Annotated in this window: 45 protein-coding genes and 5 pseudogenes (1 of these 50 cut by a window edge); 31 read left to right on the plus strand and 19 right to left on the minus strand. The window is 70.6% G+C overall.

Annotated features, from left to right (window positions below; all coding sequences use genetic code 11):
• The first annotated feature begins 78 nt into the window (after positions 1–78).
• A complete protein-coding gene (locus tag ACHMXE_RS21360) occupies positions 79–429 on the plus strand; it encodes a hypothetical protein (RefSeq protein WP_203202029.1) in 351 nt (116 codons plus the stop codon).
• Between the two features lie 82 nt (positions 430–511).
• On the opposite strand, the gene ACHMXE_RS21365 is transcribed toward ACHMXE_RS21360, so the two are convergent.
• From ACHMXE_RS21365 to ACHMXE_RS21385, 5 genes are read right to left on the minus strand one after another with little or no spacing between them, the layout of a single operon-like run.
• Entirely contained in the window at positions 512–1,348 is an 837-nt protein-coding gene (locus ACHMXE_RS21365) for a LytTR family DNA-binding domain-containing protein (RefSeq protein ID WP_209545518.1), read from the minus strand.
• Complete coding sequence (locus tag ACHMXE_RS21370) at positions 1,345–2,463, minus strand: sensor histidine kinase (protein ID WP_395351163.1); 1,119 nt, start codon at positions 2,461–2,463, stop codon at positions 1,345–1,347. The genes ACHMXE_RS21365 and ACHMXE_RS21370 overlap by 4 nt, the downstream gene beginning before the upstream one ends.
• Positions 2,460–2,783: a 2TM domain-containing protein gene (locus ACHMXE_RS21375; RefSeq protein WP_395352735.1), complete on the minus strand. Its 324-nt coding sequence runs from the start codon at positions 2,781–2,783 to the stop codon at positions 2,460–2,462. Before ACHMXE_RS21375 ends, ACHMXE_RS21370 begins: the two co-directional genes overlap by 4 nt.
• The gene (locus ACHMXE_RS21380) at positions 2,749–3,705 is read right to left on the minus strand and encodes a sterol desaturase family protein (RefSeq protein WP_395351164.1); all 957 of its coding nucleotides are present in this window, start codon (positions 3,703–3,705) and stop codon (positions 2,749–2,751) included. Before ACHMXE_RS21380 ends, ACHMXE_RS21375 begins: the two co-directional genes overlap by 35 nt.
• 39 nt (positions 3,706–3,744) lie before the next feature.
• Positions 3,745–4,230: a DUF6622 family protein gene (locus ACHMXE_RS21385; RefSeq protein WP_395351165.1), complete on the minus strand. Its 486-nt coding sequence runs from the start codon at positions 4,228–4,230 to the stop codon at positions 3,745–3,747.
• Positions 4,231–4,591: 361 nt separating this feature from the next.
• On the opposite strand from ACHMXE_RS21385, the pseudogene ACHMXE_RS21390 reads away from it, so the two are divergent.
• The 4 genes and pseudogenes from ACHMXE_RS21390 to ACHMXE_RS21405 all read left to right on the plus strand — a co-directional run bounded on the left by ACHMXE_RS21390 (position 4,592) and on the right by ACHMXE_RS21405 (position 15,159).
• A pseudogene (locus ACHMXE_RS21390) lies at positions 4,592–6,312 on the plus strand (efflux RND transporter periplasmic adaptor subunit).
• A gap of 69 nt (positions 6,313–6,381) precedes the next feature.
• Positions 6,382–9,514: pseudogene (locus ACHMXE_RS21395) on the plus strand (efflux RND transporter permease subunit).
• Positions 9,515–10,337: 823 nt separating this feature from the next.
• Positions 10,338–13,652, plus strand: coding sequence for an efflux RND transporter permease subunit (locus ACHMXE_RS21400; RefSeq protein ID WP_395351166.1), 3,315 nt, complete (start codon positions 10,338–10,340; stop codon positions 13,650–13,652).
• 44 nt (positions 13,653–13,696) lie between these two features.
• Positions 13,697–15,159: pseudogene (locus ACHMXE_RS21405) on the plus strand (efflux transporter outer membrane subunit).
• Between the two features lie 6 nt (positions 15,160–15,165).
• Here the strand turns inward: ACHMXE_RS21405 and ACHMXE_RS21410 are convergent.
• Positions 15,166–16,032, minus strand: coding sequence for a MurR/RpiR family transcriptional regulator (locus tag ACHMXE_RS21410; protein WP_395351167.1), 867 nt, complete (start codon positions 16,030–16,032; stop codon positions 15,166–15,168).
• Between the two features lie 170 nt (positions 16,033–16,202).
• On the opposite strand from ACHMXE_RS21410, the gene ACHMXE_RS21415 reads away from it, so the two are divergent.
• Genes ACHMXE_RS21415 through ACHMXE_RS21425 form a run of 3 tightly spaced genes read left to right on the plus strand, consistent with a single transcriptional unit; the run spans position 16,203 to position 19,175 of the window.
• Positions 16,203–17,537 carry an aspartate aminotransferase family protein gene (locus tag ACHMXE_RS21415; protein ID WP_395351168.1) on the plus strand — a complete coding sequence of 445 codons (1,335 nt, stop codon included), beginning with the start codon at positions 16,203–16,205 and terminating at the stop codon, positions 17,535–17,537.
• A 55-nt stretch (positions 17,538–17,592) separates the two neighbouring features.
• Positions 17,593–18,495: an amino acid ABC transporter substrate-binding protein gene (locus ACHMXE_RS21420; protein WP_395351169.1), complete on the plus strand. Its 903-nt coding sequence runs from the start codon at positions 17,593–17,595 to the stop codon at positions 18,493–18,495.
• A gap of 17 nt (positions 18,496–18,512) precedes the next feature.
• Positions 18,513–19,175, plus strand: coding sequence for an aspartate/glutamate racemase family protein (locus ACHMXE_RS21425; protein ID WP_395351170.1), 663 nt, complete (start codon positions 18,513–18,515; stop codon positions 19,173–19,175).
• Here ACHMXE_RS21425 and ACHMXE_RS21430 read toward each other — a convergent pair.
• On the minus strand, positions 19,167–20,075 hold the full coding sequence (locus ACHMXE_RS21430; protein WP_203202016.1) for a hypothetical protein: 909 nt from the start codon (positions 20,073–20,075) through the stop codon (positions 19,167–19,169). The two genes, ACHMXE_RS21425 and ACHMXE_RS21430, sit on opposite strands and share 9 nt — an antisense overlap.
• A 205-nt stretch (positions 20,076–20,280) precedes the next feature.
• Between ACHMXE_RS21430 and ACHMXE_RS21435 the strand changes: the two genes are divergently transcribed.
• A complete protein-coding gene (locus ACHMXE_RS21435) occupies positions 20,281–21,108 on the plus strand; it encodes an undecaprenyl-diphosphate phosphatase (RefSeq protein ID WP_093339823.1) in 828 nt (275 codons plus the stop codon).
• Between the two features lie 16 nt (positions 21,109–21,124).
• On the opposite strand, the gene ACHMXE_RS21440 is transcribed toward ACHMXE_RS21435, so the two are convergent.
• Both ACHMXE_RS21440 and ACHMXE_RS21445 read right to left on the minus strand, forming a co-directional pair.
• Positions 21,125–22,810 carry an ATP-binding protein gene (locus tag ACHMXE_RS21440; RefSeq protein ID WP_395351172.1) on the minus strand — a complete coding sequence of 562 codons (1,686 nt, stop codon included), beginning with the start codon at positions 22,808–22,810 and terminating at the stop codon, positions 21,125–21,127.
• Between the two features lie 147 nt (positions 22,811–22,957).
• Entirely contained in the window at positions 22,958–23,728 is a 771-nt protein-coding gene (locus ACHMXE_RS21445) for a response regulator (protein WP_395351173.1), read from the minus strand.
• A gap of 101 nt (positions 23,729–23,829) precedes the next feature.
• Here ACHMXE_RS21445 and ACHMXE_RS21450 point away from each other — a divergent pair, with 101 nt between their 5' ends.
• Positions 23,830–24,345, plus strand: a complete 516-nt coding sequence (locus ACHMXE_RS21450; protein ID WP_395351174.1) for an MOSC domain-containing protein — start codon at positions 23,830–23,832, stop codon at positions 24,343–24,345.
• A gap of 1 nt (position 24,346) precedes the next feature.
• Here ACHMXE_RS21450 and ACHMXE_RS21455 read toward each other — a convergent pair whose 3' ends face one another.
• Together ACHMXE_RS21455 and ACHMXE_RS21460 are read right to left on the minus strand one after the other, a co-directional pair.
• Positions 24,347–25,315: a tripartite tricarboxylate transporter substrate-binding protein gene (locus ACHMXE_RS21455; protein WP_395351175.1), complete on the minus strand. Its 969-nt coding sequence runs from the start codon at positions 25,313–25,315 to the stop codon at positions 24,347–24,349.
• 16 nt (positions 25,316–25,331) lie between these two features.
• A complete protein-coding gene (locus tag ACHMXE_RS21460; protein ID WP_093339809.1) occupies positions 25,332–26,015 on the minus strand; it encodes a DJ-1/PfpI family protein in 684 nt (227 codons plus the stop codon).
• A gap of 148 nt (positions 26,016–26,163) precedes the next feature.
• Between ACHMXE_RS21460 and ACHMXE_RS21465 the strand changes: the two genes are divergently transcribed.
• The gene (locus ACHMXE_RS21465) at positions 26,164–27,159 is read left to right on the plus strand and encodes a GlxA family transcriptional regulator (RefSeq protein ID WP_395351176.1); all 996 of its coding nucleotides are present in this window, start codon (positions 26,164–26,166) and stop codon (positions 27,157–27,159) included.
• An 84-nt stretch (positions 27,160–27,243) separates the two neighbouring features.
• On the opposite strand, the gene ACHMXE_RS21470 is transcribed toward ACHMXE_RS21465, so the two are convergent.
• The 3 genes from ACHMXE_RS21470 to mutS are packed head-to-tail and all read right to left on the minus strand — an operon-like array spanning position 27,244 to position 31,518.
• Positions 27,244–28,047 (minus strand): alpha/beta fold hydrolase, encoded by an 804-nt coding sequence (locus tag ACHMXE_RS21470; protein ID WP_395351177.1) that lies wholly within the window; start codon positions 28,045–28,047, stop codon positions 27,244–27,246.
• A 5-nt stretch (positions 28,048–28,052) separates the two neighbouring features.
• Positions 28,053–28,892, minus strand: coding sequence for a proteasome-type protease (locus ACHMXE_RS21475; RefSeq protein ID WP_057592829.1), 840 nt, complete (start codon positions 28,890–28,892; stop codon positions 28,053–28,055).
• A 28-nt stretch (positions 28,893–28,920) separates the two neighbouring features.
• Positions 28,921–31,518: a DNA mismatch repair protein MutS gene (mutS, locus tag ACHMXE_RS21480; protein WP_395352738.1), complete on the minus strand. Its 2,598-nt coding sequence runs from the start codon at positions 31,516–31,518 to the stop codon at positions 28,921–28,923.
• A gap of 551 nt (positions 31,519–32,069) precedes the next feature.
• On the opposite strand from mutS, the gene corA reads away from it, so the two are divergent.
• Genes corA through ACHMXE_RS21495 form a run of 3 tightly spaced genes read left to right on the plus strand, consistent with a single transcriptional unit; the run spans position 32,070 to position 35,101 of the window.
• A complete protein-coding gene (gene corA / locus ACHMXE_RS21485) occupies positions 32,070–33,047 on the plus strand; it encodes a magnesium/cobalt transporter CorA (RefSeq protein WP_209543615.1) in 978 nt (325 codons plus the stop codon).
• A 51-nt stretch (positions 33,048–33,098) separates the two neighbouring features.
• Entirely contained in the window at positions 33,099–33,575 is a 477-nt protein-coding gene (locus ACHMXE_RS21490; protein ID WP_395351179.1) for a MarR family winged helix-turn-helix transcriptional regulator, read from the plus strand.
• Entirely contained in the window at positions 33,572–35,101 is a 1,530-nt protein-coding gene (locus ACHMXE_RS21495) for a DHA2 family efflux MFS transporter permease subunit (RefSeq protein ID WP_395351180.1), read from the plus strand. The genes ACHMXE_RS21490 and ACHMXE_RS21495 overlap by 4 nt, the downstream gene beginning before the upstream one ends.
• Positions 35,102–35,233: 132 nt before the next feature.
• Here the strand turns inward: ACHMXE_RS21495 and ACHMXE_RS21500 are convergent, their stop codons facing one another.
• The gene (locus tag ACHMXE_RS21500; RefSeq protein WP_395351182.1) at positions 35,234–36,061 is read right to left on the minus strand and encodes a siderophore-interacting protein; all 828 of its coding nucleotides are present in this window, start codon (positions 36,059–36,061) and stop codon (positions 35,234–35,236) included.
• Positions 36,058–36,651: a PadR family transcriptional regulator gene (locus ACHMXE_RS21505; protein ID WP_395351183.1), complete on the minus strand. Its 594-nt coding sequence runs from the start codon at positions 36,649–36,651 to the stop codon at positions 36,058–36,060. The genes ACHMXE_RS21500 and ACHMXE_RS21505 overlap by 4 nt, the downstream gene beginning before the upstream one ends.
• Before the next feature lie 181 nt (positions 36,652–36,832).
• Here ACHMXE_RS21505 and ACHMXE_RS21510 point away from each other — a divergent pair, with 181 nt between their 5' ends.
• From ACHMXE_RS21510 to ACHMXE_RS21545, 8 genes and pseudogenes are all read left to right on the plus strand, one after another.
• Positions 36,833–37,303, plus strand: coding sequence for a Fur family transcriptional regulator (locus ACHMXE_RS21510; RefSeq protein ID WP_395351184.1), 471 nt, complete (start codon positions 36,833–36,835; stop codon positions 37,301–37,303).
• A 108-nt stretch (positions 37,304–37,411) separates the two neighbouring features.
• A complete protein-coding gene (gene ykgO, locus ACHMXE_RS21515) occupies positions 37,412–37,561 on the plus strand; it encodes a type B 50S ribosomal protein L36 (protein WP_057592821.1) in 150 nt (49 codons plus the stop codon).
• Positions 37,562–37,729: 168 nt separating this feature from the next.
• Positions 37,730–38,437, plus strand: coding sequence for an ABC transporter ATP-binding protein (locus ACHMXE_RS21520; RefSeq protein WP_395351185.1), 708 nt, complete (start codon positions 37,730–37,732; stop codon positions 38,435–38,437).
• Between the two features lie 2 nt (positions 38,438–38,439).
• Positions 38,440–39,210, plus strand: coding sequence for an ABC transporter permease subunit (locus tag ACHMXE_RS21525; protein WP_395351187.1), 771 nt, complete (start codon positions 38,440–38,442; stop codon positions 39,208–39,210).
• Positions 39,120–39,839, plus strand: coding sequence for a DUF3526 domain-containing protein (locus tag ACHMXE_RS21530; protein ID WP_395351188.1), 720 nt, complete (start codon positions 39,120–39,122; stop codon positions 39,837–39,839). Before ACHMXE_RS21525 ends, ACHMXE_RS21530 begins: the two co-directional genes overlap by 91 nt.
• A gap of 16 nt (positions 39,840–39,855) precedes the next feature.
• Positions 39,856–41,346: an ABC transporter permease subunit gene (locus ACHMXE_RS21535; protein WP_395351189.1), complete on the plus strand. Its 1,491-nt coding sequence runs from the start codon at positions 39,856–39,858 to the stop codon at positions 41,344–41,346.
• 92 nt (positions 41,347–41,438) lie between these two features.
• Positions 41,439–41,828: pseudogene (locus ACHMXE_RS21540) on the plus strand (TonB-dependent receptor plug domain-containing protein); the annotation flags it as partial.
• Positions 41,829–41,979: 151 nt separating this feature from the next.
• Positions 41,980–43,602 (plus strand): TonB-dependent receptor, encoded by a 1,623-nt coding sequence (locus ACHMXE_RS21545; protein WP_395351190.1) that lies wholly within the window; start codon positions 41,980–41,982, stop codon positions 43,600–43,602.
• Here the strand turns inward: ACHMXE_RS21545 and ACHMXE_RS21550 are convergent.
• The 3 genes from ACHMXE_RS21550 to ACHMXE_RS21560 all read right to left on the minus strand — a co-directional run bounded on the left by ACHMXE_RS21550 (position 43,599) and on the right by ACHMXE_RS21560 (position 46,484).
• Positions 43,599–44,438: a hypothetical protein gene (locus ACHMXE_RS21550; RefSeq protein WP_395351191.1), complete on the minus strand. Its 840-nt coding sequence runs from the start codon at positions 44,436–44,438 to the stop codon at positions 43,599–43,601. The genes ACHMXE_RS21545 and ACHMXE_RS21550 overlap by 4 nt on opposite strands.
• Before the next feature lie 37 nt (positions 44,439–44,475).
• Positions 44,476–45,336, minus strand: a complete 861-nt coding sequence (locus tag ACHMXE_RS21555; protein WP_395351192.1) for a hypothetical protein — start codon at positions 45,334–45,336, stop codon at positions 44,476–44,478.
• A gap of 254 nt (positions 45,337–45,590) precedes the next feature.
• The gene (locus tag ACHMXE_RS21560; protein WP_203201999.1) at positions 45,591–46,484 is read right to left on the minus strand and encodes a LysR family transcriptional regulator; all 894 of its coding nucleotides are present in this window, start codon (positions 46,482–46,484) and stop codon (positions 45,591–45,593) included.
• Between the two features lie 88 nt (positions 46,485–46,572).
• On the opposite strand from ACHMXE_RS21560, the gene ACHMXE_RS21565 reads away from it, so the two are divergent.
• From ACHMXE_RS21565 to ACHMXE_RS21605, 9 genes and pseudogenes are all read left to right on the plus strand, one after another.
• Positions 46,573–47,766 carry a CaiB/BaiF CoA transferase family protein gene (locus ACHMXE_RS21565; RefSeq protein WP_395351194.1) on the plus strand — a complete coding sequence of 398 codons (1,194 nt, stop codon included), beginning with the start codon at positions 46,573–46,575 and terminating at the stop codon, positions 47,764–47,766.
• A gap of 19 nt (positions 47,767–47,785) precedes the next feature.
• Positions 47,786–48,292 carry a MaoC family dehydratase gene (locus tag ACHMXE_RS21570; RefSeq protein WP_395351196.1) on the plus strand — a complete coding sequence of 169 codons (507 nt, stop codon included), beginning with the start codon at positions 47,786–47,788 and terminating at the stop codon, positions 48,290–48,292.
• A gap of 81 nt (positions 48,293–48,373) precedes the next feature.
• Complete coding sequence (locus ACHMXE_RS21575) at positions 48,374–49,384, plus strand: tripartite tricarboxylate transporter substrate binding protein (RefSeq protein ID WP_395351197.1); 1,011 nt, start codon at positions 48,374–48,376, stop codon at positions 49,382–49,384.
• Between the two features lie 13 nt (positions 49,385–49,397).
• Positions 49,398–50,405 carry a Bug family tripartite tricarboxylate transporter substrate binding protein gene (locus ACHMXE_RS21580; RefSeq protein WP_395351199.1) on the plus strand — a complete coding sequence of 336 codons (1,008 nt, stop codon included), beginning with the start codon at positions 49,398–49,400 and terminating at the stop codon, positions 50,403–50,405.
• A gap of 1 nt (position 50,406) precedes the next feature.
• Positions 50,407–51,657 carry a CaiB/BaiF CoA transferase family protein gene (locus ACHMXE_RS21585; RefSeq protein ID WP_395351201.1) on the plus strand — a complete coding sequence of 417 codons (1,251 nt, stop codon included), beginning with the start codon at positions 50,407–50,409 and terminating at the stop codon, positions 51,655–51,657.
• Positions 51,654–52,819 (plus strand): annotated as a pseudogene (locus ACHMXE_RS21590) (acyl-CoA dehydrogenase family protein). Before ACHMXE_RS21585 ends, ACHMXE_RS21590 begins: the two are co-directional and overlap by 4 nt.
• A gap of 28 nt (positions 52,820–52,847) precedes the next feature.
• Entirely contained in the window at positions 52,848–53,873 is a 1,026-nt protein-coding gene (locus ACHMXE_RS21595; protein ID WP_395351202.1) for an acyl-CoA dehydrogenase family protein, read from the plus strand.
• A gap of 28 nt (positions 53,874–53,901) precedes the next feature.
• Positions 53,902–54,699, plus strand: coding sequence for a crotonase/enoyl-CoA hydratase family protein (locus tag ACHMXE_RS21600; protein WP_395351203.1), 798 nt, complete (start codon positions 53,902–53,904; stop codon positions 54,697–54,699).
• A 623-nt stretch (positions 54,700–55,322) separates the two neighbouring features.
• Positions 55,323–57,247, plus strand: the 5' portion of a protein-coding gene (locus tag ACHMXE_RS21605; RefSeq protein ID WP_395351204.1) for a hemagglutinin repeat-containing protein. The gene runs 8,428 nt beyond the window's last position; the window shows 1,925 of its 10,353 coding nt (coding positions 1–1,925); its start codon is at positions 55,323–55,325; its stop codon lies beyond the right edge, outside the window.

Consider the following 57,247-nt stretch of genomic DNA (forward strand, 5'->3'; position numbering starts at 1 on the left):
GCGGGCAACCACTTTGCATTTGGCGCGTTCAATACGTACATGGGCAGTGAATGCCTTCTCTACAAGGAGTCCAACATCATGAGCGTCACCCGTTCTACCTTCTTCAAGTGGGCCGCCGCAGGCGTCGTCGCCGCCGGTGCCCTGTTCGCGGCCACCTCGGCCAGCGCTCGCGGCGACGTGAGCTGGTCCATCGGTGTCGGCGTGCCCGGCGTGGCGGTGGGGGTGGGCGCTCCCGCCTACTACCCGGCACCGGTCTATGCGCCGCCGGCCCCGGTCTACTACGCGCCGCCCCCGCCGGTGTACTACCGCCCGCCGCCGCCGGTCTATTACCGTCCGGCCCCGGTGTACTACGCGCCGCCGGCCTACTACGGCCCGCGCTACTACGGTCGCGGCTACTACCGCGGTCATGGCCACGGCCACTGGCGCTGAGATGCCACGCCGAATGTGAGCAAATGAAAAAGCCGGTTCCTCGGAACCGGCTTTTTCTTTGGGCGACGCATCGGCCCGGATTTCACATGGCGCGAAATAGATGGGCGTAGAGCCGGCTGACCGGAATCCGCTCGGGTCGCCCGCGCAGGTCGAGGGCGAGCTTGCCGGCTTCGTCGCGGTGCACCGCCTCGATGGCCGAGGCGCGCACCACCACCGCCCGGTGCACCTGCCAGAAGGTCTGCGCATCGAGCTGCGGCAACAACTGCTTGAGCGGCGTGCGGATCAGGTATTCGTGGTCGGCGGTCAGCACCCGCAGGTATTTGTCGGCGGCCTCGAAGTACAGCACCTCGTCGATCGGCACCATGCGCACCGTGCTGCCGCCAGCATCGCTGGCGGCGATCATGCGCAGCGGCGCGGCCGAGGGTTCGGGCAGCGGCGCGCCGGCGCCGCCCGCGGCCGCCAGCACCTCGCGCCAGCGCGCCAGCGTGCGGTCCAGCGCCTCGTCGACCGGCGTTTCGGCCGCCGGCCGCGCGGCCAGCGCCTGTTTCAGCCGCGCCACCGTCTTGCGCAGCCGCTCGGCCTGCACGGGCTTCAACACGTAGTCGATCGCCTGGGCCTCGAAGGCGCGCGCCGCGTACTCGTCGTAGGCGGTCACGAAGACCAGCTGCGGCATCGGCGCCTCGTCCGTGGGCCAGGCGTCGGCCAGTTCGGTGGCGGCGCCCAGGCCGTCGAGGCCCGGCATGCGGATGTCGAAGAACAGCACCTGCGGCAGCAGCCGCAGCGCCTCGCGCACGGCGCTGCGGCCGTCGCCCGCGATGGCGGCGATCTTCAGTTCGGGCCAGGCGGCCGCCAGTTCGGCCTTCAGGGCCTGCGCGAGCAGCGGTTCGTCCTCGGCGATCAGGGCGGTGGGGGTGTTCATGGCGTGGGGGAGGCAGTCGGCGCGTCGCCGGTGGAAGAAGCCTGCAGCGGAAAGCGCAAGGTGGCGCGGGTGCCGGTGTGCTCGCCGGGCGCGAGCGCCAGGGCGGCGCGCGGGCCGTAGACCGTGGTCAGCCGCTCGCGCACCTGTTCGAGGCCGAAGCCGCCGCCGTCCCGCGACGTCGTCGGCGTCGCGGCATCGAGCCCGACGCCCGTGTCGCTGAGGTCGATCACCAGCAGGTCGCCCTCGCGGCGCGCGCGCACCGCGATCTCGCCGCCCTCGACCTTGGGCTCGAGGCCGTGGCGGATGCTGTTCTCCACCAGCGGCTGCAGCAACAGCGGCGGCACCGGTACCTCGCGCAGCTCGGCCGGCAGCTCGAGCGAGTAGCGCAGCCGCTCGCCCATGCGCACCGACATCAGCTCGAGGTAGTCGGCCAGCCGGTCGAACTCGGCCCCCAGCGGATGCGCGAGCGCGCGCGAGCCGCTGAGGGTGACGCGCAGGTAGCTGTTGAGCCGGTCGAGCATCGCCACGGCGCGCGGCGGATCGAGCGTGATCAGCACCCGCAGGTTGGCCAGCGTGTTGAACAGCATGTGCGGCTCGAGCTGGGTTTCGAGCAGCTTGAGCCGCGCCTCGGTGGCGTCGCGCCGGGCGCGCTCGATCTGCCCCTGCAGGTGCTTGCTCTTGCCGAGGCTGTAGAAGAAGAAGCAGGCGCCGGCGGTGGCGACCAGCGTGATGGTGAGCGTGGTCGCCAGCTTGTGGCCGCGGTAGTCGAGGAAGTCGAGCAGGGGCGCGCCGCTCCAGGCGTCGCCGATCAGGTTGCCGAGCAGGAAGCCGGCGGTCACGCCGAAGCCGATCAGCGCGATGCTCTGCGGGCCATGCGGCCAGAGCACTTCGCGGTGGCCGCTCATCAGCAGCCGGCCGCCGTCGATGCACAGCCAGCTGATCAGGCCGATCGACATCGAATAGACCATGTGGTCGACCCAGCTGCGGCCGCTCGAGATGCTGAGCGCGGCCGCGATCAGGCAGCAGAAGACGGCGGTGATCAGCCCGTGCCGCAGCAGGTCGCGCAGGTTCTCGGTGCCGAACCTGGGGCGGGCGGCGGCAGGGGCCTGGCTCAACGGCGCTCCCCGGCGGCCAGCGCGCGGCGCTCGCGTTCGACCAGGCGCTCGTAGAAGTCGCCGCCCGGCGCGATGAACCAGATCACGGCCCCATGCACCAGCAGGCCCAGGCCCCAGCCCATCAGCGGATAGACGGCCCAGGTGTGGCCCCTGGAGGCCGACAGCGCGACCAGCCCGAGGTTGACCAGCACGTAGACGAAGGCATGGATGTACCAGCCCATCTTGGCGCCGGCGCGGCGGCGGGCGCGCTTCTCGAGTTCTGCGGGGGTGGGGACGAGGACGTGTTCATGACAGCTCCTTGATCTGGACGGGAATGAAATCGGTGGTGGGGGCGGTGGCGGCGGGTGCCGGGGCCTCGACGGCCGCGCGGCGGCGCAGCTCCTCGGTGGTCTCGCCGGGCCCGTCGGGGTTCCAGCCCGGCGGCTTCACGAGGTAGCCGACAAAGGCGCGCACCGAGCGGGCCGAGGCCAGGTCACGGAACAGCGCGCGCCATTGGCTGAACTCGATCTCGAGCAGGTTGTACGAGGTGATCGGCTTCACGAGGCCGTAGCGGCAGGGCAGGTCGGCGCGTTCGGGGATGTAGGTGCCGAACAGGCGGTCGAACACGATCAGCACGCCGCCGTAGTTGCCGTCGAGGTACTCGAGGTTCGAGGCATGGTGCACCCGGTGCGCCGAGGGCGTGTTGAGCAGCCATTCGAGCGGCCCGAGCTTCGGGATCCAGGTGGCGTGGATCCAGAACTGGTAGAGCAGGTTCAGGGTCAGCATGATCAGCACCACGCGCGGCGGCATGCCCAAGAGCGGCGCCAGCATGAAGAAGGCCAGCGTGCCGGTGAGCTTGCCGGTCCAGCCGAAACGGTAGGCGGCCGACAGGTTCAGTTCGTTGGGCGAGTGGTGGATCGCATGGGTGCACCAGAACCAGCGCACCCGGTGCGCGGCGCGGTGGTACCAGTAGTAGCAGAACTCCTGGCCAATGAAGCAGGCGGCCCAGCCGGTCCAGTGGTCCATCGGCAGGGTGAGGAGGCGGTGCGCGTAGAGCCAGTCCATGGCGCCGACCCAGAAGGCCAGCGGCAGCAGCCAGCGCAGCGGGTACTCGCGCACCAGGAAGTCGAACACCGAGATGCCGGCCGCCTTCCAGTCGTAGCTGCGCCAGCCGTTGCGCCACGAGAGCACCAGCGCTTCGGCCAGCGAGGCGATCAGCACCACGGACACCGAGATCTTGAGGATCAGCACGAGGACGGACATGGCGCTTCCTGCAGTCGGAGGGAATGGACGGCGGCGATCTTAGGCGGCGCCGGCCCGGCTGGCCATCGCATCGGTGGCGATCGCCAGCTTCCACAGGCGCAGGGCGCGGGCCGCGAAGACGCCGCTGAAGGCGCCGTACAGCACGGGGATCGCGACCGCGAACACGCTGTCGTGGCGCAGCTCGGGGTGCATGACCAGCGCCACGCCGACCACATACTTGGTGAAGAAGATGCCCATCATCAGCGCCAGCGGCACCGCGCTGCCGGCCAGGTGGAAGCGGCGCTCGTCGGCCTCGTAGCGGGTGCTCGCGGGCAGCGGGCGCCGCAGCACCAGCGCGATCATCACGGCCGCGGCGGCGGCCCAGCCGAGCAGGGCGCCGAGCGAATCGCCGAAGGCCGAGGCCACGCCCATCAGCGACAGCGCGCCCATCGCGATCGGCATCAGCGTGATGCGCGTCAGGCCCACGCTGCCCGACAGCAGCTGCTTGCTGCCGAGCCACACCAGCAGCGCGAAGACGGCGAACACCCGACTTGGGCGTGTGAAGAAGGATCTGGATCAGCATGGGAGGACTCCTGGATCGGGTGAGGGTTGGAAGGTGGACGAAGGGTTCGGGACAAAGGATCGCGGCCCGGTGGCGTTGGAGCGGACTGTGCCGGCCCCCTCGCGGGACTGCCACGGTGTTGCGATGAAATGCGACGCCGGCGGCGCGAAGTGCCTGCGGGCGGCGCGAAATGCGCGAGGCTTCGAGCGACGCGAGGACGGCGCGCCCTCCTGCGGCAAGCGGGGAACGCGGCTTTTACCGCCCGTTTACGGCACAGCAAACTCTGCATACACCTTTTGGCGCTGTACTCTAGGCCGCACCCGATCAGGCTCTCTTCTCTCTCCCATGGATCCCCAAACGCCTCCCGAACCCCTGCCGGCCACCGTGTCGCCCACGCATCCCCAGGTCCGTCGCCGCCGCTGGTTCGGCAGCCTGATCGCGCTGATCCTGCTCGTGGCGCTCGGCGCCGGCGCCTGGTACCTGGTGCAGCGCTCGAAGACGCCGGTGGCCGGTCCCGGCGCCGGACCGGGTGGCCCCGGCGGGCCCGGTGGCCCGGGCGGGCGGCGCGGCGGTGGCGGCGGTGCCGCCTCCAGCACCGTCGGCACCGCGACCGCGCGGCAGGCCGACATCCCGATCCAGCTCGAGGCGCTCGGCACCGTCACGCCGCTGGCCAACGTCACGGTGCAGCCGCAGGTCTCGGGCGTGCTCACGCAGGTGCTGTTCCAGGAAGGGCAGATGGTCAAGAAGGGCGACGTGCTCGCCACCATCGACCCGCAGCCCTACGAGAACGCGCTGGCCCAGGCCACCGGCGCGCGCCAGCGCGACGAGGCGCAGCTCGCCGCGGCGCGCGTCACCTTGCAGCGCTACCAGACCCTGCTGGGCCAGGACTCGATCGCGCGCCAGGACGTCGACACCCAGAGCGCGCTGGTCAAGCAGCTCGAGGGCACGGTCGCGATCGACCGCGCCAACGAGAACAGCGCGCGGCTGAACCTGACCTGGACCCGCATCGCGGCGCCGGTCGGCGGCCGCATCGGCCTGCGGCCGGTGGACGTGGCAACTACGTCTCGACCGGCACCAGCGGCGGCATCGCCGTCATCACCCAGATCGCGCCGATCGACGTCGTGTTCTCGGTGCCGCAGGACCGCGTGCCCGAGGTGCAGCAGCGCCTCGCCGCCGGCGCCAAGCTGCCCGCCACCGCCTTCGACCGCACGCGCGTCAAGCAACTCGCCACCGGCACTTTCTCGACGCTCGACAACCTGGTCGACACCCAGACCGGCACGGTCAAGGCCAAGGCGCGCTTCGTCAATGCCGACGGCGCGCTGTTCCCGAACCAGTTCGTCAACCTGCGCCTGCTGCTGCGCACCGTGACCAGCGCCGTGGTGGTGCCGGTGACGGCGATGCGCAACGGCCCGAACGGCGACTACGTCTACGTGCTGAACGCCGACAACACGGTGTCGCAGCGCGTGGTGACGCGCGGCGAATCGAGCGTCGACAACATCGCGGTGACCGCCGGCCTGAATGCCGGCGAGGTGGTCGTGACCGAGGGCGGCGACCGCCTGAAGGACGGCGCGCGCGTGCAGACCCAGGCCGACCGGCCCGCGGTCGCGCCCGGCGCCGCCGCCAATGGGCAGCAACGCGGCGGGCGGCGCCAGCGCGAAGGTGCGCAGGGCGGTGCCCAGGGTGCGCATGGCGGGCAGGGCGCGCATGGCGGCCAGGGCGGTCAGGCACCGGCCGGTGGCAACGCCGCGCCCGCGCCGGGCACGGCACCCGCCGCTCCGGCAACGGCCCCAGCGGCCGCACCCGCCACCGGCGCCCAGCCGGCAGCACCCGCCGCCGCGCCGGCCGCCGCGGCTCCCAAGCTCCCCACCGCCGAGCAGCGCCAGCGCATGCTCGACGCCGCCAAGGACGATCCCGAGCAGCTCGAGCGCCGCAAGCGTTTCCTCGAACAGCTCGACCGTGGCGACCCCGCCGCGCTCGAACGCTGGCAGCGCATGGCCGAACGCCAGGGCCAGGGTGGCCAGGGCGGGCAGGGCGAAGGCCGCCGCCAGGCGCCGCAAGGCCAATGACGCGCCGGCCCTCCGCCTCGGCATCTCCCGCCGCGCCGCCCGCAGCGCCCTCGACGACGAATTGAATCCATGAGCCCTTCACGCCCGTTCATCCTGCGGCCGGTGGCGACCTCGCTGCTGATGGTCGCCATCGTGCTGGCCGGCCTGGTGGCGTTCCGCTTCCTGCCGCTGTCGGCGCTGCCGCAGGTCGACTACCCGACGATCCAGGTCCAGACGCTCTACCCGGGGCGCCAGCCCCGAGGTGATGAGCAACACCGTCACCGCGCCGCTCGAACGCCAGTTCGGCCAGATGTCGGGGCTCGACCGCATGAGCTCCACCAGCGCGGCGGGCGTGTCGATCATCACGCTGCAGTTCACGCTGGGCCAGACGCTCGACGTGGCCGAGCAGGAGGTGCAGGCCGCGATCAACGCCGGCGGCTCGCTGCTGCCGGCCGACCTGCCGGCACCGCCGGTCTATGCCAAGGTCAACCCGGCCGACGCGCCGGTGCTCACGCTGGCGATCACCTCCGACACCCTGCCGCTGACCGAGGTGCAGAACCTCGTCAACACGCGGCTCGCGCAGAAGATCAGCCAGGTCTCGGGCGTGGGGCTGGTGTCGCTCAGCGGCGGCCAGCGGCCCGCGGTGCGCATCCAGGCCAACACCCAGGCACTGGCGGCCAACGGCATCGGCCTCGACGCGCTGCGCACCGCGATCAGCGCGGCCAACTCCAACGGCGCCAAGGGCAGCTTCGACGGCCCGAAGCGCGCCTACACCATCAACTCGAACGACCAGCTGCTCACGGTCGACGACTACAAGAACCTGATCGTCTCGTACAAGAACGGCGCGCCGATCCGCATGGTCGACGTGGCGCGCGTGGTCAACAGCGCCGAGAACAACCAGCTCGGCGCCTGGGCCGGCACCAAGGCCGACGGCGATGCCGAGGGCACGCTCACGCCCGCGATCATCCTCAACGTGCAGCGCCAGCCCGGCGCCAACGTGATCGCCACCGTCAACGCCATCAAGGCGCAGCTGCCCGAGCTGCAGGCCGGCATGCCCGCGGGCCTCAAGGTCGAGGTGCTGAGCGACCGCACGGCCGGCATCCGCTCGTCGGTCGAGCACGTGCAGATGGAGCTGGTGCTCGCCGTGGTGCTGGTGGTGCTGGTGATCTTCGCCTTCCTCGGCAGCCTGCGCGCCACCGTCATCGCCAGCATCGCGGTGCCGATCTCGCTGATCGGCACCTTCGGCCTGATGTACCTGCTGGGCTACAGCCTCAACAACCTGAGCCTGATGGCGCTGACCATCGCCACCGGCTTCGTGGTGGACGACGCGATCGTGATGATCGAGAACATCGCGCGCTACATCGAGGAGGGCGAGAAGCCCTTGCAGGCCGCGTTCAAGGGCGCCACCCAGATCGGCTTCACCATCATCTCGCTGACGGTCTCGCTGATCGCGGTGCTGATCCCTCTGCTGTTCATGGGCGACGTGGTCGGCCGGCTGTTCCGCGAGTTCGCGGTCACGCTGGCGATCACGATCCTGATCTCGGCCGTGGTGTCGCTCACGCTGGTGCCGATGATGTCGGCGCGCTGGCTCAAGCACGAACCCAAGCGCGACCCCGCCAGCCACGGCATCGCCGCGCGCGCGCAGCGCTTCTTCGACGGCGTGATGACGCGCTACGACCGCTCGCTGCACTGGGTCATCGACCACCAGGCGCTGACGCTGCTGGTCGCGCTGCTCACCCTGCTGCTGACGGTGGCGCTCTACCTCTCGATCCCCAAGGGCCTGTTCCCGACCCAGGACACGGGCCAGCTGCAGGCGCGCATCGAGGCCGCGCAGGACGTCTCGTTCGACCGCATGTCGCAGCTGCAGCAGCAGGCCGCGCGCGCTGTGCTGGCCGACCCCGACGTCGAGAACCTCAGTTCCTTCGTCGGCGTCGACGCCGCCAACAACACCATGCTGCACACCGGCAGCATGCTGATCAACCTGCGCCGCGGCCACGACAACCAGCAGGAGGTGATGGACCGCCTGCGCGAGCGCGTGCGCGGCGTGGCCGGCGTGACGCTCTACCTGCAGCCCACGCAGGACCTGACCATCGACGCCGAGACCGGCCCCACGCAGTACCCGGGCCTCGCTCGAGGGCGTGGACAGCGCCGCCATCACCGGCTGGATGCAGCAGCTGGTGGCGAAGCTGCAGGCCGAGCATGGCGACAAGGTGCGCAACGTCAGCAGCGATGCCGGCGCGCAGGGCCTCGCGGCCTTCGTCAACGTGAACCGCGACACCGCGGCGCGGCTGTCGATCACCGCGAGCACGGTCGACGATGCGCTCTACAGCGCCTTCGGCCAGCGCATCGTCTCGACCATCTTCACCGAGACCAACCAGTACCGCGTGATCCTCGAGGCGCAGCCCGGCATGGTGAACACGCCGCAGACGCTGGGGCAACTGAACCTGATCGCGGGCTCGGGCACGGCGACGCCGCTCTCGGCCATCGCGGACATCAGCGAGCGGCAGGCGCCGCTGCAGATCACGCACGTGGCGCAGTACCCGGCGAGCACGCTGAACTTCGATACCGCGCCGGGTGTGGCGCTGGGGTCGGCGGTCGACACGATCCGTGCGACGGCGAAGGAGATCGGGTTGCCCAAGAGCATCACGATGACCTTTCTCGGGGCCTCGGGGGCTTACGAGAAATCGCTGTCGAACCAGCTGTGGCTGATCCTGGCGGCGGTGGTGTGCGTGTACATCGTGCTGGGGGTGCTGTACGAGAGCTACGTGCATCCGCTGACGATTCTGTCGACCTTGCCATCCGCGGGGGGTGGGGGCGTTGCTGGCGTTGATGGTGACGGGCAACGACCTGGGGGTGATCGGGATCATCGGGATCATCCTGCTGATCGGGATCGTGAAGAAGAACGCGATCATGATGATCGACTTTGCGATCGATGCGGAGCGCACGGAGGGCAAGTCGCCTCGGGAGGCGATTCATCAGGCGGCGTTGTTGCGGTTTCGGCCTATCTTGATGACTACGCTGGCGGCTCTGTTTGCTGCTGTGCCCTTGATGTTCAGTTTTCGGGGATGGGGCTGAGCTGCGGCGTCCTTTGGGGTTGGCTATTTTTGGGGGGTTGATCGTTAGTCAGTTGCTGACTTTGTTCACTACGCCTGTTATTTATTTGGCGTTTGATCGGTTGGGTGGGGCTCGGCGGTCTGGGGTGGTTGAGGAGGAGGTGGTTTGAGCTCTCCTCTGGTTCTTGGTGGTTTTGTTTTTGCGTTCCCTGCGGGGCTGTCGGCCGGGAATTCGCCCCGGCGGGCGAGTCACTTTCTTTTGCTTCGCCAAAAGAAAGTAACCAAAGAAAAGGCGACCCCACTGTCTGTGTCCCTCCGCTTCGCTACGGGCAACCTGCGGTGCTCGGCTACGGCGGGGGTCCGCAGAACTCTCTGCACTTCGTTCCGCTCAGACAGCTGCGGCCCTTATCCCGCCTACGCCTGCGCTCCTCGGCACAGCCAGAGGGGAGTGGTTCGGGCCATCGCTGCGCTCGGCCACACGACATCCACTCGGGCCTTCGCTTCGCTCGGCCGTTGTCTTGCTCCCTCTCCCTCTGGGAGAGGGCTGGGGTGAGGGCCCCGGGCGGTGGATACCGTCAGACCCTTGGTAAGCCCGGTGCCCTCACCCTAACCCTCTCCCAGAGGGAGAGGGAACAAGAAAAACACAAGGCCGAGCGAAGCGATGGCCCGAGCCGCATTCCAAGGCCGAGCGAAGCAAAGGCCCGACCCACCCCCTCTGGCTGCGCCGAGGAGCGCAGCGTTTTGCGGATCAGGGCTCGCAGCTGTTTGAGCGAAGCGAGTTCTGCGAGACCCCGCGAAACGCGAGCACCGCAGGTTGCCGCAGCTTCGCTGCGGGTCGCAGACAGTGGGGTCGCCTTCTTTTGCTTACTTTTCTTGGCGAGACAAGAAAAGTGAGTCGCCCGCCGGGGCGAGACCCGGCCTACGCCCTCTGCAAGAGGCAGACCGGCAGCAAGCCAACACACCAAAGCAGGGAATCGAAGCAGGAGGCAAGAGATGAACCTCTCCCGCCCCTTCGTCCGCCGCCCCATAGGCACAGTCCTCCTGACCATCGGCGTCGCCCTGGCAGGCATCGCAGCCTTCTTCGTCCTCCCGGTATCCCCATTACCGCAAGTCGACTACCCCGTCATCTCGGTCCGCGCCTCCATCCCCGGCGCCAGCCCCGAGACCATGGCCACGAGCGTCGCCACGCCCCTCGAACGCCATCTGGGCACCATCGCCGGCGTCAACGAGATGACCTCGACCAGCTCGGTCGGCTCCACCCGCGTCACCCTGCAGTTCGACCTCAGCCGCAACATCGACGGCGCCGCGCGCGAAGTGCAGGCCGCGATCAACGCGAGCCGCGTCGACCTGCCCGCCACCCTGCGAAGCAACCCGACCTACCGCAAGGCCAACCCGGCCTCGTCGCCGGTCATCATCCTGGCGCTGACCTCCAAGACCAAGACCCCGGGCCAGATCTACGACGCCGTGTCGAACATCGTGAGCCAGCGGCTGTCGCAGGTCGACGGCGTGGGCGACGTGGAGATCGGCGGCGGGTCGCTGCCGGCCGTGCGCATCGAGCTGCTGCCGTTCGCGCTCAACCGCTACGGCATCAGCACCGAGGACGTGCGCGCCGCGATCCAGGCCTCGAACGCCAACCGGCCCGAGGGCATGGTGCAGGGCGACGGGCGCAAGCTGCAGGTCTACACCCAGACGCCGGCGCTGCGCGCGAGCGACTACGCCTCGATGCTGGTGGCCTGGCGCAACGGCGCGGCGGTGCGGCTGGCCGACGTGGCCGAGGTCTACGACGGCGTCGAGGACACGCGCACGCTGGGGCTGTTCAACGGCGAGCCGGCGGTGATCGTGCTGATCACGCGCCAGCCCTCGGCCAACATCATCGAGACCGTCGACGGCGTGCGCGCGCTGCTGCCCGAGCTGCAGGCGCAGCTGCCGCCCGACGTCGAGCTGCGCGTGGCCTCCGACAGCACCAGCTCGATCCGCGCCTCGCTGCATGAAGTGGAATTCACGCTGGTGGCCTCGGTGCTGCTGGTGGTGCTGGTGGTCAGCCTGTTCCTGCGCAGCGCGCGTGCCACGGTGGTGCCCGCGGTGGCCACGGTGGTCGCGCTGCTCGGCACCTTCGGCGTGATGTACCTGCTGGGCTTCAGCCTCAACAACCTGAGCCTGATGGCGCTCACGGTGGCCACGGGCTTCGTGGTCGACGACGCGATCGTGGTGCTCGAGAACACCAGCCGCCACATCGAGGCCGGCATGACGCGCATGAAGGCCGCGCTGCTCGGCGCCAAGGAAGTGGGCTTCACGGTGCTGTCGATCAGCGTGTCGCTGGTGGCGGTGTTCATCCCGCTGCTGTTCATGGGCGGCCAGGTCGGGCGGCTGTTCCGCGAGTTCGCGGTCACGCTGTCGGCGGCGGTGATGATCTCGCTGGTCATCTCGCTGACCACCACGCCGATGATGTGCGCCTGGCTGCTCAAGCGCGGCGGCGAGGCCGACCAATCCAAGCCGCGCGGGCGCTTCGCGCGCTGGTCGGAACGCGGCTACGAGTGGGTGCTCAAGCGCTACGAGGTCAGCCTCGACTGGGCGCTCGACAGCAAGGCGCTGGTGGCGCTGATCCTGCTGGCGGTGATCGGGCTCAACGTCTACCTGTTCAGCGCCGCGCCCAAGGGCTTCTTCCCGCAGCAGGACAGCGGCCAGCTCAACGGCGGCCTGCGCGCCGACCAGAGCATCTCCTCGCAGGCGCTCGCGGCCAAGCTGCGCGAGGTGGTCGACATCATCCGGCGCGATCCGGCGGTCGACACCGTCACGGGCTTCATCGGCGGCTCGCGCGCGGGTGGCGGCTTCATGTTCGTCAACCTCAAGCCCGCGAACCAGCGCACCGAGAGCGGCATGGCCGTGATCGCGCGGCTGCGTCCGCAGCTCAACCAGGTGACCGGCCTGCGCGTGTTCCTCAACACGGTGCAGGACGTGCGCTCGGGCGGGCGCTCGAGCAACTCCACCTACCAGTACACGCTCAAGAGCGACAACCTGGCCGACCTGCGCACCTGGGCCGGCAAGCTGGCCGACGAGCTGCGGCTGCAGCCGAACCTCACGGACATCGACACCGACCAGGACCAGAACGGCGTCGAGACGGTGGCCGAGGTCGATCCCGACAGCGCGCGCCGGCTCGGCCTGACCTCGCAGGCGGTGGACAACGCGCTCTACAACGCCTTTGGCCAGCGCCAGGTGGCGACCATCTACACCGAGCTCAACCAGTACCACGTGGTGATGGAATGGGCGCCGCGCTACACGCGCAGCCCGAACTCGCTGCGCGACGTCTACGTGCCGGCCACGCGCACCTCGGTGGTGGCGGGCCAGACCGTGACCACGCAGGTGGCGGCCAACGGCACCACCAACCAGTCGACCTCGGTCGCCACCAACAACACGGCCACCGGTGCGAAGACCGGCACCGCGTCGACCGCCTCGAGCACCACGCCCACGGTGCCGGTGTCGGCCAACGCGGGCTCGCGCAATGCCTCCACCGGCAACGTGCTGAGCAACACGCCGACCTCGCTGGTGCCGCTGTCCTCGGTGGCGAAGTTCGTCGAGCGCTCGGTCGCGACCTCGGTCAGCCACGAGGACGGCGAGCTCGCCACCACGATCTCGTTCAACCTGGCCGATGGCGCCAACCTCGGCGACGCGCGCGAGGCGATCGCCAAGGCCGAGGCCAACATCGCGATGCCGATCAACGTGCGCGGCGCCTTCGCGGGCACGGCGCTCGCGGCGCAGCAGTCGCAGGGCCAGCAGGCGATGCTGATCCTGGCGGCGCTGGTGGTCATCTACATCGTGCTGGGCATCCTCTACGAGAGCCTGGTGCACCCGATCACCGTGCTGTCGACCCTGCCCTCGGCCGGCGTGGGCGCGGTGCTGGCGCTGCTGATGTTCCGCATGGAGTTCTCCATCATCGCGCTGATCGGCGTGTTCCTGCTGATCGGCATCGTGAAGAAGAACGCCATCCTGATCATCGACTTCGCGCTCGAGGCCGAGCGCTCGCGCGGCCTGAGCCCGCTCGAGGCGGTGCGCGAGGCCTGCCTGCTGCGCTTCCGCCCGATCCTCATGACCACGCTGGCGGCTGCGCTCGGCGCGCTGCCGCTGGCGATCGGCTTCGGCGAGGGCGCCGAGCTGCGCCGGCCGCTGGGCGTGGCGATCATCGGCGGCCTGATCGCCAGCCAGGTGCTGACCCTGCTGACCACGCCGGTGGTCTACCTGCTGCTCGACAAGCTGCGCCGCCGCGGCGCCGACGAGAGCCACCTGAGCCGCACGATGGAGGTCCAGCCATGACCGCAACGACAACGACACCACGGCCCGCACGCGCCGTCCGAAGAATGCCCGCCTTCCTGTTCCAGACCCCTTTCTTCCCGCAGCGCATCGCGCTGGCCGCGACGCTCGCCGCGCTGCTCGCGGGCTGCGCCGTCGGGACCGGCCTACCAGGTGCCCGCCGCCGTGTCGCCCGCGGGCTGGAAGGAACAGAAGACCGCCGAGGGCTGGCTGCCGGCCGCGCCGGCCGACACGCTCGAGCGCGGCGAATGGTGGAAGCTCTTCGGCGATCCGGTGCTCGACGAGCTCGCGGGCCGGGTGCAGGTGTCGAACCAGAACATCGCGGCCGCGGTCGCCAACTACGCGCAGGCCCAGGCGCTGGTGCGCGGCGAGCGCGCGGCGCTGTTCCCCTCGGTCTCGCTGAGCGGCAACGGCAGGCGCAGCGGCAACACCCGGCGGCGACAGCAATGCCTCGAACGCCTTCTCGGCCACGCTCGCGGCCGACTGGTCGCCCGACGTCTGGGGCCGGCTGCGCGCGGCGGTCAGCAGCGCGCAGGCCAATGCGCAGGCCAGCGAGGCCGACCTCGCGGCCGCGCGGCTGTCGGCGGTCGGCGAGCTGGCCACCAACTACTTCTCGCTGCGCGAGGCCGATGCCGAGATGGTGCTGCTCGACGAGACCATCGAGGGCTACCAGCGCGCCTACGAGATCACCAACAACCGCTACCAGGCCGGCATCGCCGCGCAGACCGACGTGCTGCAGGCGCAGACCCAGCTCGTGAACGCGCGCGCCGACCGCGTCGGCCTGCAGCGCACGCGCGCCACCTACGAGCATGCGATCGCGGTGCTGGTGGGCGCGGCGCCGGCCGACTTCAGCCTGCCGGCCGCCAAGTGGACGCCGACCGTGCCGGGCGTGCCGACCGGCGTGCCCTCGACGCTGCTGCAGCGCCGGCCCGACATCGCGGCCGCCGAGCGCTCGGTGGCCGCGGCCAATGCGCAGATCGGCATCGCGCGCGCGGCCTACTTCCCGAACTTCGGCCTCAATGCCTCGGTGGGCAGCAACGCGAGCAAGATCAAGGACCTGTTCAATGCCTCGAACACGCTGTGGGCGCTCGGGCTGTCGGTGGCGCAGGTGGTGTTCGACGCGGGCGCCATCGGCGCCAACGTCGACGCGGCCAAGGCCAGCCACGAAGCGGCCGTGGCGCGCTACCGCCAGACCGTGCTGACGGCCTTCCAGGCGGTCGAGGACCAGCTCAGCGCGGGCGCCACGCTGGCCCAGCAGGAGGGCCTGCGGCGCGAGGCCTCGGCCGCGGCCGACAAGACCGAGCAGCAGCTGCTCAACCGCTACCGCGCGGCGCAGGTCGGCTACACCGAGGTCGTGACCGCGCAGGTCGCCGCGCTCAACGCGCGGCGCTCGCTGGTGCAGCTGCAGGTCAACCGCCAGTCGTCGGCGATCGCGCTGATCCAGGCGCTCGGTGGCGGCTGGCAGGCCGAGTGGCTCGCGGACGCGGGCACGCAGCCGGCCGCGCGCTGATCGCGCTCAGCCGCCGCGCGCCACCGGCGGCACCAGGTACGCGCCCGACTCGAACAGCTGCGTCTCGGCCTGGTCGATGCGTCGGATCACGGCCTTGCCCGCGCGGCTCGCGAGCAGCTCGACCAGCGCCTCGGCCACGGCCACGCCCGCGGCCACCGAGGGGAAGAACGAGGGGCTGTGGATGGTGAAAAGCAGCGTCTCGTCGGCGCGCAGCGAGAGCGGTGAGCCGAGGCTGTCGGTCAGCGCCACGATGCGGCTGCCCGCGGCCTTGGCGGCCTCGGCCACCTGCAGGGCCTCGCGCGAGTAGGGCGCGAAGCTCGCGATCAGCACCACGTCGCCGCGCCCGAAGGCGCGCTGCTGCATCTCGAGCGTGCCGCCCTGGCCGTCGACCAGGTGCACGCTGGCGCGAAAGAGCCGGTACACGTAGACGAAGGAGAAGGCGATCGGGTAGCAGGCGCGAAAGCCGGCCGCGTGCACCGCGGGTGCCTTCTCCATCAGCGCGCAGACCTTCTGCAGCGCCTGTTCGCTCTGCTGCTGCGTGGCCTCGAGGTTGCGGCGCTGCACCTCGAACATCTCGCCGGTCAGGCCCCGGTCGCGCGCGCGGCCCACGAGCTGCTGCGCGCGTGCGCCGTAGGCCTCCGTGCCCAGGCCCATGTCGGTCGCGAAGGCGGCCTTGAGCTGCGGCCAGCCGTCGAAGCCCAGTGTCTGGGCGAAGCGCACCAGCGTGGCGGGCGTGCTCTGCGCGAGCGTGCCGATGCCGCGCATCGAGCCCGTGACCACCTCGTTCGGATGGTCGAGCACGTAGCGCGCCACCTGCTGCAGGGCGGGGCTCAGCTTGTCGAAGCGCTGGCGGATCTGGTCTCTGGCGCCCATGGCGTCGTTCCTCTTCTTTGGCGTTGGAACAAATGTACCGGAGGCGTGACCGCTGTTCCGGGCCGGGGCTGGAACAGGCGAAACGAGCGGAACGGTTGACGGAACAAATGTTCCGAGAAATAATTTGCCCGAAACGTTGGTTCCAGTCTCCATCCGCCCGTACTCACGCCATGACGCACGTCTTCCACCGCCATCTCCGCCAGACCCCGCCCGTCGCCACGGGCTCGCACGGCCTCTACATCCGCGACGCCGAGGGCCGCGAATACCTCGATGCCTCGGGCGGCGCGGCCGTGTCCTCGCTGGGCCATGCGCATCCCGAGGTGCTGGCCGCGATGCATGCGCAGATCGACCGGCTGGCCTATGCCCACACCAGCTTCTTCACCAGCGAGGTGGCCGAGCGCCTGGCCGACGAGCTGATCGGCGCGGCGCCCGAAGGCATGAGCCATGCCTACCTCGTGAGCGGCGGTTCCGAGGCGGTGGAGGCCGCGCTCAAGATGGCGCGCCAGTACTTCGTCGAGATCGGCCAGCCGCAGCGCACCCACTTCATCGCGCGGCGCCAGAGCTACCACGGCAACACGCTGGGCGCGCTCGCGGTCGGCGGCAATGCCTGGCGGCGCGAGCCCTTCGCGCCGATCCTGGTGCCGGCCACGCACGTGTCGCCCTGCTATCCCTACCGCGAGCAGCGCGCCGACGAGAGCCCGGCGCAGTACGGCCAGCGGCTCGCGAACGAGCTCGAGGCCGCCATCCTTGCGCAGGGCGCCGACCGCGTGATCGCCTTCGTCGCCGAGACCGTGGGCGGCGCCACCGCCGGCGTGCTGGTGCCGGTGCCGGGCTACTTCCAGGCGGTGCGCGCGGTCTGCGACAAGTACGGCGTGCTGCTGATCCTCGACGAGGTGATGTGCGGCATGGGCCGCACCGGCACGTTGCATGCCTGCGAGCAGGAGGGCGTGGTGCCCGACCTGATGACCATCGCCAAGGGCCTGGGCGGCGGCTACCAGCCGGTGGGCGCGGTGCTCGCGCAGCGCCGGGTGGTCGATGCGATGTCGCGCGGAAGCGGCTTCTTCCAGCACGGCCACACCTACCTCGGCCATCCGATGGCCTGCGCGGCCGCGCTCGCGGTGCAGCAGACGATCCGGCGCGAGGGCCTGGTCGCGAAGGTGCGCGAGGACGGCACGGCCTTCGGCGCGATGCTGGCCGAGGCGCTCGGCGCGCATCCGCATGTGGGCGACATCCGCGGTCGCGGCTTCTTCTGGGGCCTCGAACTCGTGGCCGAGCGCGCGGGCAAGACGCCCTTCGATCCCGCGTTGAAGCTGCATGCGGCCGTCAAGAAGGAGGCGATGGCGCGCGGGCTGCTGTGCTATCCCTTCGGCGGCACGGTCGACGGCCGCCAGGGCGACCACGTGCTGCTCGCGCCGCCGTTCATCGCCACGCGCGAGGAGCTGCGCGAGATCGCCGCGCGGCTCGCGGATGCCGTCGACGCGGTCACGCGCCGCGCCGCGGGCTGAGTCCGCGCTTCTTCCTTCCCTTTTTCTTCCACCCGCCGTACCGAGGAGCACCTCCATGCCCAAGCCACGCCTGCCGTTTTCCTTCTTTCTGCTCGCCGCCTTCCTCGCGCTGCCGGCGCTTTCCGCGAGCGCGCAGGAGAACGACACCCTCGCCAAGATCAAGGCCAGCGGCGCCATCACCTTCGGCTACCGCGAGTCCTCGTTCGGCTTCTCGTACCTCGATGCCAACCTCAAGCCGGTCGGCTACAGCATCGAGATCTGCAAGCGCATCGTGGAGGCGGTGAAGAGCGAACTCAAGATGCCGGCGATCGAGATCCGCTACCAGGCCGTGACCTCGGCCAACCGCATCCCGCTGGTGCAGAACGGCACGGTCGACATCGAGTGCGGCTCCACCACCAACCTGGTCGAACGCCAGAAGCTGGTGGCCTTCTCGCCCGACATCTTCCGCTACAACGTGCGCATGCTGGTGAAGGCCGATTCGGGCATCAGGAGCATCGCCGACCTGCAGGGCAAGACGGTGGCGACCACCACCGGCACCACCTCGTTCCGGCTGCTGCGCGAGGCCGACAAGGGCAAGAACCTCGAGGTCACGAGCCTCGGCGGCAAGGACCACAGCGACTCCTTCCTGCTGGTGGAGAGCGGCCGCGCGCAGGCCTTCGTGCTCGACGACATCCTGCTGGCCGGCCAGCTCGCGAATGCGCGCAACCCGAAGGACTTCCTGATCACCGGCGAGAGCCTGCGCACCGAGAACCAGTCGCTGATGTTCCGCAAGGACGATCCGGCCTTCAAGGCCATCGTCGACCGCGTGGTCTCGGGCATGATGAAGTCCGGCGAGATGGAGGCGCTCTACGGCAAGTGGTTCACCTCGCCCATTCCGCCCAAGGGCATCAACATCAACTACCCGCTCAACGCCGAGACGAAGGAAGCTTTCGCCAATCCCTCGTCGAAGGGCATCTGAGCCGCAACACGTTTTCCATGACCCGCATCGCCCTGATCCACGCGCTCGCGCATTCGGTCGCGCCCATCAACGAGGCCTTCGCGCGCGACTGGCCGCGGGCGCTGCGCATGAACCTGCTCGACGACAGCCTGTCGGCCGATCTCGCGCGCGACGGACGCGGGCTCGACGCGGCCATGCACGAGCGCTTCCAGCGGCTCGCGCAGTACGCGGTCGACACCGGCGCCGAGGGCATCCTCTTCACCTGCTCGGCCTTCGGTGCCTGCATCGAGGCGGTGGCGAAGCGCCATGCGGCGCTGCCGGTGCTCAAGCCCAACGAGGCGATGGTGGAGGAGGCGGTGCAGGCGCTGCATGAAGCCGGCCCCGGCGCGCGGCTCGGGCTGATCGCCACCTTCGCGCCCACGCTGGCCTCGATGCCGCCCGAATTCCCGGCCGGCGTCGCGCTGGTGCCGGCGCTCGCCGAAGGGGCGCTCGAGGCGCTCAACGCGGGCGACGGGGCGCGGCACGATGCGCTGATCGCGGCGCAGGCCGAGGCCCTGCGCCAGCAGGGCTGCAGCCACATCGCGCTCGCGCAGTTCAGCATGGCCCGCGCCCGCGCGGCCTGCGAAAGCGCCTCGGGGCTGCCGGTGCTGACCACGGTCGACAGCGCGGTGCGCGCGCTGCGCCGGCGCACCTCAGGCTGAACGGTCGCCGCGCAGCAGCGTGTAGATCGCGGTGGCGGCGATCTGCGCCGCGTCGCTGCGCCCGAGCGTGCGCGGGCGCCCGGTCGCGCGGTCGACCGCCTGCAGGCCGTCGGCCATGCGGCGGTAGATCTCGGCCGAGGGCATGGCGCCGCTGGTGCCCAGCGCGTCGCAGTAGGTCTCGACCAGCAGCTCGTTGAGCCGCTCGCACTCGGCGTTCGAGAGCTTCATCGCATCGCCGTCGAACAGCGTCGCCACCGCGTGCATCAGGTAGGCCTGGGTCTCGAGCGAGAAGCCCTGCTGCCGCACGCAGTCCTCCATCGCGCTCCAGAAGCAGGTGCACGAGGTGCGGCGCCAGCTCTCGAGGATGCGGCGCGCGCGCGCCGTGAGATCGGCCTGCGGGTCGCGCGGTCCGCAGGGCCGCAGCGCCAGGCCCTGCAGCGCCAGCGCATGGGCGGCATCGGCGCCGCCGAGCAGGAAGCTCCAGAGCTGCCAGCGCGCATACCACTTGCGGTCATGGGCGGGGTCGAGCGCCTGCGTCAGGCCGCGTTCGATGTATTCGGCGGCGCCGGCCATCTGCCAGGCCATGTGGCCGTCTTCCAGGTCCAGCGGCTGCAGGCGCTGCGACAGCCGATCGGCCGCGACCTGGCCCTCGGCCACCAGCGTGGCGCCACGGCCGCGGCGGTCGATCTCGCCGAGGCAGCGCGCGAGCCGTTCCAGCTCGCCGGTCGAGGCGCCGGTGGCGCGGGCGGCGCGGCACAGGGCGGCCTGCCGTTCGGCGTCGCGGCGGCGCGCATCGCGGCGCGCGTGCGCCGCATGGTCGTCGGCGGTCGACGCATGTTCCTCGAGGCACAGCAGCAGTTCGTCGGCGTCTTTTTCGCGCTCGGGCGCGGGGGCGAGCATGCAATGTCCTTCGGTTGGCCGCCGACGTGGGGCGTCGGCGCGAGTGGACTGTGACCGCGCCCGGCGGTGGGCGCCATCCCCCAAACTAGGTATGTCATAGAACGATACGAAGATGGGCCGACGAGCCACGGCGGCAGCCCGCGGAGCCTGAACCGGACCTGACCGGCTCCCTCGCGATAATTGCCGCTCTTTCAAGGAGTACGCGTTGGATATCGTTCTGTTGGTCAAGGCCGCCGTCATGGGCATCGTGGAGGGGCTGACCGAATTTCTCCCGATCTCGTCGACCGGCCACCTGATTCTTGCGGGTTCGCTGCTCGGCGGCTTCGACGACGAGCGCGGCAAGGTGTTCGAGATCGCGATCCAGACCGGCGCGATCTTCGCGGTGATCATGGTCTATTGGCAGAAGATCCGCTCGACCGTGGTGGCGCTGCCGCGCCAGGCCAAGGCGCAGCGCTTTGCGCTCAACGTGCTGATCGGCTTCCTGCCGGCGGTGGTGCTGGGCCTCTTGTTCGGCAAGGTCATCAAGGAACACCTGTTCACGCCGGCCGTGGTGGCCAGCACCTTCATCATCGGCGGCTTCATCATCCTGTGGGCCGAGAAGCGGCCGCCGGGCTCGGTGCGGGTCGAGAACGTCGACGACATGACGCCCTGGGACGCCCTCAAGGTCGGCCTGGTGCAGTGCTTCGCGATGGTGCCGGGCACCAGCCGCAGCGGCTCCACCATCATCGGCGGCATGCTGCTGGGGCTGTCGCGCCAGGCGGCCACCGACTTCTCGTTCTTCCTCGCGATCCCGACGCTGATCGGCGCCGGCGTCTACAGCCTCTACAAGGTGCGCTCGCTGCTGTCGGTGGCCGACATCCCGCTGTTCGCGGTCGGCCTGCTGTTCTCGTTCCTCAGTGCCTGGCTGTGCGTGCGCTGGCTGCTGCGCTACATCAGCTCGCACAGCTTCATCCCGTTCGCCTGGTATCGCATCGCCTTCGGCATCCTGATCCTGGTCACCGCCTGGCAGGGCTGGATCGTCTGGGCCGAGTGAGGCGCTAGCCTTCGCCTCAGGCCGCGCCGACCGGCATCCGCAGCCCGACGCGGGTGGCACCCGGCGCCGAGGCGATCTCGAAGGCCCCGCCCAGCCGCCGCGCCCGCGTGCGCAGGCTGCGCAGGCCGGTGCCGTCGGGCCGCGGCGGCGCCTCGGGCTCGAAGCCGCGGCCGTCGTCGCGCACCTCCAGCCGCAGCTGGCCGTTCTCTTCCACCAATGACACGTCGACCCGCCGCGCGCCGCTGTGGCGCAGCACGTTGGTCAGCGCCTCCTGCAGGAAGCGCAGCAGGTCGAGGTTCTGCGAAGGCGCGAGCGTCAGCGCCTGCAGGCCTTCCACGCGCCAGCGGCATTCGATGCCGTTGGCCTCTAGCAATTGCGTGAGCCGGTGGCGCAGCGGCGCCACCAGGTCGGCCAGCGCATGCGCGCCATCGTCGCTGCCGTTGGCGTCGATGATCAGCCGCAGGTCGTCGCGCAGACGCTTGAGCATGGCCAGCAGCTGCGGCGCGCTCAGGTGCTCGGGCGTGCGCTCCAGCGTCGCGATGCTGCCCACCAGCATGCCGCCCAGGCCGTCGTGCAGGTCGCTCGCGAGGTTCACGCGCTCGCCGATGCGCGCATGCGCGAGCTCCAGCGCATGGCGCTGCGACAGCGTGGCCGCGAGCTCGTCCTTGGCCGCGTTCACTTCCTGGATCAGCTCGGTGTTGAAGTTCTCGATGCGGCGCAGGCTCTGCACGAAGCGCCCGGCCTGCGTCAGCGCCATGCCCAGCAGCAGCACGTACGAAGACATGGTCGTGTAGTAGAGGTTGCTGTCGATCACCTGGGTGAACACCAGCAGGTCGTGCGCGCCGGTGAGCCCCGACACCGCCATGAAGGGCGCGAGCGAGCGCATCGGGCTGCCGCGGTGGCGCCAGGCGTGGACGATGGCGGCGCTGTTGACCACGATGATCGTCAGCCCGCCCACCAGCGTCCAGATCGCGCGGTGCAGCGGCAGCGCCGCGGGCGCGGCCAGCCACAGGTCGAGCACGCCGATGGCCGCCGCCAGCAGCGAAACGCCCTCGAGCAGCGGCATGCGGCGGTCGCAGAAGCGCAGCGCGAACACCGCGTAGGCGGTGCTGAAGACCAGCAGCAGCGAGGTGTTGAGCGCCTGCCAGGCCGAGGTGGTGGCGAAGGGCCAGGGGCTGGTGGCGATCTGGTTGTAGCCGAACAGCAGCCACAGCATCGACATCAGCGCGAACCAGCCGTAGGCCGTTTCGCGCCGCCGCAGCAGCCACAGCGCCGCGAAGAAGGCCGACACCGCCGCGCTGACCGCGAGGCCCAGCACCTGCAGGTCGCGCCGCACCACGCGCTCGCGTTCGTAGGTGGCCTGCAGCACGGCCGGCGGCCCGACCACGACGGGCCCGAGCCCGGCCTGGTAGACCGCGAGTCCGGAGACGCGCACCAGCAGGGTGTTGGTGCCCGCGCGCAGCAGCGGCGGCGCCAGCAGCCAGTAGCGCGGCGTGTTCCAGGCCCGCGTGAGCGGCTCGACCAGGCTGGCGTCGCGCGAGATCGGCGTGCCGTTGAGGTACACGGCGCCGGCCATGTTGAGGTAGTGCAGCAGCAGGCCGGTCTCGCGCTGCTCGGCCGGCTGTTCCCAGCGCAGCCGGTACCAGGCCACGCCGTCGAAGCCGCTCCAGCGGTCGGCCCAGTTGTCGGGCAGGGCGGCCACCGGCTCCCCAGCCGTCCTCGGGCGGACGGGTGTCGTTCCAGCCGGCGGCGCGCACGGCCTCGACGCGCAGCGCGGGGAAGTCCTGGGCCAGCACGCCGTGCGCGCACAGCAGCAGCGCCAGCGCCATGGCCAGGCGGCGCAGGAAGCTCAGCGCAGCAGCCCGTGCAGCCGCGCCTGGTACACCGCCTCGGTGCGCGATCCGACGGCCAGCTTGCGGTAGATGTTCTTGGTGTGGCATTCCACGGTCAATCGGGAGATCGAGAGCATTTCGGCCATGTCGCGGTTGCTGAGGCCCTGCGACACCAGTTCGAGGATGCGGTGCTCGCGCCGGCTCAGCAGCGCGGCGGCGGGCGCGTCCTCTTTCGATGGCGTGGCGCCGGCGGCGGGCAGCAGCTCGCCCGGTTGGGTGTCGGCGGTCATGGCCGGGACCGGCAGCGGCGCGGGCGTGGCGCTCGGCTGGAGCGTGAGCCAGCCCAGGATGCGCCGCGCGATCGCGGGATCGATCGGCGCGCCGCCCTGCTCGATGCTGCGCAGCGCGATGCCGAGCTCGAGATCGTCGCGCTCCTTCAGCAGGTAGCCGATGGCGCCCGCGCGCAGCGCCGCGAAGATGGTTTCCTCGGTGCGGTAGGCCGAGATCACCACCGCCGGCAGGCGCGGATGGTGCTGCCGCAGCCAGCCGATCAGGTCGACGCCGCTGCCGTCGGGCAGCCCGATGTCGACCAGCGCCACGCCGAAGCTGCGCTCGGCCAGCAGCGCCCGTGCCGAGGCCACGCTGTCGGCCCAGGCGATCTGCGGCGCGGTGCAGCCCAAGGTGCCGAGCACGTGGGCCAGCCGCTGCTGCATGGCCGGGTCGTCCTCGACCACCAGCGCGGGGGTCAGCGACACGGGTTCTGGGGTTTCCGGAAGGGGCGTGGACATTTGCGGCGGGGCGTTTTCCCCGGATTGTCGCCAGTTATTGCAATTTGTATCGCCGCCGTGGTTTTGCTGGCGCGCGCGCAGCGCCACGGACAATCGCGCGCATGCCCGACCTTCGCGAACTCATGCGCCAGTTTCCGCGCGCCGGCCGTCTCGAGGCCCTCTACCTGCGGCCCGCGCGCCGCCAGCCCGCGCAGGCCGTCGAGGGCGCGCAGGCGCTCGCGGGCCTGGGACTGGAAGGCGACCGCGCGAGCGCGGCCAAACCCGGCGGCAAGCGCCAGGTCACGCTGATCCAGGCCGAGCACCTGGGCACGATCGCCGCGCTGGCCGGCCGTGCGGCCGTCGACGCCGCGCTGCTGCGGCGCAACCTCGTGGTGTCGGGCCTGAACCTGATCGCGGCGCGCTCGCTGTTCCGCGACCAGCCGCTGGTGCTGCGGCTCGGCGACACGGTGCGGCTCGAGATCACCGGCCCGTGCGAGCCCTGCTCGCGCATGGAGGAGCTGCTGGGCCCGGGCGGCTACAACGCGATGCGCGGCCACGGCGGGCTCACCGCGCGCGTGCTCGCGGGCGGCCCGCTGCGCGCGGGCGACGCGGTGCGCTGCGAGCCCGCGGACGTCTGACTCAGAGCTTGAAGCCCGAATCCTTCACGAGCTGCCCGAGCATGCGGTCGATCTTCGCGAGCCGCTCGCCCTGGTCGGCCGGCGTGCCGGGCACGGTCGTCATGTCGAGGCCCCTGAACTTCTCCACCACCTCGGGCTGCGCCAGCACCTGCGCCAGCGCGGCGTTGTAGCGCGCCACCGTGGCCTCGGGCACGCCGGCGCCCGCGTAGAGGCCCAGCAGCTCGGTGAGCTCCATGCCGGACAGGCCGGCCTCCTCGAACGACGGCACCTCGGGCAGCAGCGGTGTGCGCCGCGTCGACGCGAGGATGCGCAGCCGGCCGCTGCGGTGGTAGGGCAGGAAGTCCGACACGCTGGTGATCGCGCCGTGCAGGGTGCCGCCGAGCAGGTCGGGCAGCATCGGCGCCGAGCCCTTGTAGGGCACGGGCAGGCTCTCGACCTGGAAGTGGCGCGCGATCCGGCTCGCCATGAACTCGGGCGCGCTGGCCGCGGCCGGCACGCCGATGGCGGCGTCGCCGCGGTGCGTGGCGAGCCAGCGCCCGAAGGCCGCGAGGTTCGATGCGTTGGTGGTCGCGGGATTGGTCGCGAGCGCCAGCTCGAAGGTGGCGACGCTGCCCACGGGCCGGAAATCGCGCGTGGTCGAGAAGCCCGGGTTCTTCACCGTCAGCGGCACCGTCGCCACCGTGTGGGTGTTGGTCAGCATCAGCACCGAGCCGTCGGCCGGCGCGGCCTTGAGCGCGATCGCCGCGAGCTGGCCGCCGGCGCCGGGCCGGTTGTCGACCACCACCGGCTGCTGCAGCTGCAGCGCGAGCTTCTCGGCCACGATGCGCGCGGCGATGTCGGCCGGGCCGCCGGCCGCGTAGCCGACGAGGATGCGGATCGGGTTGCTTTCGGCCCGCGCGCGCAGGAAGGGCGCGGCCAGCAGGCCGGCGCCGAGGGCCAGTGCCGAGCGGCGGGGCAGGGACGTGGTCATGCAGTCCTCCTTCGTTTCAGGCGGCCACCGGGGCCGTGCGCCCGATGCGCGCCAGGATCGCGCGCCGCTCGGCCACCACGCCGGCCACGCGCGCGCGCGCCGCCTCGACGATGTGGGCCGGCGCCTTGGCCGGCGCGCCGCTGTCGAACGGCGGCTGCGGGTCGTACTCGGCGAACAGCTGGATCGCGCGCGCCGTGTCGTCGTCGGTGGCCTGCGCGATCGCGCGCAGCGCGCAGTCGATGCCCGAGGTCACGCCGGCGCCGGTGATGCGGTTGCGGTCGACCACCACGCGCTGGTCGCGCGGCGTCGCGCCGACCATTGCCAGCAGTTCGTGCGAGGCCCAGTGGCAGGTGGCCTCGTAGCCTTCGAGCAGGCCGGCCACGCCCAGCAGCAGCGGGCCGGTGCAGATGCCGACCACCCAGCGCGCGCCGCGGCCCTGGCGCGCGAGGAAGTCGACCGTCTCGCGGTCCTCGAACAGCGCCGCGACACCGGGGCCGCCGGGCACCACGAGCATGTCGAACTGCGGGCAGTCGGCCATCGCCTGCGTGGCGCGGAACTCCCAGCCGAGCTCGGTGCGGATCGGGTCGGTGTGCTTCCACACCAGCGAGAGGCTGGCGCCGGGAATGCGCACCAGCAGGTCCGCGGGCGCGACGTAGTCGGTCGCGGTGATGTCGGGAAAGACGAGCATGCCGATTTTCATGGGGAGACTCCAGGTTGGGGGATCGGCCCAGTCTAGGAAGCGAAACGCTGGCATTCGAGACAATTGCCCCATCATTCCTGCCAGCCCTGGCGCGGCCCGCCGGCTTCGGTTCTGCTGCCTCTTTCTGCTTCGCGAAGGCAACGTCCCCATGTCGATCCTGCCCGTCTGGTTCGTGGTGTTCGAGCGCTTCCAGCTGCTCGACGTGTCGGGTCCGCTGCAGGTGTTCGCCACCGCCAACGACGAGCTGCGGCTCGCGGGCCGCGCGCCGGTCTACCGCACGCGCGTGCTGGCCGCCAGGGCGGGGCCGGTGGCGAGTTCGAGCGGGCTCGCGGTGCAGGCCGAGGCCTGGCCCGCGCGCGTGCGCCATGCCGAGGCGGGCACCAGCACCGTCGTCGCACCAGGCGGGCCGGCCGCCTGGAACCCGTCGACGCAGCTCGGCGGTGGCGGCACCGAGGCCGCCGAGGCCTGGCTGCGCCGCCATGGCGCGCGCTTCGACCGCGTCGCCTCGGTCTGCACCGGCGCCTTCGTGCTGGGCCGCGCGGGCCTGCTCGACGGCTGCCGCGCCGCCACCCACTGGGGCGCCTGCGACGCGCTGGGCGCGGCCTTCCCGCGCATCGAGGTGCAGCGCGACGCGATCTACTTCCGCGACGGACGCCGCTGGACCTCGGCCGGCGTCACGGCCGGCATCGACATGGCGCTGGGCATGGTCGATGCCGACCTCGGCCGCGCCATCGCCATCGGCGTGGCGAAGAAGCTGGTGGTGTTCTACAAGCGCCCGGGCGGGCAGTCGCAGTTCAGCAGCGCGCTGCTCGCGCAGGAGGCCGAGGACCCGCGCATCGAGTCGCTGCATGGCTGGATCGACGAGCACCTGCACGAGACGCTCGACGTGGCGCGGCTGGCCGACCGCATGGCGATGGCGCCGCGCACCTTCGCGCGCTTCTACCTGCAGCGCACCGGCGTCACGCCCGCGCACGCGGTCGAACGCATGCGGCTGGACCGCGCGACGCGGCTGCTGGAATCGTCGGGCGCCAGCATCAAGGCGGTGGCGCAGCGCTGCGGCTTCGGTTCGGAGGAGATCATGCGGCGCGCGTTCCAGCGGCGCTTCGGGGTGCCGCCGCTCGATTACCGGGCCAGATTCCGTTGAATGGCCCCATCCGTTCGGGCTGAGCCTGTAGCAGCCTTGCGCAGGGCTTCGACAAGCTCAGCCCGAACGGGTGGGTGGGGCGCTTCAGGCCATCAGGTTGCGCACCGCCGCCTCGATCGCCGCCGCGGTCGCCAGCGGCTTCTCCATCGGAAACAGGTGCGTGCCGTCGAGCATCGCGATGCGGCCCTTGGTCACCTGCTGCGTCATCGCCATGCCCACGCGCTTCATCTCGGCCGACTGGCGTCCGCCGATGAAGGCCGCCTTGCACTTGAGCGGATGACTGCGCAGCAGCGCGCCCAGGTTGTGCGGCAGCGTGTTGTAGATGGCGGTCTCGACGTCGCGGTCGAAGCTCAGCGCGCGCGTGTCCTCGCTGTCGAAGGTGCCGTGGTCGATGTAGTCGTGCAGCACCTGCTCGTCCCACTTCGCGAAGGCCTTCTTGCTGCGGAAATGTTCGAACACCGCCTCGCGGTGCTCCCAGCTGTTGCGGCGCCGGCGGCTGATCGCGCCCGGCGAGATGCTTTTCATGAGCGGCGTGCGCTTCACCATGTTGAGCGTGTTGGCGCGCCAGCCGCCGAGGATCGGCGAGTCGACCAGCACCACGCCGCGCGCCAGCGCGGGATGCCGCGCGGCGCACATCAGGCTCAGGAAGCCGCCGAGCGAATGGCCGACCAGGAACACCGGCCCGCCCGCGCGTTCGGCGCGCGGCCGCGCGAAGTCGGCCAGCTGCTCGACCAGGTGCGGCCAGTTGTCGGTGACGGGGTACTTCGGGTCGTGCCCGAATTTCTCGATGGCATCGACCTCGAAGCCGCGGTTGCGCAGGCTGTCGAGGACGACGCGGTAGGTGCTCGCGGGAAAGCTGTTGCCGTGCGAGAAGACGATCGGCGGCACGGGGTTCAGATGAGCTTTTCGTCGGGCGTGGAGATCTTGCGCAGCGCGCCGTGCCGGGTGGCCGGCATCTTCAGCGGATGCTCGGTGGCGCTGTCGTCCCACACCGGGTCCTCGATGCTGTCGAACACCTCGCGCAGCTTCTGGCCCCAGCTGTTGTGCACCATGCGGTAGTAGGGGTTGTCGGCGTCGATGCAGATCACGCGGTCGGTCTCGAGCTTGTTGGCCTCGTAGACCACGAGGTCCAGCGGCAGGCCGACCGAGAGGTTGGACTTCATGGTCGAGTCCATCGACACCAGCGCGCACTTGGCGGCCTCGTCGAGCGGGGTCTCGGGCGTGAGCACGCGGTCGAGCACCGGCTTGCCGTACTTCGATTCGCCGATCTGGAAGTAGGGCGTTTCTGTCGTGGCCTCGATGAAGTTGCCGGCCGCGTAGACCAGGAACAGGCGCATGCCCTCGCCCTTGACCTGGCCGCCGAAGATGAACGAGACGTTGAAGTCCAGGCCCGCATGCTTGAGCGCCTCGGCATCGCGGTCGTAGACGTGGCGCACGGCCGAGCCGAGCACGCGCGCGGCATCGAACATGCTCTTGGCGTTCCAGATCGTGGTCGGCGTGCCGGGCTCGCCGTTCTCCTGCGTCTCGCGCAGTTCCTCGATCTGCAGGATCTCGCGCACCGACTGCGAGATGCTGAGGTTGCCCGAGGACAGCAGCACCATGACGCGGTCGCCGGGCTGCTCGTAGACGATCATCTTGCGGAAGGTGCTGATGTGGTCCACGCCCGCGTTGGTGCGCGAATCGGACAGGAACACCAGGCCGGCGTTGAGTTTGATGCCTACGCAATAAGTCATTTTTTCGTCTCGCAAGAGCAGTGCCTGCTCATGGGGCTCCGCGGTCGCGTGCATTCAGTTTCTGTAGGGCGTAGAGCGCGTCTAGGGCTTCGCGCGGGGTCATCGCGTCGGGGTCGAGCGCGGACAGCGCGGATTCTACGGCGCTGATCATGGGGGTTTCGGAGGCCGGGGGCGGGGCGAACAGGTCGACTTGGGCGCGCGTCTGCGCATGCTGCGACTCGAGCGCTTCCAGCGCCTGGCGCGCATGGTTGACCACCGCCGCGGGCATGCCCGCCAGCCGCGCGACCTGGATCCCGTAGCTCTTGCTGGCCGGGCCGGGCTGCATCTCGTGCAGGAACACGATGTCGCGGCCGGCCTCGGTGGCGCTCACGTGCATGTTGACCGCGCCATGGTGCGTGGCCGGGAATTCCGTGAGCTCGAAGTAGTGGGTGGCGAACAGCGTGAAGGCCTTGGCGCGGTCGTGCAGTTGGGCCGCGATGCCCGCGGCCAGCGCCAGCCCGTCGAAGGTGCTGGTGCCGCGGCCGATCTCGTCCATCAGCACCAGCGACTGCGCGGTGGCGCCGTGCAGGATCTGCGCGGCCTCGGTCATCTCGAGCATGAAGGTCGACTGCGCGTTGGCCAGGTCGTCGGCCGCGCCGATGCGGGTGTGGATGGCGTCGATCGGCCCCAGGCGGCAGGCCGCGGCCGGCACGTGCGAGCCGATGGAGGCCAGCAGCACGATGATCGCCACCTGCCGCATGTAGGTCGACTTGCCGCCCATGTTGGGGCCGGTGATGACCTGCATGCGCTGCTGCGGGCCGAGCTGGGTGTCGTTGGCGATGAAGCCGCCCGAGGACTTCTCGGCCAGCCGCGCCTCGACCACCGGATGGCGGCCCTGCTGGATCTCGATGCACGGGTGCGAGACGAAGCTCGGCGCGCGCCAGTGCAGCGTGTGCGAGCGCTCGGCCAGCGCGCACAGCGCGTCGAGCGTGGCGAGCGCCGTGGCCAGGCGCGTGAGCGCGGGCACCGAGGCCTGCAGCGCGTCGAGCAGCTGCTCGTAGAGCCACTTCTCGCGCGCCAGCGCGCGGTCCTGCGCGCTCAGCGCCTTGTCCTCGAAGGCCTTGAGCTCGGGCGTGATGAAGCGCTCGGCGTTCTTCAGCGTCTGGCGCCGGCGGTAGTTGTCGGGCACCTTCGACAGCGCGCTCTGCGTCACCTCGATGTAGAAGCCGTGCACCCGGTTGAACTGCACCCGCAGGTTGCTGATGCCGGTGCGCTCGCGCTCGCTGACCTCGAGCTTGAGCAGGAAGTCGTCGCAGTTCTCGCTGATCTCGCGCAGCTCGTCGAGCTCGGCGTCGTGGCCGGTGGCGATCACGCCGCCGTCGCGCACCAGCGCGGCCGGGTCGGGCTTGATCGCGCTCGCCAGCAGCTCGGCGCAGCCCGGCGGCGGCGCCAGCCGTTCGGCGATCTGCGCCAGCAGCGCCGCGGCGCCGGGCAGGGCGGGCGCGAGCTGCTCGGCCTTGGCCAGCGCCAGCCGCAGCGCCAGCAGTTCGCGCGGGCGCACCTGGCGCAGCGCGATGCGCGCCGCGATGCGTTCCACGTCGCTGGTGTTCTTGAGCTGCTCGCGCAGCGTGCGCCAGGGCGCGCCGGCGCCGCCGAGCACGGTGGCCTGCAGCGCGCCGATGGCCTCGAGCCGCGCCTGCGCGTCGCCGCGTTCGCGCCGCGGCGCCAGCAGCCAGCGCTTGAGCAGGCGGCTGCCCATGCCGGTCATGCAGGTGTCGAGCAGCGAGAACAGCGTGGGCGAGTCCTCGCCGCGCAGCGTCTGCACCAGCTCGAGGTTGCGCCGCGTGGTGGGCGGCAGCTCGATCAGGTCGCCGTCGCGCTCGACCGTGAGCCGCTGCAGGTGCGACAGCGCGCGGCCCTGCGTGTGCTCGGCATAGCCCAGCAGCGCGGCCGCCGCCGCATGGGCGTTGGTCAGCGATTCGGCATTCCAGGCTGCCAGGCTCTGGCTGCCCATCTGCTCGCTGAGCTTGCGTTCGCCCAGGCCGCCGTCGAACTGCCAGGCCGGCCGCACCGACAGCGTGAAGGGCGTGGCGCTGCGCGCCGCCTTGAGCCGCTGCTCGAAGGCCGGCGTGACCTCGGCGCCGTAGAGCAGCTCGCTCGGCGCGATGCGCGCGATCCAGGCCTCGAGCGCGTCGGCCGGGCATTCGGCCAGCCGCAGTTCGGCGCCGGTCACGCTGAGCCAGGCCAGGCCGCAGAAATTGCGCGTGCCGGCATGCACCGCCAGCAGCGTGGCATCCGCCTTGTCGTTGAGCAGTTCGGCATCGGTCAGCGTGCCGGGCGTGACCACGCGCACCACCTTGCGCTCGACCGGGCCCTTGGCGGCGCCGACTTCGCCGACCTGCTCGCAGATCGCCACCGATTCGCCGAGCTTGATGAGCCGCCCGAGGTAGGTGTCGACCGAGTGGAAGGGCACGCCGCACATCACCACCGGCTGCCCGGCCGACTGGCCGCGCTGGGTCAGCGTGATGTCGAGCAGGCGCGCGGCCTTCTCGGCGTCGGCCCAGAAGAGTTCGTAGAAATCGCCCATCCGGTAGAAGAGCAGGGTGTCCGGATGGTCCGCCTTGAGCCGGAGGTATTGCGCCATCATGGGCGTGTGACCGGCGTAATCGGGGGCGGCTGCGGCGAGGGTATCTGTCACGGAATGGGCGCGTAAGCCATTGCTGGCGTTGGAGAAAGTGCGGTCTGAGAGTTCGGGCATGGACGCTTCGTCGCTGGATCCCGGCCAGGCCATGGCGCGGGGCGCCCGGTATTGTGGCCGACCCGCAAGCCGGTGGGCGGCGCGCGGCGGGAAGCGAGGGGCAGAGGATGCGAGCGGGCAAAAAAACACCCGCACGTGGGCGGGTGGAGTTCTTCCCTGATGACTGCGGGCGGCTGCTCTTCTTTATCGGTAGGGCGCCCCTTTTGCGTGACAGCGCAGCAATGTTCGTGTATCGCCCGCACAACGCCTGTCAGTCTTTGCGCGGTAAGAGCTGTAGGCGGATGAAAGAAATGAGAAAAAAGTCACGCAAAAGAACCTTCGCTCGCTTGCGATCAGGAATGTTTTAACTTTCGCGCTCCGTCTCCCGGCGGTCAGGCAGCCGCATGCCGCCCCGTGGCACCATCGGCACCCCCGAATCCAACCGCGACCCTGGAGCGCCGATGCTGATCAACTGCGTGGCTTACGAGAACGGCGCCAAGCTGGCCGACATCCCGGTCGAGAGCATCAGCGACTACATCTCGCGGCCCGGCTGCTTCGTCTGGGTGGCGCTCAGCGACGCCACGCCCGAGGAACTGGCCGTGATGCAGCTCGAGTTCGGCCTGCATCCGCTGGCCGTGGAGGACGCCCAGCACGGCCACCAGCGGCCCAAGGTCGAGGAGTACGGCGACTCGCTGTTCGTGGTGATGCACCTGGTCGAGCCCTCGGACGCCGGCGAGCAGTGCATCCATGTCGGCGAGGTCGACGTGTTCGTGGGCAGCAACTACGTGCTGTCGGTGCGCAACCGCAGCCGCCAGGGCTTCCTCGGCGTGCGCGAGCGCTGCGAGCGCGAGCCCGAACTGCTGAAGAACGGCGCCGGCTTCGTGCTCTATGCGCTGATGGACGCCGTGGTCGACCGCTACTTCCCGGTGATCGACGCGCTCGAGGACGAGCTCGAATCGATCGAGCAGCAGATCTTCACGCAGGGCGGCGCAGCGCGCGACAAGATCAAGCAGCTCTACGAGCTCAAGCGCCGCAGCATGGTGCTCAAGCGCGCGGTCGCGCCGCTGACCGAGGCGGCCGGCAAGCTGCACGGCGGTCGGGTGCCGCAGATCTGCATGAGTTCGCAGGAGTACTTCCGCGACGTGGGCGACCACCTGGGACGCATCAACGGCTCGATCGACGCGATGCGCGACACGGTGGCCACCGCGATCCAGGTCAACCTCTCGATGGTCACGATCGAGGAGAGCGAAGTCACCAAGCGCCTCGCGGCCTGGGCCAGCATCTTCGCCGTGTGCACCGCCTTCGCGGGCATCTGGGGCATGAACTTCGAATTCATGCCCGAGCTGAAATTCCGCTGGGGCTACCCCACGGCGCTGGCGCTGATCGCGGCCACCTGCGGCTATCTCTATTACCGGTTCCGGCGCGCGGGCTGGCTCTGAGAGCGGGCCGCTAAGGCCCAACTAATAAACATGTAGATAATCAAGTCCCTTATGAAAAGGGACTTCAGCCAGCGTTTCGGCTTCATCGTGAAGGACGTGGCCAAGCGCTACGGCGAAGCCTTCGACCGCCTCGCGCGCGAGCGCATCGGCCTGAGCAGCGCCCAGTGCCGGCTGCTCGGCGTGCTGGCCATGGAAGGCGAGGAGGCGCCGCTGTCGCAGGCCGAGCTCGCGCAGCGGCTGGAGCTCACGCCGATGGCGGTGGGCGGCCTGTGCGACCGCATGGAGGCCGCCGGCTGGATCCGCCGCGAGGCCAGCGCCACCGACCGGCGCGTGAAGCTGATCCACCTGCAGCCCAGCGCCGAGAAGGCGCTCGATGCCGCGCTCAATCTCAGCGACGGGCTCAATGCGCGCGTGATGGCGGTGCTGGCGCCCGGCGAGCGCGCCCAGCTGCTGGCGCTGCTCGGCAAGGTGCGCGGCAGCCTGCTCGAGATCACGGGGAGCAACGGTCCCGAGGGCGAAGACCGATGAGCACCGCGCCCGGAACCGCGGTGCCGCACCGCGGGATGATCACCGTCTCGATCATGCTCGCGACCATCATGCAGGCGCTCGACACCACGATCGCCAACGTCGCGCTGCCGCACATGCAGGGCAGCCTGCAGGCCTCGCAGGACCAGATCACCTGGGTGCTGACCTCCTACATCGTGGCCTCGGCGATCGCGCTGCCGCTCACGGGCTGGCTCTGCGGCCACTGGGGCCGGCGGCGCGTGTTCATCATCTCGGTGATCGGCTTCACCATCGCCTCGGCGCTGTGCGGCCTGGCGACCTCGCTGGTGGGCATCGTCGGCGCGCGGCTGCTGCAGGGCATCTTCGGCGCGGCGCTGGTGCCGCTGTCGCAGGCGGTGCTGCTGGACATCAACCCGCGCGAGAAGGTCGGCCAGGCGATGGCGATCTGGGGCGCGGGCATCATGGTCGGGCCGATCCTCGGGCCGCTGCTGGGCGGCTGGCTCACCGACAACTTCGACTGGCGCTGGGTCTTCTTCATCAACCTGCCGGTGGGCGTCTTCGCCTTCTGGGGCATCGCGCGCTACCTGCCCGAGAGCCGGCCGCAGGGCGAGAAGCTCGACATCTTCGGCTTCGTCACCCTCAGTCTCGCCATCGGCATGCTGCAGCTGTTCCTCGACCGCGGCGAGCAGCTCGACTGGTTCGACTCGTGGGAGATCCGGCTCGAGGCCGCGGCCTCGCTGGTGGCCTTCTGCTTCTTCGTGGTCCACACCTGGACCGTGCGCGGCGTCTCCTTCTTCGACCGCGACCTGCTGAAGGACCGCAACTTCGTCACCGGCCTGCTGTTCGCCTTCATCGTCGGGATGATCCTGTACGCGACCATGGCGCTGCTGCCGAACTTCCTGCAGGGCCTGATGGGCTATCCGGTGGTCTACACGGGGCAGGTCACGGCGCCGCGCGGCATCGGCACCATGATCGCGATGCTGGTGGTGGGGCGGCTGGTGCAGCGCGTGGACGTGCGCGCGATCATGGCGCTAGGCTTTGGGCTCACGGCCTTCTCGCTCTACCAGATGACGCGCATCACGCTGCAGATGGACAGCACGCTGATCATCGTCTCGGGCTTCGTGCAGGGCCTGGGCATCGGCTTCACCTTCGTGCCGCTGTCGACCGCCACCTTCGCCACGCTGGCGCCGCGGCTGCGCAACCAGGGCACGCCGATCTTCAGCCTGCTGCGCAACATCGGCAGCAGCGTGGGCATCTCGATCGTGCAGGCGCTGCTCACCGAGGGCTCGAGCGCCGCCCATGCGCAGATCGCGACCACCGTGGCGCCCGGCAATCCGGCGCTGGCCACGCTGCCCTCGATGATGTCGCCCGACAACCCGCTGGGCCTGGCCCTGCTCAACGCCGAGGTCACGCGGCAGGGCGCGCTGGTCGGCTACCTCGACGACTTCGCGATCATGATGGTGATCACGCTGGTGGCGATCCCGCTGCTGCTGCTGATCCGCAGCCCGAAGCGCGCGGCGGCCTCGGGCCCGGCGGAAGTGCCGCACTGAGCGTTCTTGCTCCCTCCCCCTCTGGGGGAGGGCTGGGGTGGGGGCACCGGGGCCCTGCCATCGTTGCAAGCGCGTCGAGCGCCCGCAGCCCCCATCCCGGCCTTCCCCCAGAGGGGGAAGGAGAGAGACGCATCAGTCCTCGATCGCGTCGTGCGTCGCGGCCGTGCCGCGGCGCCAGTAGCCCGAGGCCCGGATCCACTTCGGATTCGCGCCGCGCTCGCCCACCAGGTGCGCGCGCACGGCCTTCGCCACGCCGGTCTCGCAGCCGACCCAGGCGTGGTAGTCGCCCTCGGGCAGTGCCTGCTTCTTGAGCGTCTCGAGCAGCATGGGGCTCAGGCCCGCCGACACGCCGCGGCGATGCACCCACACCAGCGTGAGCGCGGCCCGGGTCTCGAACGGAATCTCGTCCTCGGGGCCGTCGACCTCGGCCAGCACCACCACGCGCGCGCCCTCGGGCAGCTCGGCCAGGCGGCGCGAGATCGCGGGCAGCGCGGTGTCGTCGCCGATCAGCAGGTGCCAGTCGAACTCGGTCGGCACGATGAACGAGCCGCGCGGGCCGCCCACGCCGATGCGGTCGCCGGGCTTGGCGTTCTCGGCCCATTGCGTGGCGGGGCCGGCCTCGTGCAGCGCGAAGTCGATCTCGAGCGTCTTCGCGGCCGCGTCGTGGCGGCGCGGCGTGTAGTCGCGCATGGTGGGCCGGCCCTCGGGCCAGACCGGACCTTCGGGCCCCATGGTGGGCAGGGTCAGGCGGCCGGTGGCCGGGTCGGGGAAGAACAGCTTGGCGTGGTCGTCGAAGCCCGGGCTGTGGAAGCCCTCGAGCTCGTCGCCGGTGAGCACCACGCGCAGCAGGTGCGGCGTGACGCGCTGCACGCTCTTCACCGTGAGCTGGCGAAAGCGCAGGTCGTGGCGCACGCGGCGCGGCAGGCGGTCGGGTTGGGGGGAGGTGGAGAAGTCGGTCATGTGCGGTTGACTTTCAAAGACGTTCGATCTGTTGTGCGGCGCTGTCGAGCACCGCGGCGAATTCGTGGGCCTGTTGTTCGGTGAGGGGCGTGCCCGAGAGGCGCAGGCGCATCGCGAGCTTGAGGTTCTCGATGGCGCGCGTGACCTGCGGCGGCCGGCCGCCCGCGCGCGCCGGCGCCGTCGACGCCGCCGTTGAGGCGTTCCATCATCGATTCGGCGGTCTCGCGGTTGGCCGCCAGGTACTCGCGCCCGCTGTCGGTGAGGGTGTAGCGCTTGCGGCCGCCGCCCTCGGCGCCGCTCTCGACGCTGAGATGGCCCAGCTCCTCGAGCAGCGTCAGCGTGGGATAGACCACGCCGGGGCTCGGCGCGTAGCTGCCGCCCAGGCGTTCCTCGATCAGCTTGATGAGCTCGTAGCCGTGCGAGGGCTTGTCGGCGATGAGCTGCAGCAGCACGAAGCGCAGGCCGCCGTGGCCGAACACCCGGCCGGCGCCGAAGCCGTGGCGCCCGCCGCGGCCCCGGCCGCCCGAGAGGCCGTCCTCGTGCTCGCCGCGCGGGGTGCGGTGGCAATGGTCGAAGTGGAAATGGCGCATGGGAGCCTCTCTTTCTGAATCGATATCTGTTTGTGTCTAAATTATTTTAGATATATCTAAATAGACGCGTCAAGAGGGGCGGGAGGCAAGACCGGAGCGCTTCCATGGGCAATTTAGATAGCCGGCAACGCAGTCCCTCGGCGCCGCGAGGCGGTATTCGACGCGCCGTACCATCGAGGCCATGGAACGTCTTACCCGCCAGCGCGCCGCCGTGTTCTCGGCCTTCAGCGATGCCAGCCGCGTGCTCACCGCCCCCGAAATCCATGCGCATGCGCGCGAACTCGTGCCCGAGATCAGCCTGTCGACCGTCTACCGCCAGGTGTCGGCGCTGCTCGCGGACGGCGAGATCGCCAAGGTCGAGCTGCCCGGCGAGCCCGCGCGCTACGAGGTCTCGTGCCGGGAAGAGCCGCATGCGCACGCGCACGGCGACCATGCCCACGAACACGAGAAGGGGCAGGGCCGCGCGGGCGACCACCACCATCACTACTTCCATTGCCTGTCGTGCGGCCAGGTGTTCCTGCTGCATGCCTGCCCGGGCCCGATGGACGACCTGGCACCGCCGGGCTTCCAGGTCGCGAGCCACGAGGTGACCCTGCACGGCAACTGCGCGGCCTGCGTGGCGAAGGCGGCACCGGCCGGCCGATCGCACTGAACAGGGCCGAACAAGGCACCCGCGCGGTGCTCATTCTTCTTTACAAAGTTATTGCGAACGTATTCCCAATAACTTAGACTGCTGGTTTCCATCCAACGGCGCGACGCCATGCAAGTCCTGTCCTCCCTCAAAGAAGCCAAGAAGCGGCACCGCGATTGCCAGGTGGTCACCCGGCGCGGACGCACCTACGTGATCTGCAAGTCCAACCCGCGCTTCAAGGCGCGGCAGGGCGGCGCGAAGAACAAGCGCGCCCGCTGATCGCCTGAAGCCACGGCACCGGCCGCGCCGGTGCCCAGCCAACTCCCTTTTCCTTCGAACGCCACGGCATGCATCCGCATGCGCGTGAGCCTGCGCGCGTCCACCGCGGATGCATGCGGGCGTGCGCGCGCCGTTCTCCCGCTCCTTCCTTCCGACCGGAACCTTCCCATGCTCAGAGCACAGGGCCTCACCAAGCAGTACGGCAGCCATGTCGCGCTCGACCGCCTCGACCTCGACATCCGCGCGGGCGACATCTACTGCCTGCTCGGCGCCAACGGCGCGGGCAAGACCACCACCATCAACCTGTTCCTCCACTTCATCGAGCCCAGCGCGGGCACGGTGGAGATCAACGGCGTCGACGTCACGCGCCATCCGCTCGCGACCAAGCAGGACGTGGCGTACATCCCCGAGCACGTCACGCTCTACGGCACGCTCTCGGGCCTGGAGAACCTGCGCTTCTTCGCCGGCCTCGCGCTGGGCCGCGCGCTGCCGCGCGAACGGCTGCTCGAGCTCATGACGGCGGTGGGCCTCGATCACGCGGCGGCCGACAAGCGCGTGTCGGCCTATTCCAAGGGCATGCGCCAGAAGGTCTGGATCGCGGTCGCGCTGGCCAAGGAGGCCAAGGCGCTGCTGCTCGACGAGCCCACCTCGGGCCTCGATCCGCATGCGGCCAGCGAGTTCTCCGAGCTGCTGCGGCGCGCCGCCGACCAGGGCGTGGCCGTGCTGACCACCACGCACGACCTGTTCCATGCGCAGCAGACCGCCACGCGCGTTGGCATCATGAAGAGCGGCCGCCTCGTCGACAGCCTCGAGGGCGCGCAGCAGATCGCGCGCATCGACCTGCAGTCGCTGTACCTGCAGCACATGAGGGCCTGAGCATGTGGCGCTGGATCGCGAACCGCGAATTCACCGAACGGCTGCGCGACGGCCGCCTGCTGTGGGCCGGCGGCCTGGTGCTGGTGCTGCTGTTCACCGCGCTCGGCGTGGGCTGGGCGCACCAGCGCGAGGCGCGCGCCGAGCAGCAGGCCGCGCAGGCGCTCGACTACCGCGACTGGCTGGCGCAGGACCGGCGCCATCCGCACGACGCCGCGCACCAGGGCATGCATGCCTTCAAGCCCGAGGCGCCGCTGGCCATGGTCGATGCGGGCATCAACCCCTACATCGGCAGCACCGTGTGGCTGCAGGCGCACCGCCAGAGCGAGGTCAAGTTCAATCCCGCGCAGGACGCCACCGGCCTGCAGCGCTTCGGCAACCTCTCGGTCGGCTGGATCCTGCAGGTGCTCGGGCCGCTGCTGGTGATCGTGCTGGGCTTCAACGCCTTCGCGGGCGAGCGCGAGCAGGGCATCCTGCGCCAGACCCTGAGCCTGGGCGTCTCGCCGCTCAGGCTGCTGGCGGGCAAGGCGCTCGCGCTCGCGGCCTCGCTCGCGGTGCTGCTGGTGCCAGCCGCCCTGGTCGCCGCGCTCGCGGTGGACTGGGCGCCGCGCCCGGCGAGCGCGCCGATGCGCTGCTGCGGCTGGCGGCCTGGAGCCTGGGCTATGCGGTCTACCTCGGCGCCTTCGTGTTCGTGGTGCTCGGCGTGTCGGCGCTGTGCGCCACCTCGCGCGCGGCCATCACCGTGCTGCTCGCGCTGTGGGTGGCGCAGGCCGTGATGGCGCCGCGCGTGCTGTCCGAGGCGGCGCGCGCGGCCTATCCGAGCCCGACCCGGCTCGCGTTCAACCAGGCGCTGCAGGCCGAGCTCAAGCAGGTCTCCGACCGCACCTGGCTGCAGGCCTTCGGCACCACCGAGCGCTGGGGCCGCGACGTGCCGCTCAGCCAGTGGGGCATCGCGCTGCGGCTCGACGACCAGGCCTCCTACCCCGTCTACGACCGTCACTACGGCCGCCTCTGGGACACCTGGGAGCGCCAGCAGCGGCTGCAGGAATGGAGCGGCCTGCTGCTGCCCCTGCTCGCGATGCGCAGCTACTCGATGGGCATGGCCGGCACCGACTTCGCGCACCACCGCAGCTTCACCACCGCGGCCGAGCTGCATCGCCGGCGGCTGCAGGACCTGATGAGCGAGGACCTGGTCGCGCATGCCGATCCGCTCGGCGACCGCCACTTCGCCTACCAGTCGGGTCCCGAGCTGTGGGCCAAGGTGCCGCCGTTCGTGCACCGGACGCCGCGCGTGGGCTGGGCGCTGCGCCACCAGCTGCGCAGCCTGGCCGTGCTGTGCGCCGGCCTGCTGCTGGCCGCCGCCTTCGCGGCCGTCGCGGTGCGCCGCCAGCGCGCGCTGGCCTGAACCGAGGAAACCCGTCATGTCCGTCTCCATCGTGCAACCGCCCCAGGGCTTCCGGCTGCGCGCCGTCATGCGCCAGGAGCTGCGCCTGCTGCTGGCCGACCGCAGCGTCTGGGTCGTGGCCCTGCTGTTCCTGCTGCTGGTCGGCTACGCGCTCGGCAACGGCCTCGCGCAGACCGCGCAGCGCGACCGCGCGCAGGCCGCCGTGGCCCAGGCCGACCGCGACACCCGCGCGGCGCAGCGCGCGCAGCTCGAGGCCATCCTCGCGGGCCGGGCCCAGCCCACGCCGTTCGAGAACCCCGCCGATCCCTCGCGCATGGCCAGCAGCTACGGCGCGCAGCACGCGATCCTGCCGAGCGCGCCGCTCGGGCCGGTCGCGCTCGGGCGCAGCGACCTGTTCCCGAGCCAGTTCCGCGTCACGCACCAGAGCCGCGTGGCCTTCATGAACCCGAGCGACATCGAGAACCCCTGGTACCTGCTGAGCGGCCAGTTCGACCTGGCCTTCGTGCTGGTCTACCTGCTGCCCCTGCTGATCTTCGTGCTGGGCTACAACCTGCTGTCGGCCGAGCGCGAGAACGGCACCTTGCGCCTGCTGCTGTCGCAGCCGCTGCGCCTGCGCACGCTGCTGGCCGGCAAGCTCGCGGTGCGCGCGGCCGCGCTGCTGGTGCCGGCGGTGCTGCTGCCCGTGGGCGTGCTGCTGCTGGCGCGGCAGGCGGGCTTCGCGCCGTCGGCGCCGGGCGCGGGCACGGTCACCTTCTGGTGGGCGCTGCTGGTGGGCGCCTATGCGCTGTTCTGGTTCGCGCTGGTGGTGGCGGTCAATGCCTTCGGCGCGCCCTCGGCCACCAATGCCATGGTGCTGATGATCGCGTGGGTGCTGCTGGTGCTGGTGGCGCCGGTGCTGCTCAACCTCGCGGTCACGCAGGCCAGCCCCGCGCCCTCGCGCACCGAGCTCGCGACCCAGACGCGCACGCTCACGGCCGCGGCCATGAAGCGCCATGCCGAGCTGCTGAGCACCGATTACAAGCACGTCGGCCAGGGCGCGCTGCTGCTGCCGCGCGACGGCAAGATCGAGATCAGCGCGCGCGGCCTCGCCAACTACCGCATCGAGCGCGAGATCGACGAGGCGATCGCGCCCGAGCTCGAGCGCTTCGAGCGCCAGCACGCGGGCCAGCAGCGGCTGCTCGAACGCTTCGGCGCGCTGTCGCCCGCGGCCGTGGCCTACGAGGGCATGACCGGGCTGGCGGGCACCGGCGCGCGGCGCCATGCGCAGTTCGTCGCGCAGACGGTGGGCTTTCATCTCGCGTGGAAGCACTTCTTCTTTCCGCGCATCGAGGAACGCAGCGCGCTGATGCCGGCCGACTTCGACCGCATCCCCGCGTTTGCATGGCGCGAGGAATCGCCGCGCGAGCTGCGCGATCGTGCGCTGGCGGCCGTGCTGCAACTGCTGCTGCCGAGCCTGCTGCTGTTCGGCCTCGCGGGCTGGCGGCTGCGCCGCTTCTCGGTGGCCTGAGCGCGCACGCAAAAAGAACGATCAATCTCCGGAGGGAATTTCAGATGAAACACACGATGTCGGGCGTGGCCGCGGCCATCGCCGCGCTGTCCATGGCGGGCGCGCAGGCACAGGAACAACCGGCGCCGCAGGCGCAACAGGCGCAACAGGCATTGGGCGCGATCACGGTCGAGGGCAACCGCGACGCCGAGGGCCTGCACCTCGAGGGCAGCAGCGGCAGCGCCTCGCGCCTGGGCCTCACGGTGCGCGAGACGCCGGCCTCGGTCGAGGTGCTGTCGCAGGAACTGATCCAGCAGCGCGGCGCGCGCACCTTCAGCGAGGCGCTGCGCGGCGTCACCGGCCTCGCGGGCGGCGGGCCGCCGTCCTCGCCCACCACGCTGTCGACGCGCGGCTTCACCAGCCTGCTCTATCTCTACGACGGCGTGCGCACCTCGGGCGCGGGCGTCACCAACCGCGTGCAGGACACCTGGAACTACGAGCGCATCGAGGTGCTCAAGGGCCCGGCCTCGGTGCTCGACGGCGAAGGCGCGATCGGCGGCGTCGTCAACTTCGTGACCAAGCGGCCCGACCGCAACAACCCGAACCGCGAGCTGTCGGTCGGCTACGGCAGCTTCGGGATCGACCCGCCTGGGCGTGGGCTTCGGCGGGCCGGTCGGCGAGTCGGGTGCCTACCGGCTCGACTACAGCCACAACGACAGCCGCGCCGGCAACGTGCCGGGCAGCGGCGAGCGCATGGACCACTTCACCAGCGGCCTGGCCTTCGACCTCGGCGGCTCGGTCAAGCTCGACCTGAGCTTCGACTACCTGAAGGACGACAACAAGGCCTACTGGGGCACGCCGCTGGTGCCGGCCTGGTTCGCGACCGATCCCACGAGCGTGGTGCGCACGCCCGACGGCCGTGTGATCGACCGACGCATCGCGCGCATCAACTACAACGTGCTCGACAACGAGAACACGTCCGAGACCTACTGGCTCAGCGCGCGCCTGAGCGGCCGCCTCGGCGACAACTGGTCGTGGCGCAACACGGTGGCTGCCAACAAGTCGCAGCGCCTGTTCCGCAATTCCGAGAGCGCCGTGTTCGTCGCGCCCGCGAGCATCGCGCGCGACCAGACCCAGATCACGCACGACCAGGACTTCTGGCTCGAGCGTTTCGACGCCACCCACCACGGCACCTTCGGCGGCATGGACAACCGCTTCGTGGTCGGCGGCGAACTCAGCGGCACCCGCTTCGACAGCCAGCGCCGCTTCTCCGACGGCCAGGCCTCGACCGCCGCCGCATTGCGCGTGCCGGCGCTCGCGCCCTTCACCGGCTTCTACAGCGACGATCCGCGCCTGAGCGCCACCGGCGCCGGCAACCGCACCGACACCACCTCGCGCGTCGACGTCAGTTCGGTGTTCGTCGAGGATGCGCTCAAACCGCTGCCCGGCCTCACGCTGGTGGGCGGCTGGCGCCACGACCGCACCAAGGTGCAGCGCGGCATCGCCGACCTCAACACCGGCGGCTACAGCCGCTTCGACACCAGCTACCGCACCGACTCGGGCCGGCTCGGCGCGGTCTACGACCTGTCGCCGCAATCCAGCGTCTACGCGCAGTACACCAACGCCACCGTGCCCGTGGGCTCGTTCTTCCTGCTGTCGCAGTCGAATGCCAACTTCCCGATGTCGCGCGGCAAGCAGGCCGAGGTCGGTTTCAAGCACAGCCTGCCCGAGGCGCGGCTCGAATGGACCGCCGCGCTCTACAAGATCGAGCTCGACAACGTGCTCTCGCGCGATCCCAACAAGCCCGGCGACACCGTCAACAACGGCCGCCAGTCCTCGCGCGGCGTCGAGCTCTCGGCCGTGTGGCGGCCCACGCGCCAGCTCACGCTGGCGGGCAATCTCGCGGCGCTCGATGCACGCTTCGACACCCTGGTGGAGGCCGGCGGCGTCTCGCGCGTGGGCAACACCCCGCCCAACGTGCCGCGCCGCGTGGCCAACCTGTTCGCCACCTGGCGGCCCGACAACTCGAACTTCGAGTGGTTCCTCTCGCTCAACCATGCGGGCCACGTCTTCACCGACAACGCCAACCAGATCCGCATCGACGGCTACACCACCGTCGACGCGGCCGTCAGCTACCGCCTGAAGCCCGCGCTGTTGACCTTCCGCGTGCGCAACCTCACCGACCGGCTCTACGCCACCTGGGGCGGGCGCGCGGTAAGCCAGGTGCTGCTGGCGCCGGGGCGCAGCTTCGAGGTGTCGGCGCGCTTCGATTTCTAGGCGCCCGGTGTCTGCGCGATCGCGGCGCGCAGGGCATCGGCCTGCCGCCGCGATTGCATCAGCGCCAGCCCGTTGGCGCCGAGTTCGCGTCGCCGCGCATCGTCGCGCAGCAGTGCGAGGCAGGTGGGCACGATGCCGTCGTACGAGGTGAAGGCCACGGCGCCCGCGTACGCGCGCTCGGCCTCGGGGTCGTCGCCGGTCTCCGACACCACGCAGCAGCCGTTGGCCAGCAGGTAGGACACGCGCACCACCTCGAACAGCCGGCCTTCGTAGTAGTGCAGGTTCAGCACGATGCGGCTGCGCGCGATGTAGTCGTCGCGCGCGGCGCCGTAGACGCCAAACAGCGCGACCACGCGCAGCCCCGCGTCCTCGAGGGCCAGCAGCGCCGCGCGCCGCCGCTCGTTGACCGAGCCGTAGAACAGCACGTCGATGTCGCGCGTTTCGCGTGGCGCGATGCGCCGCAGCGCGTCGGCATGGCCCACTTCGCACAGCGTGGCCGCGATGCCGATCGAACGCAGCAGCGCCACGTTGCGCGCGCTGTAGTCCCACACCCGGTGGCGGCGCAGCAGGTCGAGATAGCGCTCGGACCACCAGGGCGAGCCGGGCGACAGTTGCTCGAGGTTGAACAGGATCGCGCGGCGCGGCGGGCGGTCGGGCACCGAGGGCAGCAGGTTGGCGCCGAGCACGATCATCTCGCCCTCGGGGCGGCGGCGAATGATCGGCGCGGCCACGCCGAGTTCGCGCAGGCCTTCGCTCAGCGCGAGCGCGAACTCCTCGAAGGCGCCGCTGTGGACATAGTCCGGCGGCGTGACGATCCAGATGCTGGCAGGGGGCACGGTGCGTGCTCCTCGGGGGAAGGGGGTCCGATGATAGTCAGCCGGCCCCGGCGAAGCGTCCTTCGATCGAGGTGCCGGCCACGAGGCGCAGTTCGCCGCGGTGCGCGTCCGCGATGGCGCGCAGCAGCGCCTGGCGGTGCGCGCGGGCCAGTTGCTGCCCCGGCGTTTCGGTGGCGTCCCGTGTCGGCGCATCGACCGCATGCACGGCGATGCGAAAGCGCGCGCCGTCGATCTCGCTGACCACGATGCAGCGCGACGCGGCCCGCGGCGCGAGTTCCTCGAGCGCGAGCCGCACGAACTGCGCGAGGCGCGCCGGATCGCCTAAGCAGTCGCCATGCCCGAGCCGGTCGTGCTCGATCGCGATCGCCGCGTGCGACGAACGCCGCGCCTCGATCGCCTCGCCGATCACGTGGTGCAGCGGGAAGCGCTTCGCGGCCATGGCGATGGTCCGCCCGGCCGCGAGCCGGCAGAAGTCGGCGAGCTCCTCGGCCTGCTCATGGGCGCGCACGGCCGCGCTGTCGAGGTGCTCGAGCACCGCGTCGGGCTCGTTCAGGTCGCCGCGCCGCGCGAGCAGGTCCACGCCGAGGCGGATCGCGGACAGCGAGTTGCGCACGCCGTGCATGGCGGCGTCCATGAGGCTGTCCATCGATGGGGCCGACGGTCGGCCGCCGGGGCCCAGCGTGGTGGCGCTCCAGGTGGACAGCGCCCAGTTCACGGCAAAGGGGCGCCGGCTGACGATGAAGGCCGAAGGGGCAGCAGGCGGGGAAGCGGGCGCAGCACGCGGCGATGGCGGCTGCGCATCGCCGTTCGGAAGAAGGTCGGGCATGTCGTCACGCAAGGGCGCCGTCGGCAGGAATCCGGGCGGCCGGCCTGGCGCGCTCGCGATGTCGGCGCGCATGCGGCGGGCGCTCCGACGAAAGGAATGATGCGCTGCCGCATGAACGCGCGTTGTCGGGCGAAGCGGCAGCGCGTGTAGGCGGATACCGACGTTCAGGGCCTGCGCGCGGCCGTGCGCAGCGCGCCGCTGCATCCGAATGCCGACGCCGACAGCTCGCCGGCCAAGGCCCCACCAGAACGGCCTGCCGGCCCTGGGCGACCTGACGAGCGCGCTGGACTTCTCGAAGAAGTCCTGAGCAGCGAGGCCGGGCGCCCCTACGCGTCGGGCTGCTCGAGCACGCTCTCGAGGAAGCGCTGCGCCGCCGAGGTCTGGGCGCCCGGCGGCAGCGCGAGCGCGATGCCGATCGCGACCTGCGCGCCCGCGCCCGAGAGCGGCTTGAACACGACGTTGCGCGCCACATGGCGCGTGGCGACCGAGGGCACCAGCGCCACGCCCAGGCCGCTCTCGACCAGGCTGATCAGCGTCTGCACCTGCACCGCTTCCTGCTGCACGTTCGGAATGAAGCCCGCCTGCTGGCAGGCCAGCAGCGCCGCCGCATGCAGGCCCGGCACCTCCATCGCGCCGTACATCACGAAGGGCTCGTCGGCCAGGTCGGCCAGCGCCAGGCGACGCCGCCGCGCCAGCGGATGGTCGGCCGCGACCGCGGCCACGAACACGTCGCGCTCGGCCGGGAAGATGCGCGCATGGCAGGCGCGCCCGATCGGGAAGCGCACCAGGCCCACGTCGACGTCCCCGGCCTCGACCATCTCGACGATGCGCGCGGTAGTCGATTCGCCGAGCTGCAGCTGCACGCCCGGATAGCGCGCACGAAAGCGCGGCAGCACGCGCGGCATCAGCGCATAGGTGGCCGAGCCCACGAAGCCCACGCGCAGGATGCCGGCCTCGCCGCGCGACGCGGCCTGCGCGGCGCGCGCGAACTGCTCGGCATGGAAGACCGCGCGCCGCGCCTCCTCGAGCGCCGCCGCGCCCGCTGGCGTGAGCTCGGTGCCGCGCCGGTTGCGCACGAACAGCGGCACGCCCACCTGCTCCTCGAGCCGGCGGATCGAGGCCGACAGCGGCGGCTGCGCCATGTGCAGGCGCTCGGCCGCGCGGTGGAAGTTGAGCGTCTCGGCAAGGGCCACGAAATGGCGCAGCTGGCGGGTATCCATGATCTGTAAACGGTATCACAGAGCAGGTATTTGATATTGGACGGCATCCAGTCCCCTTCGCAGAATCGGCGCAGGAGACAAACAGACGATGCTTCCCCTGCAGGGCGTGAAGGTGCTCGACCTCTCGAGCGTGGTGTTCGGACCCCTGGCCAGCCAGACACTGGCCGACTACGGCGCCGAGGTGATCAAGGTCGAGCCGCCCGAGGGCGATTCCACGCGCCACACCGGCCCCGCGGCCGAGCCCGGCATGGCGGCCGTGTTCCTCGGCAGCAACCGCAGCAAGAAGAGCGTGGCGCTCGACCTCAAGCAGGGCGCCGCGCGCGAGGCGCTGATGGCGCTGGTGGCGCAGGCCGACGTGTTCATGCACAGCATGCGGCCGCAGAAGCTCGGCGGCCTGGGCATCGATCCGCAGACGCTGCTCGAGCGCTTTCCGCGCCTGGTCTACGCGGGCCTGCACGGCTTCTCGCAGCACGGTCCCTACGCGGGCCGGCCGGCCTACGACGACGTGATCCAGGGCATGTCGGGCCTGGCCTCGCTGATGCAGATGCAGTCGGGCGAGGCGCGCTACCTGCCGACCATCGCGGCCGACAAGACCTGCGCGCTGGTCGCGGCCCAGGCCATCCTGGCCGCGCTGTTCCGGCGCGAGCGCACGGGGCAGGGCGGTTTCGTCGAGATTCCGATGTTCGAGACCATGGTGTCCTTCAACCTGGTGGAGCACCTCTACGGCAACCACTTCGAGCCGCCGCTGGCCGAGGCCGGCTATCCGCGCGTGCTCACGCCCTGGCGCCGCCCGTGGCGCACCGCCGACGGCCACATCTGCATGATGCCGTACACCTCGCTGCACTGGCGCCGCTTCTTCGCCGAGGTGGGCGAGCCCGCGCTGGCCGAGGACCCGCGCTTCACCGACATCGCCGCGCGCACGCGAAACATCGGCGAGCTGCTCGCGCTGGCCGGCGGCTTCGTCGCGCGCGGCAGCACCGCGCACTGGCTCGCCACCTGCGAACGGCTCGAGATCCCGGCCGCGCCGGTCAACCGGCTCGAGGACCTGCCGCGCGACCCGCACCTGGCGGCCACCGATTTCTTCGCCGAGCTCGACGACCCGCGCATGGGCCGGCTGCGCTTTCCGGGCGTGCCGGTGCGCTTCGACGGCGAGCGCGCACCCGTGCGCATGCCGCCGCGCCTGGGCGAGCACACGCGCGAGAGCCTGGTGGCGGCCGGCGTGCCGGGCGCGCATGTCGATGCGCTGATCTCCGACGGCGCCGCGATCGTCCCTTCCGCCTGAACAACGCAGCGAGAACCGCATGAACGACAAGACCGACACCTTGCCCCGCCTCACCGCCGAGGACGCCGCGCTGCCGCGCCTCGGCCAGGGCTTCGTCTGGCAGGACCTGGCGCCGGGCCAGCGCCTGCGCACCTTCCGCCGCACCATCACCGAGGCCGACCTCGTCGCCTTCATCGGCGTGACCGGCATGGTCGAGGCGATCTTCATCGACGCCGACTACAAGGCCGGCGCGATCGCCGGCCGTCCGGTGCCGGCCGCGCTGACCTACACGCTGATCGAGGGCTTCATCCTGCAAACCATGATCCAGGGCACCGGCCTCGCGATGCTCGAGCTGGTGCAGAAGATCCATGCGCCGGTGCGCGTGGGCGACCGCATCGAGGCGGTGGTCGAGGTCACCGGCATCCGGCCGACCTCGAAGGGCGGCCGCGCCATCGTCGATTCGCGCATCACCGTCTTCAACCAGCACGGCCAGTGCGTCATGCACTACGACGCGCGCCGGCTGCTCGCGGGGCGCGACGCCGCCTGAGCGCGCGGGGCGAGCGCCGCCAGAGCGCGATCCCGCCGCACCACCCGTTCCCAGTTCCAACGACAACCCGGAGACAAGCCCATGCATTCCAGCGCCATCCGTGCCGCGCACCCCACTCGACGACGCTCGCTGCTGCTCGCCACCGCGGCCGCCATCCTCGCCACGGCCGCCGCCCCAGCGTTCGCGCAGGGCGGCGGCTACCCGAGCAAGCCGATCACCATGGTCGTGCCCTTCCCGCCGGGCGGCCCCACCGACCTGGTGGCGCGCGTGCTGGCGCAGAAGCTCTCCGAGCAGCTGGGCCAGAACGTGCTGGTCGACAACCGCGGCGGCGCCAACGGCAACATCGGCGCGCAGCTGGTGGCGAAGGCACCGGCCGACGGCTACACGCTGCTCTACAACACCTCCTCGATCGCGCTGAGCCCGGCGCTCTACAAGAGCGTGTCGTACGACGTGCAGAAGGACTTCGCGCCCGTCGCGCTGGTGGCCGTGGTGCCGCTCGCGCTGGTCACCCATCCCTCGGTGCCGGCCAACAACGTCAAGGAGTTCGTGGCCTATGCCAAGGCGCATCCCGGCAAGCTCTCGTACGGCTCGGCGGGCAACGGCAACGTCACGCACCTGGGCGCCTTCCAGTTCGTGCAGGCCAACGGCATCGATGCCGCGCACGTGCCCTACAAGGGCAGCGCGCCGGCCGACGTCGACCTGGTTGGCGGCCAGATCCAGTTCATGACCGACACCGTCAACTCGGTGATGGCCTTCGTGCGCGACAAGCGCATGAAGATGCTCGCCGTGACCACGGCCAAGCGCATGTCGCTGTTCCCCGACGTGCCCACCCTGGCCGAGTCGGGCATGCCGGGCTTCGAGGTCGGCGCCTGGCAGGGCGTGATGGTGCCCGCGGGCACGCCGGCGCCGGTGGTCGAGCGGCTCAATGCCGAGATCGTCAAGGCGCTGAAGGCGCCCGACGTGCGCGAACGGCTCGCGCTGCAGGGCGCCGAGCCGCTGGGCTCGACCCCCGCCGAGTACGGCGCCTACGTGCGCAAGGAACTCGCGCGCTGGGCCGGCGTGGTCAAGGCCACGGGCGTGACGCTCGATTGACCGGAGACGCACCATGAGCACCACACCACGCAAGACCCGCACCGCACGCCGCCGCACCTTCGGCATCGCGCCCGCGCTGCTGCTCGGCTGGGGCCTGCTGGGCAGCGCCGCCCCGGCCGCCGCGCAGGACTTTCCGTCGAAGCCGATCAAGTTCGTCGTGCCCTTCCCGCCGGGCAGCGGCACCGACACTTCGGCGCGCTACTTCGCGCGCAAGCTCAACGAACTCACGGGCCAGCCCGTGGTGGTCGAGAACAAGCCCGGCGCCAACGGCTTCATCGCCGTGAAGGCCGTGCTCGCGGCGCCGGCCGATGGCTACACCGTGTTCGTCGGCAGCAACTCCACGCTCGCGGTCAACGTCGCGCTGTTCAGGCAGCTGCCCTACGACCCCGTGGCCGACCTCGCGCCGCTCACGATGATGATGCGTTCGCCCGCGCTCGTCGTGGTGCCCGGCAACTCCGAATACAAGACGCTGCCGGCGCTGATCGCGGGCGCCAAGGCCAAGCCCGGCGTGCTCAACTACGGCGCGGGCTCGGCCGGCTACCAGCTGATGTCGGAACTCTTCAACGACGCGGCCAGGGTGCAGACCGCGCACGTGCCGTTCAAGGGCGCGGCGGAGGCCGTGATCGCGGTGGTCTCGGGCACGGTGAACTTCGCCTTCGCCGAGATCACCAGCGTGCAGGAGCTCGCGCGCTCGGGCAAGGTGCATGCGCTGGCCGTGGCCTCCGACCGGCGCGTGCCCGCGCTGCCCGAGGTGCCCACGGCGGCCGAGGCCGGCCTGCCGGGCTTCACGGCCTACACCTGGGTGGCAGGCATGGTGTCGGCGAAGACACCGAAGGCCGAGACCGAGAAGCTCGCCGCGCTGCTCACGAAGATCGAGAAGATGCCCGAGACGCGCGAGTTCTACGAGCGCATCGGCGCCGAGGTGATGCAGGGCGGCCCCGAGGAGATGCGCAACTTCCAGAACGCCGAGATCCAGCTCTGGAAGCGCATCGCGGTGACGGCCCGTGTCGAGCAGCAGTGAGATGAAGAAGCCATCTGCCGATGCGCCCGTGCCCGGCGCGCTCTCGCACATCCGCGTGCTCGATCTCTCGCGCGTGCTGGCCGGCCCCTGGGCCAGCCAGACGCTGGGCGACCTGGGCGCGGAAGTCATCAAGGTCGAGCGTCCCGGCCGCGGCGACGACACCCGCCTGTGGGGCCCGCCCTTCCTCAAGGACCGCGAGGGCGCCGACACGCGCGACTCGGCCTACTACCTGTGCGCCAACCGCAACAAGAAGTCGGTGGCCATCGACTTCACCACCGCCGCCGGCCAGGCGCTGGTGCGCGATCTCGCCAAACGCTGCGACGTGCTGATCGAGAACTTCAAGGTCGGCAGCCTCGCGCAGTACGGCCTCGACCATGCTTCGCTGCTCGCGCTCAATCCGCGGCTGGTGTATTGCTCGATCACCGGCTTCGGCCAGACCGGCCCCTATGCCGAGCGCGCCGGCTACGACTTCCTGATGCAGGGCATGGGCGGCCTCATGAGCATCACCGGCCGCGCCGACGGCGAGGAGGGCGCCGGCCCGGTCAAGGTGGGCGTGGCGCTCACCGACATCCTCACCGGCCTGTATGCGAGCACCGCCATCCTGGCCGCGCTGCAGTCGCGCGACCTCAGTGGCGTGGGCCAGCACATCGACCTCGCGCTGCTCGACGTGCAGGTGGCCTGCCTCGCCAACCAGGGCATGAACCACCTGTACGGCGGACAGCCGAAGCGCATGGGCAACGCGCATCCCAACACCGTGCCCTACCAGGACTTTCCCACGGCCGACGGCCACATGATCCTGGCCATCGGCAACGACGGCCAGTTCGCGAGCTTCTGTCGCGCCGTGGGCCATGCCGGGTGGGCGAGCGATGCGCGCTTCGCCACCAACGCCGACCGCATCGCGAACCGCATCGCGCTGATCGCGCTGATGCGCGAGATCACGGCCACGCGCGGCACCGCCGAATGGGTGGCGCTGTTCGAGCGCGTGGGCGTACCCTGCGGTCCCATCAACACCATCGCCGACGTGTTCGAGGACCCGCAGGTGAAGGCGCGCGGCACGCAGATCCGCATGGCGCATCCGGTGGCGGGCGAGATCCCGCTGGTGGCCAGCCCGCTGCGGCTGTCGCAGACCCCCGTGCAGTACCGGCGCGCGCCGCCCACGCTCGGGCAGGACACGCACGAGGTGCTGGGCGATCTGATGGGCCTGTCGGCGCAGCAGATCGGCGACCTGACGAACCAAGGAGTGATTGCATGAGTGGAGCCCTGAGCTCGCTGTCGATGACGGCGATTCCGCCCGAGGACGAGGCGCTGCGCGCGTCCGTGCGGGCCTTCCTGGCCGAGGCGTTGAAGGACGTGCCGGCCCCCGTGCGCGCGCGCGCTCCTGGTCGGGCTACGACGGCGCCTTCAGCCGCGCGCTCGGCGCCAAAGGCTGGCTCGGCATCACCTTGCCGACCGAATACGGCGGCGGTGGCCGCAGCGCCTTCGCTCGCTATGTGCTGGTGGAGGAGTTCCTCAACGCCGGCGCGCCCGTCGGCTCGCACTGGATCGCCGACCGCCAGAGCGGCCCGCTGATCCTCAAGTACGGCACCGAGGCGCAGAAGCGCTTCCACCTGCCGCGCATCTGCCGCGGCGAATCCTTCTTCTGCATCGGCATGAGCGAGCCCAACGCCGGCTCCGACCTCGCGAGCGTGCGCACGCGCGCCGTGAAGGGCGCCGACGGCTGGACGCTCAACGGCCAGAAGATCTGGACCACCAATGCGCATCACTGCCAGTACATGATCGCGCTGGTGCGCACCTCGGGCGAGCCCGAGGACCGGCACAAGGGGCTGTCGCAGCTCATCGTCGACCTCTCGCTGCCCGGCGTCACCGTGCGGCCGATCGAGGACCTCTCGGGCGACTCGCATTTCTGCGAGGTCTTCTTCGACAACGTGCGGCTGCCCGCCGATGCGCTCATCGGCGCGGAGGGCCACGGCTGGGAACAGGTCACGGCCGAGCTGGCCTTCGAGCGCAGCGGCCCCGAGCGCCTGTTCTCAAGCATCGTGCTGTTCGACGAGTGGCTCGCCTTCGTGCGCACCGAGGCCGGCCGCACGCCATCGGCGGTGCGGCTGGCGGGCCGCATCATGGGCCAGCTCGCTCCGCTGCGCGCCATGTCGCTCGCCGTCACCCGGAAGGTGGCCGAGGGCGGCAGCCCGGTGGTCGAGGCCGCGCTGGTCAAGGACCTGGGCACCGGCGTCGAGCAGCTGATACCGGCCGCCATCGCCGACGACCTCCACGGCCGCGCCGAGGGCACGCCCGTGCCGCTCGAGCTGCTGCTCACCCTCGAATACGTGACCCAGGTCGCGCCCTCGTTCTCGCTGCGTGGCGGCACGCGCGACATCCTGCGCGGAATGATCGCGCGCGGCCTCGGCCTGCGCTGAGCCCGCGGCGCCAATAAGGAACCAAAGCATGGAAGACATCTACGCCGACGCCCTGCGCGGGCTGCTCGAGGACTGCTGCACCCTGCGCCATGTGCGCGAGATCGAGGCCGGCGGCCCGGCGGGCGCGCTGTGGGAAGCGATCGAAGGCTCGGGCTTCGCCAATGCGCTGCTGCCCGAATCGGTGGACGACGGCGCGGGCCTCGCGCTGGCCGACGCCTTCGCGCTGCTCGAACTCTGCGGCCGCTTCGCCGTGCCCGTGCCGCTGGCCGAGACCATGACCGCGCGCGCCCTGCTCGCGCAGGCCGGCGTGCGGCGCCCCGGCGGCAGCATCGCGCTGGCCGCGGGCCCGCTCGACGCCGATGGCGCGCTGCATTGCGAGCGCGTGGTCTTCGGCCGCGTTGCCGACTGGGTGCTGGCGCAGGTCGAAGGCGCGCCGTCGCGCTGCCTGCTGCTGCCCGTCGATGCGGCCGAGGCCACGCCGGCCGTCGCGCCGCTCGATGCCGGCCTGCGCTGGTCGGCCGATGCGCTCGCTGCCGCGCCTTCCTTCGAGGGCGGCGAGGCCCTGCGCCTGCACCAGGCACGGCTGCTCGCGGCCCAGCTCGCGGGCGCGCTGTCGGCCGTGTTCGAACGCACGCTGCAGTACGCCAACGAGCGCCAGCAGTTCGGCCGCGCCATCGGCAAGTTCCAGGCGATCCAGCACCAGCTCAGCGTGATGGCCGAGCATGTATTCGCCGCGCGCATGGCCGCGCAGATGGGCTGCACCGCGGGTGACGCGCCAACGCTCGCGCCCGATGCGCTGCGCGTGGCGGTCGCCAAGGCACGCACCAGCGAGGCCGCGCTCGAGGTCGCCGCGCTGAGCCATTCCATCCACGGCGCCATCGGCTTCACGGCCGAGTTCGACCTGCAGGTCTACACGCGCCGCCTGCATGCCTGGCGCCAGGCGGCCGGTGCCGAATCGCATTGGCACGACCTCATCGGCACCTTGCTCGTCGACGGCCGCTTCGAGCGATCGCTCGACCTGCTGCGCGCCGCCACCGATCCCATCGCGGCCTGACCGCCTCTCACTCCGGAGACATCACCCCATGGACAGCTTCCTCCAATCCGAGCGCGACGGCGCCATCCTCGTGCTCACCATGAGCCAGCCGCAGACGCGCAACGCGCTCACCGGCAACAGCGCGGTCGAGGAGATCGTGCAGGCCTGCGCCCAGGTCACGCGCGACCGCGCCATCCGCGTCGTCGTGCTGACCGGCGCCGACCCCGTGTTCAGCTCGGGCGGCAACGTCAAGGACATGCAGCGCTACGAGAAGGAGGGCCTCTCGCCCGAGGTCATCCGCGAGGAGTACCGCAACGGCATCCAGCGCCTGCCCAAGGCGCTCTACAACCTCGACGTGCCCGTGATCGCCGCCGTCAACGGCCCGGCGGTCGGCGCCGGCCTCGACCTCAGCTGCATGTGCGACATGCGCATCGCCTCCGAGAAGGCCACCTTCGCCGAGAGCTTCGTCAAGGTCGGCATCGTGCCGGGCGACGGCGGCGCCTGGCTGCTGCCGCGCGTGGTCGGCATGTCGAAGGCCTCGGAGATGGCCTTCACCGGCGATACCCTCGACGCGCAGGAAGCGCTGGCCTGCGGCCTGGTCTCGCGCGTGGTGCCGCACGAGCGGCTGATGGAGGAGAGCCTCAAGCTCGCCGCGCGCGTGGCCGCCAACCCCGGCGGCGTGCTGCGCATGACCAAGCGGCTGCTGCGCGAGGGCGAGCGCAGCACGCTCGAATCGCTGCTCGAGATGTCGGCGGGGTATCAGGCCATTGCGCACATGACGGCCGATCACCGGGAGGCGGTGCGGGCGTTCATCGAGAAGCGCAAGCCGGTGTTCGGGGACGAGTGACGGCCGCCTTCGTCCGGGCGACGTGCGTGCGATCGCACGTGTTCACGACAGCTTTGCTGTCAGTCGATAAAAGTTCGTTCACATTCATTGGAAAAGTAGTCGATCTCTCTGAGTAATCAGTGCCATTTTCGCAACTCGGTGGCTTTACCAGAATTCTCCGGTCCTGATAATCGGCACCCCCCAATGAATGCGCCGACAAAAGAGCGCTGGGGGTTTGATTCAGGGAAGGACACAAGAGATGAATCGCCAGTTGCATCGCGTCGTCTTCAATGCCGCCAGGGGCATGCGGATGGTGACGCAGGAGACGGCCAGGAGCACCGGCAAGGGCTCCAGCAAGGCCACATCGACGATGGCGCACGACGCCCCGGACGGCGCGAGGACCTGGGGCGCCATGCCGGCCGCCATCGCGCTGGCCGGCATGTTGGCAACCCTATCGGCGCAGGCCCAGATCGTCGGAGCACCCAACGTTCCCGGCAATCTGCGCCCCACCGTGCTGGTCGCACCCAATGGCGTTCCGCTCGTCAACATACGAACTCCGAGCACCGCCGGCGTCTCGCACAACGTCTACAACGCCTTCAACGTCAGTGCCAACGGCGCCATCCTCAACAACAGCCGGGGGGAACGTGCAGACCCAGCTCGGCGGCTTCGTGCAGGGAAATCCCAACCTGGCCACGGGGCCCGCGCGCATCATCGTCAACGAAGTGAACGGCGGCAATCCGAGCCTGCTTCGCGGCTATCTGGAAGTTGCGGGCCAGCGCGCCGAGATCATCATCGCCAACCCTGCGGGCATCAGTGTCGATGGCGGCGGCTTCATCAACGCATCGAAGGCGACGTTGACGACAGGGACGCCGCAGTTCAACGCGATCGGTGGGCTCGACAGCTTCGTCGTGCGTGGCGGCACCGTGAGCATCGATGGCGCGGGCCTCGATGCAAGAAGAACCGACTATGCGGCCATTCTCGCGCGCGCCGTGCAGGTCAACGCCGGCATCTGGGCCAGCGAGCTCAAGGTGGTGACGGGCGCCAACCAGATCGGTGCCGATCATGCGCAGATCGCGCCCACGACTGGAGCGGGCGCGACACCCGCTTTTGCTCTGGACGTCTCCCGGCTCGGCGGGATGTTCGCCCATCACATCTTCCTGAAGGGCACGGAGGCCGGCCTGGGCGTGCGCAATGCCGGCAACATCGGCGCGAGCGCCGGCCAGTTGATCGTCACCGCGACGGGCCGACTCGAGAACACCGGCACACTCGAAGGCACGCGCGTGGAGATCGCGGGGGCTGGCGATATCGACAACCGCGGCGGGACGATCCGGCAAACCAGCGGTACAGGGCTTGTGATCGCTTCGCCGACGCTGTCCAACACGAACGGGGGCGTGATCGGTGTCGAACGGTTGCCGGCCTCGACGACCGGCGGTGCGGATGGCGGCGCGGGCGCCACCACAGGCGGCACCTCCGGAACGGGTGCGCCGGCCAATGGCTCCGGCTCAGGTGGCGCTGCGGCTGCAACCGTGTCAGCATCAGCACCAGCGCCCTTCATACCCACCTCCCCCGGTGCCGTCACGGCCACGGGCGCCATCCTGAACGACGGCGGGAAGATCTACGCAGGTGGACCGATCGCGTTGCAGACCCCACGGATCAGCAATGCGGGAGGCGTACTTTCGGTGGCCAGCATGGCGGTTACCGGCCCGGACTTCAGCAACGCAGGCGGCACGCTCCATGTCAGCGACACCTTCAGCGCCAACGTCGGTCGGTTCGACAACACGGGTGGCAAGCTGAACGCAGGCGCGTTGAACATCGCGACCGGCAACGACCTGCTCAACAACGACGGCGTATTGGCGAGCGCCACGCATGCCAGCCTCACGGTCGGCGGCAAGGCAGACAACCTGCGCGGAACTATCTCCGCGGCAGGAGCCTTGGGTGCGACCGTGGCGGGCGCCATGAACAACAGCAGTGGCACCTTGGCCTCCAACGAGGCGCTGACGCTCGATGCCGGTTCGCTGGACAACACGCAGGGCCGCATCCAGTCCGCCCAGGCCGGCGTGCGGCTCGGCGTGACTCATGCGCTGGGCAACGGCGGTGGCGGCAGCATTCAGGCAGCCAGCGACCTCGGCATCCGCTCGGGCTCGCTGGCCAACGGAGGGAGCCTGCGCGGCGGCAACGATGCCGATATCGTGGTCGTCGGCGCGATGACCAACGATGGCAGCGTGACCGCGAGACGGCACGCCACCATCGCGGCTGGCAGCGTGCAAAGCAGTGGCACCGCTGTGCTCGGCGCCGGCATCCGCGATGACGGCAAGGTCGGCGGAGCCGGCGATCTGCGCGTGACCGCCGCCGGCGCGCTGGTCGCCAATGGCAGCAGCCTGGCGGCCGGCGATGCAGTGCTCCAGGGGGCGAGCGTCGATCTCTCCGGCAGCCAGACCCATGCAGCCGACATCACGATCACGGCCACGCAGGGCAATGTCGTCACTACCAACGCCGCGGTGACCACTCCCGGCACGCTGGCGATCGGCGCCAACGGCAATGCCGCGCAAACCCTCGTCAACGACGCCGG

Source organism: Variovorax sp. UC122_21 (genome assembly GCF_044056785.1).
Lineage (GTDB): Bacteria > Pseudomonadota > Gammaproteobacteria > Burkholderiales > Burkholderiaceae_C > Variovorax.

Coding starts and splice junctions, on each gene's coding strand:
- ACHMXE_RS21360 (WP_203202029.1), top strand. CDS start 79: ATGAGCGTCACCCGTTCTACCTTCTTCAAGTGGGCCGCCGCAGGCGTC.
- ACHMXE_RS21365 (WP_209545518.1), bottom strand. CDS start 1,348: ATGAACACCCCCACCGCCCTGATCGCCGAGGACGAACCGCTGCTCGCG.
- ACHMXE_RS21380 (WP_395351164.1), bottom strand. CDS start 3,705: ATGTCCGTCCTCGTGCTGATCCTCAAGATCTCGGTGTCCGTGGTGCTG.
- ACHMXE_RS21400 (WP_395351166.1), top strand. CDS start 10,338: ATGAACCTCTCCCGCCCCTTCGTCCGCCGCCCCATAGGCACAGTCCTC.
- ACHMXE_RS21410 (WP_395351167.1), bottom strand. CDS start 16,032: ATGGGCGCCAGAGACCAGATCCGCCAGCGCTTCGACAAGCTGAGCCCC.
- ACHMXE_RS21415 (WP_395351168.1), top strand. CDS start 16,203: ATGACGCACGTCTTCCACCGCCATCTCCGCCAGACCCCGCCCGTCGCC.
- ACHMXE_RS21420 (WP_395351169.1), top strand. CDS start 17,593: ATGCCCAAGCCACGCCTGCCGTTTTCCTTCTTTCTGCTCGCCGCCTTC.
- ACHMXE_RS21425 (WP_395351170.1), top strand. CDS start 18,513: ATGACCCGCATCGCCCTGATCCACGCGCTCGCGCATTCGGTCGCGCCC.
- ACHMXE_RS21430 (WP_203202016.1), bottom strand. CDS start 20,075: ATGCTCGCCCCCGCGCCCGAGCGCGAAAAAGACGCCGACGAACTGCTG.
- ACHMXE_RS21445 (WP_395351173.1), bottom strand. CDS start 23,728: ATGTCCACGCCCCTTCCGGAAACCCCAGAACCCGTGTCGCTGACCCCC.
- ACHMXE_RS21450 (WP_395351174.1), top strand. CDS start 23,830: ATGCCCGACCTTCGCGAACTCATGCGCCAGTTTCCGCGCGCCGGCCGT.
- ACHMXE_RS21455 (WP_395351175.1), bottom strand. CDS start 25,315: ATGACCACGTCCCTGCCCCGCCGCTCGGCACTGGCCCTCGGCGCCGGC.
- ACHMXE_RS21460 (WP_093339809.1), bottom strand. CDS start 26,015: ATGAAAATCGGCATGCTCGTCTTTCCCGACATCACCGCGACCGACTAC.
- ACHMXE_RS21465 (WP_395351176.1), top strand. CDS start 26,164: ATGTCGATCCTGCCCGTCTGGTTCGTGGTGTTCGAGCGCTTCCAGCTG.
- ACHMXE_RS21475 (WP_057592829.1), bottom strand. CDS start 28,892: ATGACTTATTGCGTAGGCATCAAACTCAACGCCGGCCTGGTGTTCCTG.
- mutS (WP_395352738.1), bottom strand. CDS start 31,518: ATGATGGCGCAATACCTCCGGCTCAAGGCGGACCATCCGGACACCCTG.
- corA (WP_209543615.1), top strand. CDS start 32,070: ATGCTGATCAACTGCGTGGCTTACGAGAACGGCGCCAAGCTGGCCGAC.
- ACHMXE_RS21490 (WP_395351179.1), top strand. CDS start 33,099: ATGAAAAGGGACTTCAGCCAGCGTTTCGGCTTCATCGTGAAGGACGTG.
- ACHMXE_RS21495 (WP_395351180.1), top strand. CDS start 33,572: ATGAGCACCGCGCCCGGAACCGCGGTGCCGCACCGCGGGATGATCACC.
- ACHMXE_RS21500 (WP_395351182.1), bottom strand. CDS start 36,061: ATGACCGACTTCTCCACCTCCCCCCAACCCGACCGCCTGCCGCGCCGC.
- ACHMXE_RS21505 (WP_395351183.1), bottom strand. CDS start 36,651: ATGCGCCATTTCCACTTCGACCATTGCCACCGCACCCCGCGCGGCGAG.
- ACHMXE_RS21510 (WP_395351184.1), top strand. CDS start 36,833: ATGGAACGTCTTACCCGCCAGCGCGCCGCCGTGTTCTCGGCCTTCAGC.
- ykgO (WP_057592821.1), top strand. CDS start 37,412: ATGCAAGTCCTGTCCTCCCTCAAAGAAGCCAAGAAGCGGCACCGCGAT.
- ACHMXE_RS21520 (WP_395351185.1), top strand. CDS start 37,730: ATGCTCAGAGCACAGGGCCTCACCAAGCAGTACGGCAGCCATGTCGCG.
- ACHMXE_RS21525 (WP_395351187.1), top strand. CDS start 38,440: ATGTGGCGCTGGATCGCGAACCGCGAATTCACCGAACGGCTGCGCGAC.
- ACHMXE_RS21535 (WP_395351189.1), top strand. CDS start 39,856: ATGTCCGTCTCCATCGTGCAACCGCCCCAGGGCTTCCGGCTGCGCGCC.
- ACHMXE_RS21555 (WP_395351192.1), bottom strand. CDS start 45,336: ATGCGCGCCGACATCGCGAGCGCGCCAGGCCGGCCGCCCGGATTCCTG.
- ACHMXE_RS21560 (WP_203201999.1), bottom strand. CDS start 46,484: ATGGATACCCGCCAGCTGCGCCATTTCGTGGCCCTTGCCGAGACGCTC.
- ACHMXE_RS21565 (WP_395351194.1), top strand. CDS start 46,573: ATGCTTCCCCTGCAGGGCGTGAAGGTGCTCGACCTCTCGAGCGTGGTG.
- ACHMXE_RS21570 (WP_395351196.1), top strand. CDS start 47,786: ATGAACGACAAGACCGACACCTTGCCCCGCCTCACCGCCGAGGACGCC.
- ACHMXE_RS21575 (WP_395351197.1), top strand. CDS start 48,374: ATGCATTCCAGCGCCATCCGTGCCGCGCACCCCACTCGACGACGCTCG.
- ACHMXE_RS21580 (WP_395351199.1), top strand. CDS start 49,398: ATGAGCACCACACCACGCAAGACCCGCACCGCACGCCGCCGCACCTTC.
- ACHMXE_RS21585 (WP_395351201.1), top strand. CDS start 50,407: ATGAAGAAGCCATCTGCCGATGCGCCCGTGCCCGGCGCGCTCTCGCAC.
- ACHMXE_RS21595 (WP_395351202.1), top strand. CDS start 52,848: ATGGAAGACATCTACGCCGACGCCCTGCGCGGGCTGCTCGAGGACTGC.
- ACHMXE_RS21600 (WP_395351203.1), top strand. CDS start 53,902: ATGGACAGCTTCCTCCAATCCGAGCGCGACGGCGCCATCCTCGTGCTC.